Source organism: Helicobacter bizzozeronii, from assembly GCF_900196775.1.
GTDB lineage: Bacteria > Campylobacterota > Campylobacteria > Campylobacterales > Helicobacteraceae > Helicobacter > Helicobacter bizzozeronii.
This window is the reverse complement of sequence record NZ_FZLB01000031.1, coordinates 1-56,612: the sequence shown is the minus strand read 5'-3', so window position 1 is coordinate 56,612 and position 56,612 is coordinate 1. Positions and strand designations below refer to the sequence as shown.

Genomic DNA, 56,612 nt, shown 5'->3' with positions numbered 1-56,612 from the left:
TGCAATCAAGGGGTAATACCCTTGGGGTTGGGGCATCAACCTTTGGAATAGGGAATGTAAGACTCCAAACGGAGCTATCCTGCTTGAAGCCGTGATCTCCACTAAAGCTAGAATCCCCTAACTTTAGTTATGGGAGAGTATGTCAAATCTCCGCCCTGAAGGACGGAGTTTTACGCACAATTCGGATAAACTCCCTCTTGGATTTTTTCTATCACACAATCAAAACCTAAAACCTCCATTCTTTCACAAGTAGCATGCTCCGCTTTTTGCAAGCATATTTTTCAAATCAAGGCTCAATCCCTATTAAGATCAAGGGCACGGCTGGAGTGTTGCGCCCTTGTCTATAGAGATTATAGACTTCGCTTTCATAATAGGCAATCCCGCTAGACATCTGCGCACACATCGCCTTAGTGGGGATGATTTCAATGCCCACATCAATAGCGTTCGCCACATAAAACGCCATGTGCTTGACAAAGAGATCGTAAGCCACAAAAGCGTATTTGCCAAACTGCACTTCTATAGCGATGCGCTCTTTTAAAAAGTCAGTTTGGTTGTAGGAAAAGTAGGCAATTTGTCCTTGCGCCTCTATGACTTGCTTTTGCATTTCAGGGCTTAAATACATAGTTTCAAAGGCTAGAGATTGATCAGGTGTGAGGTAGTAGAATTGTCTATTTTCTGACCAACCTAGAATGTTTAAAGAATTTTGAAAAACCTTGTTGAGTTCTATAGGCGAAAATAAATGGATACCTTGCCTACCTTTTTCTTTGGAAGTTTTTGTTTGGCATGCGTAAGCGTTTATATTTGTGATAACTCCAATAATCTCTTGCCACAAATTAGAATGATGGACTTGTAAAAACTCTAACCCATTTAGGTGGGAGTGCAAATAAGCGATTTTCAATACACCCCCAATCCGCGCCACTCCTCTGGCACGCACGCCACGCTGTCGTTTTTGGGTGTGTAAATTTCTTGGCTCATCTCACGGCATTTGAGTTTGCCCTTAAAAAGGTCTAATACCCTCTCTTGTGCGATTTGGCAATATAACTCTTCTTTTTCCACACAGAGTGCCTTTCTGCCATTTTTAAGCGCGCTAATTAGTGTTGTGCCCACCCCACCAAAGGGATCTAAAATACGATCTCCAAAATTACTCAAAGCCAAAATCAAACGATCGACTAATTCAATTGGGAATTGGCAAGGATGGGCGGTTTTTTCCACATGATTACTTTTGACATTGACAATATCCCAAACTTGGCACTCCCAATCTCTAAGCACAATCTCCCACACATCGGCTGGGTTTTTGCCCTTGGGGTTGCCAGAGAGTTGTCCTTTTTTTGCGCCCTTAAAGTGGCGTTTGCCCGGGTATTTGGCTGGGACTCGCACGCTATCCAAATTAAAGGTATAGTCATCGCCCTTGCTAAACCAAAGTATGGTCTCATATCGCCCGCTAAACCTAAGCTTGGAGTGTAAGCCATGCCCAAATCTCCAAATAATGCGGTTTCTGAGCTTAAAACCCAAATCTTTAAAAAGGGGATAAAAATAAATATCTAGGGGATAGACCTCTTTATCTTTGATAAAATTCCCCACTTGCCATGCAATGCTCCCATTCTCTTTAAGCACTCTTTTAAGCTCTTTTAACACGGGTTTAAAATCTTTTAAATAATCTTCAAGGCTTTTTGTTTTTTCATAGTCCTTGCCCACATTGTAAGGTGGGGAGGTAATGATGCAATCAAAACTGGAATCTTCTGTTTGCGCCAAAACATCCAAGATAGAATTATTTAGAATCACATTAACCCCTTAGATTAGTGTATTCATCATCTATAAATCACATACACAGATACTTTATGTCAGGCTAAAGATTATATCTCATTTCCCAAAGTTTGGTAAATGATGTCAAAGGTGTGCCCTCTGTGAAGAGAGTCCCCCTCGTGTCTTCAAAGCCCCTTTGATAGCCCGCAATGCTAAAAGCTTGGCAGGGAAATCCCGCGCATAAGATGTCAAAGTGTGGAGGGATTTGAGCTTGCACGCTTAAATCTGTGATGTCGCCAAAAAGTGGGGTTTTAGGAAAATTAAGCTGATAGGTTTTTTGAGCGCATGGGTTGATTTCGCTCGCAAAGACACAATGCGCCAAATCCTTAAACGCGGCATGAAACCCCCCCACACCCGCAAAGAGATCGATAAAGTTTAACAAGAAATGCCCTATTTCTAAGTTAAGATAGAAAGATATTCTAATACAGCAAACTTAAATCTGTGGGTATCGCTCTAGTCCTAACACACACAACAAACTACGCTATAATACCCCTTTTTTACAAGGAGTTTTATGTCTTACAAAAGCAGAGTTAAAAACCTCATCGCTGAGTTAGAAAAAGATTTGTTCGAGCGCGAGGAGTGCGTGCGCTTGGTGTTGTTAGCCATGTTTGCAGGAAAAGCGATCTTTTTATATGGACCGCCGGGCACAGCCAAATCGATGATTGCTAGAAAAGTCAGCCTTGCCTTTGGTGAGCCCAAAGATTTCTTTAGCGCACTGATGCATCGCTTTTCTACCCCTGAAGATATTTTTGGTCCCATTGACATCGGGCAACTCAAACAAAACCGCCTAGTCAGAAACACTAAGGGCTACTTACCCACCGCTAGCTTTGCCTTTTTAGATGAGATTTGGAAAAGCTCGCCAGCAATCCTAAACACCCTACTAACCATCATCAACGAACGCCTTTTCAAAGAGGGCGACACGGATATTAAAGTCCCCCTAAAGGGCATTGTGTGCGCGAGCAATGAATTCCCTCCCACCAATCAAGGGCTAGAAGCCCTTTACGATCGCATGCTTTTGCGCTACTTTGTAGAACCCTTAAAATCTAAAGAGAATTTTCTCAAACTGATTACCAGCCAAGAGGGCAAGAGTTCTAGCCAACACGCCTTTAGCCTAGAGGAGCTAGAGAGTATCCACCAGCAAGCCGCCCAAATTCCCTTTAGCCAAGAAGCCCTAGAGAGCTTGCACACCATTAAGGCGACCTTAGAGCAACTCAAACACAACCCCGCTTTAGTGGCAAAATTCTTAGGCGAGAGCGCGCCCACAAAAGAGGGCGAGGAAGATACAGAGCCCGATTCTAACTTGATTGCCACCCCCTCTGATCGGCGTTTTAAACAATGCGCCCAGCTTTTACAAGTGGCAGCCCTGCTTAGCGATCAAAAACAAGTTAGCACCCCCGATCTCGCCTTGCTTAGGCATTGTCTGTGGGATAGCCTAGAGCAAATCCCCTTAGTCAATGCGATCTTAGCCCAATGTTTGAAAAGTAGCCATACAAGGGCTAAAGACTTGGAAAAGGCGCAAGAAAACTTTTTGCACCTTGAAAAGATGACAACAGATTCTTTAGAAACTTTTACCAATGCCTACCAAGACTTGCACCAACAAACCACTGCCCACACCCAAACTTTGAGGCAAGAGTTACAAGAGGCAAGCCAAAAGGCTAATGTGTTTTTATCCTCAAAAGACCAAGAAGTCGCTTTTTCGGGCATGCAAGAGTTGTTAGAGGAATTTAAAGTCATCGCTTTAAAATTAGAGGAGCTGTATAGAAACACCCGCCTAGAACACGCCCAACAACAGCTAGAAAACTTAAAACAGGTGTTTCTTAATGAGCCTTTGGAGGAAAAACAACAACGCTTGTATGATGATCTACACATCTACTTTGACAACATCATTGACGATCTCAAGAAAGACCCTAAAGAGGCAGGTCTTTTAGAAGCTTTTCAAACCCTACGCTTGAGATTACAAGAACTCTTGCGGGACGCACAAGCGGGTGTGCTTGAAAAACAAAGACAAGAACAACAACTTCAAACACTCACGCAGAGCATCACAGAAATTATTCAAAAACACGGGCGTATGGATAATAAAAAAGTCATCAACACTAAAGAATTTAAAAAGGCTATTACAGATATTGCAAGGGCTTTAGAAAACTATATCAGGGGCAAGCAAAAATTAAATCAATTAGAAAAAGTGCTAGATGACATTGATTACCCATGTGGGGATGGTCATACAGAGTGTCTATCTAATTACAGCCGTAATTGTGTTCCCCACCTTTTAGGGCTTGCTAAAAGAATAAAGCAAACTTATAAAAACACCAAATGAACGACCTCCAAACCTACGATCTCTTAGACGACCCCCAGATTGCCGCGCAATTTGAGCTAGCATGCCAAGAAAAGGACAGCCAAATTAAAGAGGCTTTAAAAAACCACCCCTTTTTTGAGGAGAGTTTAGCCCACTACCAGCGCAAACACGCCCACCTAGAGCAAAAAGATTTAGTTAAAACCACACGCGCCCAGTTTCATACCCACAACCCCCAAGAAGATTTCAGTTTTATTGACACCCAAGAAAAAGGGCTTAAAACCCCAGAAGATCACGCCACCTTACACCGCTTTATTTTAGAAAAGTGGCAAGGGGTTTTAGAGGATAAAATCACTACTTGGAAACAAGCCACGCAAGCCAAAATGGAGCAGGATTTTTTAGAGCGCATGCAAGCGTGGTTTAAAGCCCTATGGCAGGCAAAACAACTAGCCAAGCAATCCCCCGAACTCTTTGGCACAAGTGGGCTATTTATGGACGCTAAGGGGTTAGCCCTAGAATCCCTAGATTTAGAGGGTTTGGGCGATGAAAAGGCACAAAAACGCGCATTAGAAAATTTAGAGGGCTTGGATACGGGGCTAGAGCTAGAGCAGGGGGGCAAGGGGGGCAAGAGAGAACAAGAGGGAAGTAGGGGCTTTTCCTTGCAGGGGGCTAACCCCACGCGTTTAAACTTGGCCCAAATCCTCGCCCTCTTTGCCCAAATCAAAAACAATAAAGCTTTAATGCAAATCTGCGATCTGCTGGGGCGGATGAAAGAGATGCAACAAGAAATGATTAAGGAGATGATTAGGGAGCTTAAAAGCTATTCTTATCGTGAGCGCCAGCCCACCAGAAATTATAAAGAGGAGATTTGCGGGATTCATCTGAGTAATGATTTAGAAAACTTAATCCCCCAAGAGTTAGCTTTGCTAGATGACCCTGATTTGGAGGTGTTGTTTTACCTGAAATTTACAGAAAAACGCCTCTTTTGTTTTGAAAAGCAGGGCTATATTGATTACCATTTAGAGGGTGTAGAGGAAGTGGAGGTAGAGGTAGAAAAGGAGCAGGAAAAAGAGGGAGAAAAAGGACCTATCATTATTTGCGTGGATACCAGCGGGTCGATGAGTGGCGCGCCCGAGTTCATCGCTAAAGCCCTCACACTCTTTTTAGCCTCCCATGCTAAGAAAACGAAACGATCTTGTTTTTTGATTAACTTTAGCTCCCAAACGAGCGCGATGGATTTGAGCAAGGGCGGGGGGTTTGCTAGATTGAATGAGTTTTTAAGCCTGAGTTTTGGGGGCGGGACGGATGTCGGGCTGGCTTTAAAAGAGGGCTTAAGGGCGATGCAGGAGCAAAACTATAAAAAGGCAGATCTCTTAGTGATCTCAGATGGGGATTTTGGCGGGCTTGATTCAAACCTAGAGCAACAAATGCGCCAAAAACGCCAAGACAAAAACCGCTTTTACTTGCTCGATGTCAATGGCAACTCGGGAGCAAAACACGCCTTTGACAAACACTGGGTTTATGACAGCCGCAGCCAAAATATCCGCGTGCTGTGTGAGCTCAGTAACGATTTGGGGGCGTGATCGATCCCATTTGTGGGAAGTCCTTAAGTTAATTTTGGCTACAATTATGGGTTGCATGGGCGGTGGTTGCTTTGAGTTAGATCAAAGAGGAAAGTCCGAGCTACCTAAGACAAGATTCCATTTAACGGATGGCTAGCGTAAGCTAAGGGAAAGTGCCACAGAAAATAACCGCTCCTTGAGAGTAAGGGTGAAAAGGTGGGGTAAGAGCCCACCGCGTCCTAAGCAATTAGGATCGGACAAGGCAAACCCAATCTGTAGCAAGAAGTGTATGGTAAAGTCTTAAGTTTAGGCACTTCGCAAGAGGTGGGTTGTAAAACCCATCCTAGATAAATAACCACCCACGACAGAACTCGGCTTATGCCCATGCAAATAAAGGAGCACATGCACCAAAGTGTTTTGTTAGAAGAAGTGATTCAGGCTTTCCAAGAGATCATGCAAACAGAAACCAAACCCACCTTAATCGATTGCACGCTAGGCTTAGGCGGGCACACTTTGGCTTTATTAGAAACCTATCCCCATTTGAATATCATCGGGATCGATCAGGACTTGGAGGCTAAAGAGCAGGCTTTAGAAAAGCTCGCCCCTTATGGCGATCGTTTTAACTTTATGCATGGCAATTTTGCTGCCCTCTTGCCCTCTCTTTTAAAAGACCCCTCTTTTTGCATTAAAGGCGTGCTAGCCGATTTGGGCGTGAGCTCTTGGCAACTAGATAGCCCCCATCGAGGCTTTGGGTTCCACTCCAAGCAGTTGGATATGCGTATGGATACAGCCCAATCTTTGGACGCATTTAGAGTGGTGAATACCTACAGCCTTTATCACTTGGAGCAAGTTTTGCAAGCGGGCGAGGTGCGTGAATACAAAAAAATCGCCTCTTTGATCGTTAATAGACGGCACAAACAGCCCTTTGAGAGCGCGCAGGATTTAGCCGACTTTTTAGCCAAACACGCCCACAGAGGCAAGCTCCACCCCGCTACCCTAGTGTTTCAAGCGATCCGTATGGAGGTCAATTCTGAGATGGCAAACTTGCACACACTCTTGGAGTGTGCCAAAAATCTAAAAGAGGCGGTGCTAGCTGTGATCTCTTTTCATTCCTTAGAAGATCGCCAAGTCAAGCATGCTTTTAGGGAATATGCCAAATCTTTGGGGGTCTGTGCCACCAAAAAGCCCATCACCCCCAGTGCCCCAGAATTAAACAGCAACCCTAGAGCACGGAGCGCTAAAATGCGTATTTTTCATTTTCAAGGTTTTTGATGACAACAACAAGCATGGATGTAGAACACCCCTTAGAGGAACGCCGCTTACGCACCAGCCAAAAAGAACGCGATGCCTTATTCAATCAAGAAGTCTTGGAACAAGGAATCCCCCTCTCTTTATTGTGGCGTGTGTTGGGCGTTTTGGTGATTGTGTTAGTCTTATTTGCGCCTAAAATCTATTTGACAAATAATATCTACTACACCAGTAAATCAATCCAAAAGCTCAAGACTCAAGAAAATTTGCTCAAAGAGGAAAAACACCGCCTAGAGCTAGAATTGGAAAAACAACGCTTCAAATACACCATTGAAAACATGCCCTAGGGGATGTGCTCCACAAACCCCGCATCCACCTCTGCCATTTTATCAGCCACCATTTGGGGGAAGTTGGGGTGGGGGGTTTGCAAATCTATTCCATTGTAGGCGTAAATCTCCACGCAACGCCCAAAACCATCGGGAGTTTGGAGCAAGGCATCAATTTTGGGGTGGTAGATCACATGGTGGTTAGCGTGCATGGATTTAGGGTAGGGCGCAAAGCGTTTAAAGGTGTTGCCATTGCTGATCACAAAAATAGGCCCTAGCCCTAAAGCCACGCAAAAATGCGGGATTGCTGTCTCATTAGACACAATAAAACGCGCTTGGCAGAGCAGGGCTAAAAGTTCCATTAAGCTTGTTTTACCCGCTAAGTTGAGGGCATTTGGGATTTTTTGGGCTAATTGTAAGCCATCTAAAGTTTCATTGGGCGAGCCACACAGCACAATTTGGAAGGCTGGGTTGATTTTTTGGGCTAGAACCATCCATGAGTTTAATGCCCATTTTCTTTTTGAATCCCGCGCCCCCAAAAAGAACACGCCGTAATCTTGCGTGGGCTGTGCAAAGCCAGCCTTTGCACTCAAAGGCGGTGGAGGGGCGAGCTCTAAAATAATGTCTGCTAATGGCTTTTGCACAAGCTGGCTAAAAAATTCCTTGTTGCGTTCAAATTCAAACAGGACTTCTGGGGAATTGTTTATAAAGCGTGTATAGGCATGATCTAAGAATCCGGGTCTAGGGGTATTAACAAGCCATTGATTCACCTGCTCAAAACCTAAATGGCCTATTTTGTGCTGGGCATTAATCAGGCTGACTAAGAAATCATCTCGGTAGGTAGAGCGGTGGAATACAGGGTTTAGCACCACCTCATAACTTTTTTGGTTGAGCACATAGATTGTCTTAAGGCGGTAAAACAAAGGGAAGCGTTTCCAAGAACCCCACTTAGAGGTGTCCAAAAGGATCAGATGATCAATGTAGGGGCGATCGTAGGCATCAATCACTTCTAAAAAATCCTTATTGCACAAGAGCGTGATCTCATAGCCAGCGTAGAACTCCCTTAAGGGTTGTAAAAAATTCCTAAAGAGCACATAATCGCCAATGGTGTCTAACTTCATCAGTAATAAAGTTTTGGGGCGGATGGGTTGCTTTTGGATTTTGCGCAACACCCACACCATTAAAGAGGCTAGGGAGTAAGAGACCCTTTCAAGCCATAGGCGCACATGGAGGCGTAAATGGGCTAGAACGCCTAAATGCCCGTTCAATGTTTGACCCCCTTAAGAAGTTTTCATCAAGCCTAGCAGGGCTTCTTTACTAAAGCTGGGCGTGTTGAGCGTGGGGGGTTTGCTAAAGACTTGTTTTTGACTCACGCTTTCTTGGATTTTGCCCAAGGCATGCTTGATGATCTCTAGGCGATCGTGCAAATACGCTGATAAATGCTCAGCCCCTTGAGTTTCTAACAATTCTAGCGGGTTGGCTGCTTGCACCTCTAGGTTCTCGCTCTCCAAGCTAATCACCAACGACCCCCCAAAAAGAGCTTGCCCTAAGAACTGCGCCTTTTGCACCACCTCTTGCATTTGCGCCTCAGTGTTGCCCTGCCCGAGTGTGGGGATGAGCTTGAGCAATTTTTGGCAAGCAATCTGCAAGGTCTGCAAAGCCCCGATACTCTCGTTGATGCCCTTGATCTCGCGGCTGAATTTATCAATCTTGGCGGATTTTTGCTGGGTGTCTAGGATTTCTAAACTCTGGGTGTCAATCGCGCCTAAGTGCTTTTGCAACGCTTCTAGCATGTTCTGTTTCAACATCTGCCATCCTTGTAGTGAGATAAACAAGACAAGCATTTTTTGTTCCGCTAGAATTGGACAAGTTTTTTTAGGTATAATGGCGGGCTAATTTTGAAAAAAGAAAGTCTATGAAGCGTATTTTTTTCCTTTTAGTGATCTGTTGCTATTTTGCCAGTGGCGTAGAGAATGCCCGCATGGCTATTGGTGCGGAAAAGAGTGTCCATGTGGTGAAAAAAGCAGGTGGTGAAAAAGTGCCCACCTTATTGCTCATGGGCGGGATTCAAGGCGATGAGCCGGGCGGGTTTAACGCCACCGATGTTTTTTTGATGCACTATAAAATTTTGTCGGGGAATGTGTGGGTGGTGCCGGTTTTAAACCGCTATGCGATGCTGTTAAACCACCGCGGGATTTATGGCGACCTGAATCGCAAATTTGCCTATTTAAACCCCAAAGACCCCGAATACCCCTTAATCCAGTCTATCAAGGGGCTGGTGGTCGATCCCCAAGTGCAGGTGATCATGCACTTGCACGATGGGAGCGGGTTTTACCGCCCCACTTATAAAAGCGCGTTGCTCAACCCTAGGCGTTGGGGCAATTCCTCGATCATCGATCAAGATGAGTTGCCCGGCGTGGAATTTGGGCACTTAAAACGCCTCTCTTTAGGGATCACCGATCATGTCAATCAGTTTTTACTCAAGCCCATCCACAAATACCATGTCCGCAACACCCACACGGCACGGGGCGATAAAGAGATGGAAAAAGCCTTAACTTACTTTGCTATCAAACATAAAAAAGCCGCTTTTGCCAATGAAGCCAGCAAAGAACTTTCTTTAGCCCAGCGGGTGTATTACCACCTTTTAGCCATTGAGGGGCTGATGCAAGAGGTGGGGATCACCTACACCAAAGATTTTACCCTCAAGCCTGCCAGTATTTACCGCCTCATTAACGATCCCAACCTCACCCTGACCATGAATCAAAATATCCTCCTGCCCTTGTATGGTTTGCGTAGCCAGCTTAAATTTTTCCCCTTCCCCAAAGACACACCCATTAATCAGATCAGCTTGCAATCCCAAAGCTATATCTTGGGGTTATTGCCCCGTAAAAACCAAATTTGGCTCAAGTATGGTAATAAACTGATGACCCGCCTACACCCGCTCTATTTGGATTTTGATCGCAGTCTTAAGGATATTGATATTGAAGTTGATGGGAAAATCACAAGTGCGGCACCTGCGAGCATGTTGGAGGTCAAACGCTCTTTTAAGATTTTACCCAAAGAGGGTTACCGCGTGAATGTGATTGGGTTTTCCCTCAAAAATGGCGGGAAAAAACCCAATGAAGTGGGCGTTAAGATCGCCTATAAAAACTTGGATCAACGCTACTCCATTGACAAAGGGGGCAAGATTTACCGCATTGAGATTTACAAAGGCGATGCCTTTAGTGGTATGGTTTTGGTGCGTTTCATCTAATGCCCTTTTCTAGTTTAGAAATCTTAACCGCACTCAAAGTCCTAGATTTGCTCCACAATGCCCCGCCCTTATGGTGGCCGGGTGCGGGCTCTTTTGAAGTGGTGATAGGCGCGATTCTCACCCAAAATACCCGCTTTGAGCGCGCCAAGCAATCCCTAGAGAATTTAAAAGCACTGGGGATTTTAAGCCCAGATACACAAAGCACCCTCACATGCCTAGCCAACAGCAAGCCTAGCGATCTAGCCCCCCACATTGCCCCTAGTGGGTTTTACAACCAAAAGGCACACCGCTTGGTGTTGTTGAGCCAAAATATTTTAGAGAGTTTTGGGGACTTTGAGAGCTTTAAAGCCCAAGTGGATCGCGCTTGGCTCTTAGAGCAAAAAGGGCTTGGCAAAGAAAGTGCCGATGCAATTTTAAATTATGCGTGTTTGCGCCCTATCTTGGTGGTGGATAAATACACCTACCAACTTTTATTGTCTTTGGGGATGGATATCCCCGAATATGACGATCTGCAAGCCTTTTTAATGCAGGGTCTGCAAGATCGCCCAGAGCAGACTTTAGCCCTCTATGAGCACCAACTAGACTTAGCCAGCATTTATGCGCGCTTCCATGGCAAGATTGTCGCTTGCATGCGCGCTAAAATCAATCTCAAGCCCTATTTAGAAGGAAAACCATGATTTTTATTGATGCCTGCCACAAAAAACAAACCCCCTACACCCCTATTTGGATGATGCGCCAAGCGGGGCGTTATTTGAGCGAATACCGCGCATTGCGCCAGCAAGCTAAAGATTTTTTAGATTTGTGTTCTAATGTGGATTTAGCCACGCAAATCACGCTCCAGCCCGTGGAAATCTTGGGCGTGGATGCGGCGATTTTGTTTAGCGATATTTTGGTGATTCCCCATGCAATGGGCTTGGATTTGGAATTTATCCCCCAAATAGGACCCAAATTCCCACGCACCATCAGCACCCTAGATCAGGTGCAGGCTTTGCAGTCTGGGGCTTATCAAAAATTAGATTTTGTCTATGAAACCCTTTTGGGCGTGCGGGCTAAATTAGACCCCTCTAAGGCACTCATTGGCTTTAGCGGTGCGCCTTGGACTTTGGCAACCTACATGATCGAGGGTGAGGGCAGTAAAACCTACCACAAATCTAAAAAATTGCTCTACACCCAGCCCCATATTTTGCACGCCCTCTTGGAAAAATTGAGCGTGGAACTGATTGCTTATTTGTCTAGGCAGATTCAAGCGGGGGCTGATGCCGTGATGATCTTTGATTCGTGGGCGGGGGCTTTGGAATTAGAGGCGTATTTGGAATTTAGTTGGAAATACATCCAGCACATTAGCCAAGCCCTAAAATCAAAACACCCCAACACCCCCACTATTGTTTTCCCTAAGGGGGTAGCAGGATTTTTAGGGCATTTGGGCGGGGAGTTTGATGTTTTTGGGTGTGATTGGAGCACGCCTTTAGATTTAGCCAAGCATATTTTAGGCGATCGCTATGTGTTACAGGGCAATTTAGAGCCAGCAAGGCTCTATGATAGAAATGCGATGTTAGAGGGTGTGGAGCGTATTTTAAAAGTGGTGGATAAACAAGCGGGCTTTATTTTCAATCTAGGGCATGGCATGATCAAAGATCTGCCTAGAGAAAATGCCCTAGAGTTGGTTAAATTCGTACAAACCCAAACAGCTAGATAATTCTAGTATTTGAAGATATAGGTAAATTCCTCAAAAAGTTTGTTTTGGGCAAAAAACATGGTTTCTAACAGCGCGTCTAATTCATGATCAACACGGATGAGCCGCCCGCCCTCTTTGGTTTTGAAGTAGTGGGGCTTGTTGTGTAAGTAGTTGAGAATTTGGGTGTAACGCGACAAGATGAGCTGGACATTGTTGCTCACAAGAACTTGTTTATCGGGTGCTAAGGGGGTGTTTAAAAAATAATCATAGAGGCGGTAACTGCAAGTGTCCAGCACATCAAAGGATTGTAGGCTTCTGGTGAGCGATTCGATGGTTTTAGGATCGGGGGTTTCTGTGCGCGCACTTTTCATGCAGGTCTTAAAAGCGTCCAGCTGTCTTAAAAAAGCGTTTTGGACTTCTAGGGCGATGCGGGGCTTGTTTTGAATCGTGGTTGCCAAAAGATGGTGCAGGGTGGCAATGAGGTGGCGGGCATGCTGGATAAATTCATCTTTATCGTATTTGGGCCACACAAACAAAAACACGACATAGACAATCAAAATCCCCAAGATAATATCTAAAAAACGGAAAGCGACAATATCTACAAAGTTGTATTTGAGTAGCGAAAAGCACAGCACAAAAGAGAACATCAAGGACATAGACCAAATCACATAAGAATAGACCTTAAGATAAATGAACAAAAACACGCTCGCCACCAAAAAGGCGTAAAAAATAGGGCTTTTAGCAAACAAACCCACCACAATCAAGCCCAAGATCAAGCCAATACAAGAGCCCGTAATCAGCTCGGCTTGGGCTTCTTTGGTGCTCCCTAAAGAAGTGCGGGATACAAAGAGGGTTGCCATCGCAATCCACATGCCATGGTTAAACCCAAAGTAGCGGGCAACAAACACGGCAATCCCCATCGCAAGGGCGTATTTGGAGGCGTATTGGAAGATGGGGTGTTTGAAATGGCATGCCTTCCAAATGTCTTTGAATGAAGCCTTGTGGGCGGGGTTGGGATCAACTAGGCTCTCTTCACCCCCCATGACAAAAACTTCCATTTTGTTATAGATAATGGCTAGGGAGTGTTGCAAGACCTTATCCACTTGGGGGTCTAGGCTTTCTAGGGCTTGTTTTTGCAAACAGATATTGTGGTTGGCAAAAATCCCAGCCAAGAGGCGTAAATTCTCGATCAGTTCTAAGCGGATAGGCTCTAAGGTGGGTTGGGTGAAATCGGCATAGATGGAGTGGATCGAGTGATACATCTCTTCTAAGGCATTGAGTTGGAACAAACTGCGTTGGATATTTTGGATTGCATGGGGGTCTTTGATCTTGCTAGAACGCGAGGTTAAAATAAATTTGGTGTTGTGGATTTGGGCGAGCACTTTAGTTTTAATCAAGTTGTAATCTGTGGGGCTATTGACATAACGCAACATCAATTCCATGCTAGAAAGTAAAGTGGTGAAGCGTTTTTGGGTGAAGTAGCTGTATTTAGAGACAAAAATAAAATATTGGATGGCAATACTCAACAGCCCAAGCGTGGTGATCATGGTGAGGATTTGCCTAAAATCAATGGGCGCACCCGCATCGATATAAAGACAAGTAACCAGCCCATTGGAAAGAGCCATGTTGCACACTTTATGCAAGTCCAAACTATAAGCACTAGAGAGCCCCACCAAAAAAGTTACAATCAAAATCGGGACACACAGCCACGCCCCAAAGTGCGCTAAGGGGTAGAACAGCACCACATTAAAACAGCTGATGGCAATAAAAAGCAACAAATACCCAATTTCGTGTTTTTTGTCGCTGAGTAGCAGGCTGAGATAATACAGAAAAATAGTTTGCAGACCCGCCCAAATCACCACATACCAGCCAAAGAATAACGCCCCTAGCCCCGCACAGATAAAAGTTGTGAGGGTGGCTTTGAGGGCATAAACAAGGCTAAAATAGCCCGGATCGTAAAGGTGGATCGTGCGCTTGAGGCGATTAAATAGGCTAGTGGGTGAGGCGATCATGCTTTAATGAATAGTGGGCTGGATTTGCTTATTATCGGCTAGTTTTTCTTGTTGCACTTTGCTTAAAAATTCTAGTAATTGGGAGCTAGCTTGGCTGTAGGCTTGGCTCACTTTAGAATGGGGGTGGGTGATATAAATGGGTGTGCCCTTGTCCCCACCCTCCCGAACTTGGATTTCTAGGGGGATTTGGGCTAATACTTGGGTTTGGTAGCGTTTGGCTAGGGTGTCTAGCGTGTTTTTGCCAAAAATCTCGCTCACTTGTGCGCAATGGGGGCAGACAAACCCGCTCATGTTTTCAATGATGCCTGCAATGGGGATATGCAAACGGGCAAACATGTCCAAACTACGGCTGGCATCATCTAGGCTCACACTTTGGGGCGTGGTGATGGTGATACCCGCACTAATAGGCACGGCTTGGGCTAGGGTGAGCTGGGCATCCCCAGTGCCCGGGGGCATATCCACGACCAAAATATCCAACTCGCCCCATAAAATATCAGTCAGCATTTGCTCGATGGCGCGCATCAGCATGGGTCCGCGCCAAATCAAGCTCTGCCCCTCTTCATAGAGCAAGCCCATGCTCATGCTCTTGATTTTATAGGCTTCTAGGGGGATGAGCTTTTTACCACTGGGATCGGTGCTGGGATTGACTTCCATTAAACCTAGCATTCTGGGGATATTAGGGCCATAGACATCGGCATCTAAAAGCCCGACTTTCTGATTTTGTGTAGCAAGGGCGAGGGCAAGATTAACACTTGTGGTGCTCTTGCCCACCCCACCCTTACCAGAGCTAATCATCACCACATGCTTAATGTTGGGGGCTAGATTCTTGGTTGTGGGTTCGGGGGTCTGTTTGGCTTCCCTTTTAGGGGGGGTTTTGATGTCAATATGGCAATTTTCAATGCCCAAATCCTGCATTTTGGCTAGAATGTCGGTTTTGAGAGTTTGGCTCACTTCTGGCGAGCTAGAAGGGATGTCTAATAAAAGGGCTAACTTTTTTTCATGGAGGGTGATATTTTTGACAAAGCCAAAGCTCACAATGTCTTTTTCAAAATTGGGGTAGATCACGCTCTTTAAAACGCCCAAAACTGCATCTTGTGTAATCATTTTGATCCTTAAATTGAGGGTAGCCCAAACTTATACCTATTTTTGCTTAACATTTATTAAAGCTGGGCGGTGCTTGGGGGGTTTGGGGTGTGTGGGGGTCAAAGCGGGCGTGCGGTGTGGTGTTTCTTTTATCAAGTCTTTAGAGGGGGTGAGGTATTGGTATTTAACCAAAGTTTGGATAATCTGCTTGAAGATCGGGGCGGCGGTTTGACTCCCATAATACTCCTCACTCCCCAAAGAGCCAAAAACCACCACCCCCACCACAAAGGTGTTTTTCTTGTCCTTAGCAAAGCCAAAAAACGAGCTGTTGTAAATGTCGGTGTATTTGCCATTATTAGCCGTCCTAGCCGTGCCCGTCTTGCCCCCCACAACCAAGCCCTCCACTTGTGCGCTTTTGCCCGTTCCATGGGTTACCACCTTGATTAAGAGCTTTTGCATGGTGTGCGCGCTTTGAGAGGAGATCACCTGTCTGGGTGGGGCTAGATCGGGGATATACACATCGCCATTAGGGGCGTTGTAGCGTTGGATCAAGTGGGGAGTCGTGATCTCTCCTTGGTTGGCAAATACGCCATAGGCTCTTAGCAGTTGTAAAAAAGTCGTGCGCAGACCATAGCCATAGGAGGCAGTGCCTTTATAAACTTCGCGGTTGAGCAGTTTCACACTGGGGATCAGCCCGGTTTTTTCATAGGGGAGCTCAATACCGGTTGGCTCAGCAAACCCAAAATTCTTAAGCCCGGTGTAAAATTCCTGCCCGCTTAGGCGTTTGGAGAGCTTGATCATCCCGATATTGCTAGAGCGCACCAAGACATCTTCAATCGTATTTTGTTTGAGCGGGGTGAGATCATCTCTAATGGTGTATTTGCCCAGCTTGTAAAAACCATGGTTTAAATCAATTAGCTGGGTGGTTACAATGCGTTTTTTATCCACTAGGAGCGAATAGACAATGGGTTTTATGGTGCTGCCCGGCTCAAAAGAGAGCTCGGCGGCATCGACATTCAAAGCGGGGTAATCGCTCTTTTGGATATTATTGGGGTTAAAGCGATTGGTGGTGGCCAAAGCCAGTAACTCGCCATTATGGGGGAGGTAGATTCCAGCGATGATTTGCTTAGACTTATAATGGGCTTTGGCATGATCTAAGATTTTTTCTAGCTCGCGTTGCAACCTTAAGGGGATACTCAATGCCAAGTCATAGCCATTTTCGCGGGGCTGACTCTTAAAAGTCTTGTCCTCAATGAGATTAAAACCCAGATCGCGCTTGCCTATGTCCTGCCCATCTTGCTTGGGGGCTAATATTTTATCCTTGAACTTTTCAAGCCCTTTGACACCCTCTACAGAAGTGATCTTAGAAACATCGATTTTTTTGACATACCCCACCAGCGGTTCAAAATTGTCAGCATAAAGGTAGTTGCGTGCAATCCCGCTCACCTCGATACTCAAGCCGATCTTAGGCACGACTTTTTTGCTCGAGTCTTCATATTCGACAAAGACATTGTAAGCCAAGAATTTGGCATTGAGTTGGCGCAAACTGGCTGCGGTGTTGGCGTTGATATTGTAAGAGAGGGTTACAAAGCCCTCTTGAGAAAATTTTTCGGCGATGATGGACTTAGGGATATTGGTATAAATGGAGAGCAGATCGATAAAAAACTGCTTTTTATTGGGGTCAATGGAGAGGGTGTTAAACCCCACTTTAAAGAGTTTTTGGCTACTAGCCAAGCTAAAACCATCCTGGCTATAAATGGTGCCCCGTGTGGCAATATCGGTCTTGGTAACCACAAAAGCGGGCATTTTACGGGGTAAGAGGGCTTTAAAAAACACCACCACGACAAACAAGACCAACGACCCAAAAATGACCATAAAGATCAGTAGTAGGCGTTCTGTGCGTCTGGGTCCTAAATCTTGGGGGGTATTGGGGCTGGCTTGTGGCGCAGACTCCATCAAAACTTCTTAAAATCCGCGCCTACGCCCAACTAGATCTGTGTTCTTAAAAGCTCTTTGTAAGCACTAATGGCTTTGTTGCGCACTTCCAGCATCAACTTCATGCTGGTTTCTGCCTTGCCAATGGCGATGGCGGCTTGGTGCAAGTCCTTCACTTGCCCAGTCGCCATGTCCGCTAAGGCTTTGTCAGACTCCATCTGCGTGTTGTTGAGCTCATCTATCGAGCGCTTGAGCATTTGGGAGAACTCCCCTTTCTCCATTAGATTCTCATTCGTCCTTGAATCTAAAGGAGTGCTGGCTTTGCCTAACCCTATATCTGTGTATAAAGTTTTCATTTCGACTCCTTGCATCCTATATCTCCTATATCGTCCCTTCTTGGATAACCTTTAAGCCCTGTTGTTAAAATTTAGGCTTGGAGCATGCTAATGGCATTGGCTGCCATGTTCTTGGTGCTTTGAAACGCCGCAACATTGGCTTGATACGCCCTTGTGGCTTCGATCAAGTCTGCCATCTCCACCACGGGATTAACATTGGGGTAAGACACATAACCATTGGCATCGGCATCGGGATGGGTGGGGTCGTATTTCAAAAGCGGTGCTTTATCATCACGTACAATCTTATCCACATAAACGCCCATGATGGGGGGGTTGGGTTTTTCAATCCCATCGCTTTCATTCAAGGGGTCTTCATACTCCATCAAATTATTATTCTCAGCGAGTTTTTCGTTCAAAATTTTGTTGAAGTCAAAGGACTTAAAGACCGCCTCTTGGCGGCGATAAGGTCCGCCCTCATCGGTGCGTGTGGTGTTGGCATTGGCGATATTGGAGGAGATAAGGTTAGCACGCACTCTTTGAGCGGATAACCCGTATCCACTGATGTCAAAACTAGATAAAAACATTGTGCTGATCCTTTCTTAGATATTCTTAGCGGCATCGATGGCGTAATTGACAATGCCCCGATGCTTCTTTAAAGCGGTGGTGAGGGCTAGATACATGGTCGAATTCTTACCCATCTCTGAGGTTTCGATGTCCAAATCCACGCTATTGCCATCATTCTTTGCCAAGTGCCCATCTCTAAAAAAGATGGTCGCCTTGTTGTCCTCATAGTCCTTAGGCTCTAAATGCCTTTTATTGGTAACTGCGAGCTCTAGGTGCTGATCTTTTTGGTGATCGAACACCTCCGCCTTTTTGTGGGCGAGCAGAGTTTCAAAATCCAAATCCTTTGGGCGGTAAAAGGGCGTATCCACATTGGCGATATTGCTTGCGATCAAATCCTGCCGTAAGGAGCGATAATCCATCGCCTTATAAACTAAGGGATAGGCTTTAGATAAATCCATTTCAAATCCTTTCTACTCGTGCCCTGCTTATTCCAATAAAGCAAGGAGCATTCCACTAACAAGCCTCTAATTTTGCTGTATAATGATAGCATATTTTAACTAATTCTGATTAATCGCAAGGTTTTTTATGCCCTACCGCTATTTGTTCTTCTATGCGAGCATGCTGATGATCTTGAGTGTTTTGTTGAGTTATTCGCTCTCCACCTATGTAACCATGCTCTACCACTACAAGGAGATTCACTTTTTTATACGCCAGCTCATTGCGGTAGTGGCGGGGATTATCTTAATGTGGGGAGTCTCTTGGCTGGACCCCAACAAGTGGTTTAGCAAAATGGGCTTTGTGATCTTCTTTGGGTCGTTTTTCTTAATGGTGTTGATGAATTTTTTACCCGAGAGTTTCTCCACCAGTGCGGGTGGAGCCAAGCGTTGGATTCGCCTGCCTTTCTTTTCGCTAGCCCCCACAGAGTTTTTTAAAGTGGGGTTTGTCTTTTTCCTCTCTTGGAGCTTGTCGCGCACCTTTTTTAACCAAGAAAAATCTAGCGTTAGAGAAGAGCTGATGATTCTCATCCCCTACTTGGTGGTTTTTTTATTGATTGCCTTTTTGATCGGGGTCTTGCAAAATGACTTGGGGCAGGTGATCTTATTAGCGATTGTCTTGGGTTTTTTGCTGATTTTCTCCGGGGGGAGTTTCAAGCTATTCCGCATTTTCTTCACCATCGCCTTGAGTGTGGGCGTGTTAGCCATCATCACCAGCACCCACCGCATTTTACGCCTCAAATTGTGGTGGTCTAATTTGCAAAGCTCTATTCTAAGCCTCTTGCCCTCCAAACTGGCTAATCATCTACGCATTGAAAACCTCCCCGAGCCCTACCAAATTTACCATGCCAGCAACGCCATCAAACATGGCGGACTCTTGGGGCAGGGCTTGGGGGAGGGGGTGGTTAAACTGGGTTTTTTAAGCGAGGTGCATACCGATATGGTCTTAGCGGGCATGGCAGAAGAGTTAGGTTTTGTGGCGGTGCTTTTTTGCGTGGGCTTTACCCTAATGATCTTGCATGGCATGTTTAAGATCACCAACCGCCTAGACAACCCCAAACACATGCTTTTTTGCTTGGGGGTCGCCCTTTTAATTGGCTTTTCTTTCATCATCAACGCCTTTGGGGTGAGTGGGATTATCCCCATTAAGGGAATCGCCGTGCCCTTTTTGAGCTATGGGGGCAGTTCGATCTTGGCTAATGCCCTGGCTTTAGGGCTGGTGCTCTCTCTTTCCAAACAAGCCCGCTAAGAACGCAACAACTCCATAAACTCCGCCCTTGTGTGTGTATCCTCTTTAAAGATCCCCCTTAGAACACTGGTTTTGATCGTGCTATCTTGTTGTTGCACGCCCTGCATCGCCATGCAAAGATGTTTAGCACTACAAACCACCGCCACGCCCTTAGGGCGCACAATCTGATTAAAGGTGTCGGCAATCTGCGTGCTTAGGCGTTCTTGGATTTGCAAACGCCTAGAAAAGCACTCCACCAAGCGCGCGATCGCGCCCAAACCCACGATCTTTTCATTGGGGATATAACCCAAGCTAATATGCCCAAAAAAGGGCAATAAATGGTGCTCACACAGGCTATAAAACTCCATGTTTTTAAGCACCACCAAGCCCTCGCACCCGCATGTATCAAACCCACCTTGTAAAATCTCTTGTGGATTGCTTTTATAGCCTGCCATCAAGTCCCCCCAAAGCTTTTCAAGCCTTTTGGGTGTGTCTTTGAGCCCCTCGCGTTGCGGATTCTCGCCTATGCTAGCAAACCATTTATTTAAGAGTTGTTCTAAATCACACATGGCGACCCATTAAAGCCGCGATGCGTTGTTCGATACTAGGGTGGGTGCTAAACAGCGTGGAAACATCAAAAAGGTAACTAGCGGCGCGGGTGGGGTTGGGATCGGCTTGGCTAAAATCATGGGTGTTGTAGTTGTTAGAGATTTTTTGCAAGGCTCTAATCATGGGCTGGCTATCTTGCATGATATAAGCTGCCCCGCTATCAGCCATAAATTCACGGCTACGGCTCAAATACATTTGCAAAAACAGACTAAAGATGGGCAAGACAAATTGCAAGACCAATAAAAGCGTGCGCGCTAGGCTCGCCCCGCGGTTATTACGCCCCCCTAAAAACGCCCACACGCCCAAATTTGCCACCAATAACATGATATTGCTCAAAATCCCCACACACATGGTCAAGCGGATGTCCCCATGCCTGATGTGGCTGAGTTCATGCGCCATCACCGCCTTGATCTCATCGCGTTCCAAATTATCCACTAAAGTTGTGGTCAGGGCGATTAGGGCGTTGTGGCTATCCCAGCCACTGGCAAAGGCGTTCATGTAGGGCGCATCCAAAATATAAAGTTGGGGTCTAAAGGGCGTGTTGGAGGCTCTTAAAAGCTCCTCTAAAATCTGGGCTAGCATGCGCTCCTTGCCCCTGAGCACCAAAGAGGGGTCAATGAGCTTATACTCGCTCCCACTGAGCATGATCGCTTGGGAATTGCTGATGCAAATTGCCATGATCAGCACAGCGGCGAGCAACATTAAGAGCGTGATCGTGGGGAAAATCTGGAAAGTGATTAGCCCTATAAGCGCGCTACCCAAATGGGGCGCATTGATACGCACCACATCCACCAACAAGCCGATCAACACAAAAATTGCCATGTAAGTTACCAAAACCAGCGTGGTTTTGTTTTGGTTTTCTCTAATCACTTGCTGGAAGGTCATCATTGCCTCTTTTGAATAATTCTAAATGAGCGATCTCTTCTAAAAAAGTGGTCGCATAACTCCCTTTGGGCAAGAAAAAGGACAAGGTCGCTTGGGCTTGCTTTTCAAGGTAGCAAAACTCTAGCTGGGTGGGGAAGACAACCGCATAACGCCGATCCCCTAGGGCTTGTATATTGAGGTCATGCAGGGCTTCAAAGTGGCTAGATAGCCCTTGGGCATGCCAAACCTTCAAACCGGGCAATAACCCTGTGGGGGCTAGCTCTTGGCGTGCAAAACGCTCTGCATTGGGCGTGCCCTCTTGGTGGTAAAAATACTTACCAAAGGGGTAATGGCAGAGCACATCGCCCTCTAAAAGCTTGAAATAATGCTCTTGATCTTGCAAGGCTTTAATCTGTTCTAAAGAGATCATGGCAAACTGGCCATGCACCTCTTTAGGGCTAAAGTGATCTAATAGAGTGCTTAGTTGCATGCGCATGCTGAGCCAATGGTTAAACAACCAACTTTGATAACTTGAGATCAAAAACCGATCGAGCTTTTTGGGTTTCTTGCTGGTTTGGAGCTTGGCTTGTTTGAAATTATCCCCCCACTTGCCAAAGCGTTGCGCCCCAAAATAATTGGGGAAGCCCCATTGTGTTAAAAATTCCAAGACATGGGAGATTTTTTGCGCATTTAGGGGTGTTACCTTTTTGAGGCGCATAAAAAAGCGATTACCCTTTAAATGCCCCAAGCGGATTTTATGGCTATGGCAAGTGGTGTCTAAGATTTTGATGTTGTGATCTTGCAGGGTTTGGGCATGGCTCTCTAGCGTGCTTAGATATTCTTTGGGCAAGGAAATATACTGGGAAGTGAGCGCATCTTTATCTTTGAGCCCAGCATACCCAAAGGCAGACAGAGGGCAACCCAAGACATTAGCCAAAAAAGAGAGCATCTCCCATGTGCTTTTGTTTTTCTTGCGCACATGCAAAATCCCATGCGCGCCTTCGCCACTAAAAGGGTATAAAGGCTCTTCAGACACCACAAAATCTTTAGGGCATTTTTTAAAATAAAAATCAATGGGCGCATGGCTGGAGGCAAAAAACCGCACAGGCGCACTAGCTAGGTGTGTTTCCATGCGTGGCATTATAGCACACTCTTTTAAAGTCATTTTGGAGCATTTTTTGCTTGTAACTTGGCAAACCCATGAGGATAGAGAGATGGAAGTTAAAGATATCCAAAGTAATTCTTTGCATGCTTTGCTAAATGCGTCCAATTTAGGGCGGAGTGTAACCCCCTCAAGTCCTACGCCCCCAGCCCAACCCAAGATAGAGGCTGTAGAGCAGACAGCGCAAGCCCAGCCCGATGGTTTGAAACGAGAGACCTATGGCTTTTTGGTTTTGGAATTGATGAGCGATAATGAGTATCAGGCTTTTTTGCGCGCCACAGCGGGCATGAATGAGAATGAAAAACGCCTAGCAGCCCAATCACTCTATAGCCTCACCAGTTTTTATGGCGGGCAGATTCAAGAGGACAAACAAGTACAAGAAAAGATCGATGGGTTGCGCGCCTTGCAAGAAACCCAAGTCAGAAAGGCTTTTGGCGTGGATAATAATTTTGTCAATCGCTACAAAAACGCCTATAACCAAGCCTACCAAACTTTGGATATGCTACTCTAATCAACAAATTTTAAGCAAAGTGGCTTTATAATGGACACTTTGCAAAAGAGCAATTTAAGTCAAGGTAGCTCAGCTGGTTTAGAGCGCTGGTCTCATAAGCCGGAGGTCGGGGGTTCAAGTCCCCCCTTTGACACCATAACCCCCAAAATTTACCCATTTTTGCCCCCCTTTGTTGTTTTTGCCACTTGTTCCTAATTTGTTTCGCTAGGGTGAATTTTTGCTATAATCACCCATAGAGCACTGCAATAGAGAGCACCATGCAACGAACAACACAATTACAACAACTTCCGGATTCCCTAGATGTGATCATCATTGGGGGGGGTGCTAGCGGACTAGGGCTGGCTTTAGATGCCGCTAGCAGAGGGTATCACACCCTATTATTAGAAGCCCATGATTTTGCTAAGGGCACTTCTAGTCGTTCCACCAAGCTTTTACACGGGGGCGTGCGTTATTTGGCACAAGGGGATTTTTCCCTTGTTTATGAAGCCTTACACGAGCGGGGGACGCTCATGCAAAATGCCCCCCACCTGTGCGCCCCACAAGGTTTTGTGATTCCTTGCGCCAATTTATCCAGCGCGCTTTTTTATGGCTTGGGGCTCAAACTCTACGCCCTGATGGCGGGTAAATTGCAACTGCACCGCACCGATGTGCTTTTTAAGCCCCAAGGAATCCTAGAGGGGGTCAAACAAGAAAAATGCCGCCATGCGGTGTGCTATTATGATGGGCAATTTGACGATGCCCGTTTGGCTTTGAGTTTGGCTCTGAGCGCACACGATCATGGTGCGTTGTTGTTAAACTACGCCCAAGTTAAAAGCTTGCTTTTTGAAAATGACCGCGTTTGTGGCGTGGTGTTTGAGAATCAAATCAACCAACAAGAAATCCGCCTTAAGGCGCGCTGTGTGATCAACGCCACGGGGGTTTTCACCAATACCATCAACCACATGGATCCTAGCACCCAAGAAAACCACATCACACCCTCTCAGGGGATTCATTTGGTTTTGGATCAAAAATTCTTGCCCTCCAAGCATGCCCTAATGGTGCCTAAAACCTCTGATGGGCGTGTGTTGTTCGCCATTCCTTGGCATGGTAAGTTGCTGGTGGGCACAACTGATACCCCCGTGCAAGAGGTGAGCCTAGAACCCCAAGCCCTGCCCGAAGAGATTGATTTTTTGCTCAACACTTTGGGGGAATATTTGGAGCAACAACCCACCCGAAAGGATGTATTGTCGGTCTTTGTGGGGCTTAGACCCTTGATGGCAAGTTCTAAGGTGCGCGCGACTAAAAAACTCTCACGCAGTCATAAAATTTACATTGCCCCCAGCGGGTTAGTCCATCTTAATGGGGGCAAATGGACCACCTACCGCCACATGGCACAAGAAACCCTAGATGCGTGTATCCAACAAGGGCTTTTGCCCGCTAAAACTTGTTACACACGCACGCTCAAATTACATGGCTATACCAGCGAGGATTTAGACCCACGCTTAAAAGTCTATGGGACACATGCCCAAGCGATCTTAGATTTAGAAAATGCTAACCCCCATTTAGCCCGCTTGATCCACCCTAATTACCCCTATACCTATGCCCAAGTGTTTTGGGCGTTAGAACATGAAATGGCTTACCGCCTAGAGGATGTGCTCTCCAGACGCATGCGCTTGCTCTTTTTAGATGCGCGTGCTGCCCTCAAGTGTGCTAGAGAAGTGGGGGAATTTATGGGTGCGTATTTTGGCTGGGATATAAGCTATCAAGAACAAGAGATCACGCAGTTTGAAACACTGGCTAAAACCCATATCTTAGAATAAGGAATATTGATGGATCATTTTATCATGGCACTCGATCAAGGCACGACCTCATCACGTACCCTCATTTTTGACAAACAAGGGCGGGTGATCTCGATGGCGCAAAAAACCTTTAGCCAATTTTTCCCCAAACCCGGTTGGGTCGAACACGATCCCAAAGAGATTTGGGCGACCCAAATTGCCACGCTCACCGAGGCTTTGGCTAAGGCTAACTTAGATGCTAAAAATATCGCTGCTCTGGGGATCACCAACCAAAGAGAAACCACGGTTTTATGGGATCGCCACACGGGCGAACCTATTTATAATGCCATTGTGTGGCAGGATCACCGCACCGCCGATGTGTGCGAAGAACTCAAAAAGACCCACAAAGAGATGATCCAAGCCAAAACGGGGCTAGTCATTGATGCCTATTTTTCAGCCACCAAGATCGCATGGATTTTAGACCATGTCAAGGGAGCCAGACAAAAAGCCCAGCAAGGCGATCTGTGCTTTGGCACGATCGATACTTGGTTGCTTTACAACCTCACCAAAAGGCGGGTGCATTTTACCGATCCCAGTAATGCCAGCCGCACCATGCTTTTTAATATCCACACCCTAGAGTGGGATAGGCAACTTCTAGACCTCTTTAACATCCCTAAAGAAATTCTACCTGAGGTCAAATCCTCTAGCGAGATTTACGGGCACACCGCTACGCGTTGGGTGGAGCGTGAAATCCCTATCGCTGGGATGGCTGGCGATCAACAAGCCGCCCTTTTTGGGCAAATGTGCATTGAGCCGGGCATGGTCAAAAACACCTATGGGACGGGGTGCTTTTTACTCATGCAAACCGGGCAACAAAGCGTGGCTAGCCAAAATAATTTACTGAGCACCATTGCATGGAAAATTGGGGGCAAAGTGAGCTACGCTTTAGAGGGGGGCGTGTTTGTGGGTGGGGCGGCGATCCAGTGGTTAAGAGATGGGGCTAGAATGATCCGCACAGCCGCAGACATCCATAACCTAGCCAGCACGGTGGAGGATAATGGCGGGGTGTATGTTGTGCCGGCTTTAACGGGTCTAGGTGCGCCTTACTGGGATCAATATGCCCGGGGGAGTATCTTTGGGATCAGCCGTGGGAGCACCGATGGGCACATTGCACGCGCCATTTTAGAGGGGATCGCCTTCCAGGTGCATGACATTATTAAAGAAATGGAAAAGGATGCCAAGCAGAGTTGCTCCCAAATCCGAGTCGATGGGGGGGCAAGCGCGTGTAATTTGCTCATGCAAATCCAAGCTGATGTGTGTAACACCGATATTATCCGCCCCCAAAATGTGGAAACCACAGCAATGGGGGCTGGCTATCTAGCAGGTTTGGCGGTGGGCTTTTATGAGGATTTGGAGCAAATCCAACAACTATGGCACACCGACCAGCAATTTAGCCCCCAATTAGAACCCCACAAGCTCCAAGAGATGTTGTATTTTTGGCAAAAGGCGGTGCAAGCCTCTAAAAACTGGTTGCTTTAGGGATGAGCATGGAGATTTTTATTTACGAGCTGTTGGGCACAGCCTTGATGATTTTACTGGGTAATGGCGTGGTGGCAGCGTGCTTGTTGGAGGGGACAAAATGCGGGGGGGCAGGGGCTGCCCAGTGGATGGTGATCACCACCGCTTGGGGCTTTGGGGTCTTTGTGGGCGTGGTGGTGGCTGGTCCGCATAGTGGGGCGCATTTAAACCCCGTAGTCACCCTGAGTTTAGCTCTATTAGGCAAAATCCCCTTAGCCAGCATGCCAGCCTATCTAGCTGGGGAGTTTTTGGGCGCAGGGGTGGGGGCATTGCTGGTTTATGCCATCTATTACGAGCATTTTAAGATCACCGCCGATGAGGGGCTTAAGCGGGCGTGTTTTTGCACGGAGCCAGCCATTAGAAAACCCTTTTCGAACTTTTTAAGCGAGCTGGTGGGAGCTTTTGTGCTGATCTTTGTGATCGTGCATTTGAGCGACCCCTCCATCCACACCCAAGACCCCAGCGCTAAAATCGGGTTAGGGAGTTTGGGGGCTTTGCCTGTGGCTTTATTGGTGTGGGCGATCGGGCTCTCTTTGGGGGCGACAACGGGGTATGCCATCAACCCGGCAAGGGATATGGGTCCTCGCATTGTGCTTGCCTTGTTGCCCTTAAAAGTCGATCCGGATTTTGGCTATAGCTATATCCCCTTCATCGCGCCCTTAGTGGGCGGGGTGTTGGCTGTTGGGGTGAGCGCACTCTTGGTCTAAATCCAGTCATGCCCTTGCCAAAATGTTATTAAATTGCCCTATAATGGGGCTTTTAAGAAAGGACGACCATGCCTCACACCAATATCTTTGAAAAACTCACCCACCAGCTCAAAGAAAGCTTAGATCAAGCCCTCTCGCTGGCTTTGCATGCCAAAAACCAAGAGATCGAGCCCATCCACCTTTTTTGGGCACTTTTAAGCAATAGTCAGTCTTTACTCAGCCATGCCTTGATTAAAATGGGCGTAGAAAAAACCCCCTTAGAATTGGAGGCTAGAAGCATCGTAGATAGCCTGCCTAAGAGCTCGAGCGTGAGCGCGCAGGGGATTAGCCTGAGTAAAAACCTCTTAGATGCCCTGCATAGTGCTTTGGGCTGGAGCGTGAAAAATGCGGATCAATTCGTGGCGGTGGACAGTTTTATTATCGCTAACGCCGCGCTTTTTAGCCAGTATTTTAAACAATTCTTAGATACCCCAGAGCTTGTTAAGACCTTAGAGAGTATGCGTAAAGGGGTGAAAATCAACCAGCCTAGCGATGATGCTACTTTAGAAGCCTTAGAAAAATACGGGATTAATCTGACCACTAAAGCCCTAGAAAACACCCTAGACCCGGTCATCGGGCGCGATGAAGAGATTTTGCGCATGATGCAGATTTTGATTCGTAAGACTAAAAATAACCCCATTTTGCTAGGGGAGCCCGGGGTGGGCAAAACCGCCATTGTAGAGGGGTTAGCCCAACGCATCGCTAAAAAAGAAGTGCCCCTATCTTTGCAACACAAGCAGGTGGTGATGCTGGATTTGAGTATGCTCATTGCTGGGGCAAAGTATCGGGGGGAATTTGAGGAACGCCTAACTAAGGTCGTGGAGGAGGTCAAAAAAGCGGGCAATGTGATCTTATTCATCGATGAAATCCATACCATCGTGGGGGCAGGGGCAAGTGAGGGGAGCATGGATGCGGCTAATATTTTAAAGCCCGCCTTAGCGCGTGGGGAGTTGCACACCATCGGGGCGACTACGCTTAAGGAGTACCGCAAATACTTTGAAAAAGATAGCGCGCTCACGCGCCGCTTCCAGCCCATCGCCCTAGAAGAGCCTAGCGTGAATGAAACCTTGCAAATTCTAAGAGGACTCAAAGAGAATTTAGAGGCACACCACAATGTGAGTATCACCGATAGCGCGCTAGTCGCCAGTGCTAAACTCTCCGCGCGCTATATCACTAACCGCTTTTTACCCGATAAGGCGATCGATTTGATCGATGAGGCGGCTGCCGAATTGAAAATGCAGATCGAATCAGAACCCTATGCCCTCTCCCACACCAAGAGATTAGTGCAACAATTAGAGGTAGAAAAACAAGCCTTGCTTATGGAGGAAAACCCTAGCAATAAACAACGCCTAGAGGAGGTGCAAAAGGAACTTGGCAACGCCTTAGAGGAAAAACAACGCCTAGAGGCGCAATTTGAAAATGAAAGGCGGGTATTTAAGGACATCGCGCAGGCTAAGAATAATATAGAGAGTTTGAGACGCGAATCCGAGCTAGCCAAACGCCAGTCCGAATTTGAAAAAGCCGCTAAAATCGATCATGGCGAGATTCCTAAGTTAGAGCAGGCAGTGCGTGATTTAGAGGCACAATGGGCGCGCATGCAAGATCAGGGAAGTTTGTTGCAACACGCAGTTACTAAAGATAGTATCGCGCGCATTGTGAGCAAATGGACGCATATTCCGGTCCAAAAGATGTTACAAGAGGAAAAGGACAAAATTTTACACATCGAGCAGGAGCTAGCTAAGAGTGTGATCGGGCAATCTCAAGCCATTAGCGCGATTGCTAAAGCCATTAAGCGCAATAAGGCAGGCTTGAGTGATCCCAATAAACCCATTGGGAGTTTTCTATTCTTAGGACCTACGGGTGTGGGTAAAACCCAAAGTGCCAAGACGCTAGCCCAATTTCTCTTTGATAGCCAAAAGAATTTGATCAGGCTAGACATGAGCGAATACATGGAAAAGCACGCAGTGAGTCGCTTGGTGGGCGCACCCCCCGGGTATGTGGGCTATGAGGAGGGGGGGCAACTCACTGAGGCGGTTAGGCGTAGCCCTTATAGCGTGCTCCTCTTTGATGAGATTGAAAAAGCGCACCCGGAGGTGTTTAACATGCTCTTACAGGTGCTCGATGAGGGGCGGCTCACAGATAATAAGGGCGTGGTGGTGGATTTTAAGAACACCATCATTATTTTGACCAGCAATATCGCCAGCGATAAAATCTTAGAATTTGAAAACATCCACGCCAAGCACAAGGCTGAACAAGAGGTTTTAAAAGCCTATGACATTGAGAGCGATCAGATCATGGAGCTAAGTGAAGAGCACGATAAACAAAAAATTGTGCAAGAAGCCCTGAAAGCCTACTTTAAGCCCGAATTTTTAAACCGCTTAGATGATATTGTGATCTTCAATCCTCTGCACTTGGAATCCATCATGCAGATTGTGGATTTGATGTTTGCAGATATTCAGGAGAAACTCAGCGAGCGGGGGGTGCAAATAGAGTTGAGCCAGCAGGCTAAGGAATACATCGCCAAAAGCGGGTTTGATCCCATCTATGGTGCGCGCCCTCTTAAGCGGGCTTTGTATGATGAGGTGGAGGATAGATTAGCCACGCTTTTGTTGGAGACAGATAGCGCACATTTGAGCAATAAACGCCTTTTGTTTGATGTGCAAGAGGGTAAAATCGTGATTGACCAACTCTAGCCGCATACTTTAATTAAAAGGAATATCCGTGCGTTCGTTTTCTTTGGGTAAGCAGATCTTGGTGCTTTGGGGTTTTGTGATGGGGGCGATATTCGTCGTTTTGGTGCTTTTTTACCACAACAACAAGCGATCGGTCTCCCATGTCAATCGCCTTGTCTCCAATGATTTACAAGAACTCTTAGAGGAGCAGATCAAACTCTCTGTGGATGTTTTGGCTTTTAGTATTTCTGAGACTCTCAAAGACATCCCCCATGCCACAGACGCACAGAAAAAGAAGGTTGTTGCTGATATGGTCGCTAATTTCCGCTTTGAAAAGGATCGATCGGGCTATTTCTTTGTCTATGAAGGGTATGTGCCCTTTGTGATGCCCAACTTGAAGGGCGATCTTTCTAGGTTTAAGAATATGCAGGATAAAAATGGGGTTTATATCATCCAAGAACTCCACAAGGCAGCCATGAATAACGGGGGCTTTGTGCATTATGTCTTCCCTAAACCCTTGCCCGATGGGAGCATGCGCGATGTCCCTAAAATCTCCTATGCTAAAAAGATCGCGGGCACGCCTAATTGGTGGATTGGCACGGGGATGTATGCAGACAATATCGCCCAGCGCACCCACCGCATTTCCCAGTCCATCGATGATGATTTAACTGAAAAATTTTATGTCTATGCGCTGATTGTGTTGCTTTTTTTGTTCGTGGTTGTGGTCCCGCTTTACTATGGCTTTTACCGCAAAATTACGGGGAATATCAGTGCCTTAAGCGGTTCGCTCAAAGAGTTTTTTGCCTTTGTGAATTACCATGCCAAGAAAGAGCCTAAAGAGTTGGATTTAAAATCTAGGGACGAGTTAGGCGACATGGCGCGCGCCTTGAAAAGCAATTTAAAAGAAGCGGTCGAACATTTCCAAGCCGATCAACATTTTTCCAAAGATGCTTTGCATGTCTTAGATGGTGCGCACATGGGGGATTTTAGTCGGGGTATCCATGCCTATGCGGCCAATCCCGAACTCCAACGCTTAGGCAAGGATTTAAACGCCTTTTTTGAATTTTTAAGCCAAATGTTTAGCCGTATCCGCAATGCCCTCCAAGCCTACTCCAACAATGATTTTAAGGAAGGCATGGATCTTGCAAACTTAAATGGTGGGTTTTTACAACTGGCTAATGACATTAACACCTTGCAACAAAGCATTGTCCATTCGCTTAAAAACTCTTTAGACATCGCCCACGCCCTCCGCCAAGAAACCGATTCGCTCAATGAAACCAGTAGCCGCTTACAAGAGGCTTCTAAGCAACAAGTTAGCTCCCTAGAACAGACCACTGGCGCACTGGAGCAAATTAGCCAAAGCATGCAGAGCATTAACACCAAGAGCCAAGAGGTGATCGAACAATCTGATGGGATCAAAAATATGGTGGTGATCATCAATGAGATCGCCGATCAAATCACGCTACTAGCCTTGAACGCCGCCATTGAAGCCGCACGCGCAGGCGAGCATGGGCGGGGCTTTGCGGTGGTGGCTGATGAAGTGCGCAAACTAGCCGAGCGCACCCAAAAATCTTTGGGCGAGATTGAGATCAACACCCAATCACTCACCCAATCCATTAATGACACCGCACACGCCATAGAGGAGCAGACTTTAAGCATTGACAAGATCAGCGCAGCAATGGAGGCTTTGGAAAAAACAATGGCAAACAACGCCGAGATCACCGCAACTTCCTTGAATATTAGCCAAAATGTGCAAAAAATTGCGCAAAATATCCTCGATGAAGCCAATAGCAAGAAGTTTTGATCACTAGTAATAGAGTTGTAGTCAATTTGGTTTCCTTCCATAGCTAGGTTCTATTAGAAAGGATCTCCATGCCCTCATTTTCTCTAGGCAAACAAATTGTGGCTTTGTGGATGCTCACCATTGTGGCGATGGTTGCGACCTTGTTGCTCTTTGCACAAAACAACCGCGATTCGGTCCGCCAAGTCAATGCTCTAGTGAATAAAGATTTAAAGGACATGCTAGGTGGCAAGCTCAAATTGGCCATCGATACCGCAAGCTTTAATATTGCCCATGCTATTAAAGAAGCCCCCACACAAGTAGCCAAAGAACAGATCATTGTTAAAATGCTCAAGGGCTTCCGCTATGATGAGGATAAATCGGGCTACTTTTTTGCCTACAACAAATACACCCCGATTTACACCGCCAACCCCAAATACCACATTGGGCAAAGTGCTGCAAATGTCAAGGATAAAAACGGCGTGTATTACATCCAAGAACTTTACAATGCTGCGATGGCTGGGGGTAATTTTGTCTATTATGTTTCGCCCAAGCCCTTAGGGGATGGCCAAGTCCGCTACACAGCCAAGATTTCCTATGCGCAAAAGATCGAGGGCACGCAGGATTGGTGGGTGGGTGGGGGGATGTATATGGACAATATCCAAGAGCGCACCCATAGCATCACCCAGCTCATCGATCACAACTTGAGCCATAAATTCTATATCCATGTGGTTTTGGTGCTGATCTTTTTGGTGGTGGTGGTGATTCCGCTTTATTATCTCTTTTACCACAAGATCACGGGCAATATCCGCACCCTAAGTAGGGCACTCAAAGATTTTTTCGCCTTTGTCAATTACAAAGATAAAAAAGTGCCTCAAGAGATTGTGTTGCGTTCTAAGGACGAATTGGGGCAAATGGCGCGCGCGCTCAACACCAGCATTCAAGAGGCGGTGCAACATTTGCAAGCCGATCAAGCCCTCTCTAAGGAGGCAATTTTGGTTTTAGATGGTGCGCGCACGGGGGATTTTACCCAAAATATCCACGCCCAAGCAACCAACCCAGAGCTCCAGCATTTAGGGGACAATCTCAATGATTTTTCGCTTTTTCTCAGCCAGACTTTCCATAAAATTTCCACGACCATTGAAACCTATTCGCAAAATGATTTTAGAGCCAAAATGGATACCACCCAGTTACAGGGTGGGTTTTTACAATTAGCTAATAATATCAACACTTTGCAACAAAGCATTATCGCTTCTTTGCAAAACTCCTTAGATTTTGCCCATGCACTCAACCAAGAAACCCACACCCTCAATGAAGCCACCCATGCCATGCAAGATGCCTCCAAGCAACAAGGCCGATCGCTGGAGGCAACCACGCATGCCCTAGAGAAAATCACCGCCTCCACCCAAAGCGTGAATGCCAAGAGTCAAGAGGTGATCGAACAATCTGAGGGGATTAAAAACATGGTGATCACCATTACAGAGATTGCCGATCAAATCACGCTACTAGCCTTGAATGCCGCCATTGAAGCCGCACGCGCAGGCGAGCATGGGCGGGGCTTTGCGGTGGTGGCTGATGAGGTCAGAAAACTAGCTGAACGCACCCAAAAGTCTTTGGGCGAGATTGAGATCAACACCCAAGCCCTCACCCAATCCATTAATGATAGTGCGCAAGCCATCAAGGAACAAACACAAGGGATTGCCCAAATTAACGAGGCCATGCAAGAATTAGAGCAGAGCGTAACGCATAACACCCAAATTGCGCTCACTTCCTCAAACATTAGCGACAATGTGCAAAAGATCGCCCAAGACATCCTCAAAGAGGCCAATAGCAAGAAATTTTAAACCTTGTTTTCGTGGGCAAGAGGGGTTATTTTCTAATTTGATCAATGGCCTTTCTGTATTGTTTTAAATCGGCGTTTTGGACCCAAGAGATGATTTTTTTCACCACAACCCCGTAAGCCTTGCTCAAAATGGTTTGGATCGCATCATTATGGTTCTTGTCCATTCTGCCACCAACTGCGTTTACCCCATCAAAACTATCTAGACTTGTTGCGCCACGGCTGACTGAGTTTGCACCCGCAAAACTATCCGAACTTGTAGCTTCTTGGAAATAAGAATAAGTGATGGCATGTTCGGCACCGACATTGATGGCAAAGTTGTGGGTCGTCCGCCCCGTCTTGGGTTCAAAGAATTTAAACAAGACAGCACCAGCACTTTGATCCACCGTTGTATTCATATCGGTGTCCTCTGGATTGTCTGTGTTGATATCCGCATCAACTAATATACCTATCCACCCCCTGATTTTGACAATGGAGTAAATTTTGCTTTTTTGTTCGGGTGTTAAATTTTGCGCAGATGCTAGGTGTATGATGTTATAACCCTTTTTTTCAAAAATCTCTTGCACTTGTTTCACCAAAGCATTTTGGAATTGCCCGATATAGGGCTGGACATTTTCATCTGCTTGGATGTGTGGGGTTAAGATTGCAATGGTGTGGTTGTTGGCTTCTTCTTGCCTAATATCGATGGGGTAATTAAAATCTAGGGGAGTAGCATTTTTTTGAAAAGTTGCGTGCTTTTTGGCTTGGCTAGTTTTTGTGCCTGCGTCCATAGCACAGCCTGAGAGGGCAAGGGATACCCCCGTTAATGTTAATAATACACTCTTTGTGATATTGCGCATGGGACTCCTTAAAAATTAAAGGCTGTCATTTTGGGATTTTCTTGGTTAATTTTAGTTTAAAGTGCCATGATTTTCAATGCAAACCCCACAAGGGATTTTTAGGGTGGATTTAATCAAATGGGGATAAAATGGGGAATGGGGAGCAACACAAAGGAGAACCATGCAACTTGATCCCAGCATTTTTAGAGAATACGACATTAGAGGGATTTTTGGGCAACATCTCACCCAAGAGGTGGTCTATAATATCGGTGTGTATTTGGGTCGCCTAATGGCTCTAAGCGGACCACGCGTGGCGGTGGGCTATGATGCGCGCACGCATTCAGCGGCTTTATTTGAGTGGCTTAAAAATGGCTTGCAAAACTCTTTAGAGGTCTATGATTTGGGCTTGATCCCCACCCCTGTAGCTTATTTCACAACCTTTAACAAAATTGAGGGGATTAGCACCTCCCACTCGATCATGATCACCGGATCGCACAACCCGCCCGACTACAATGGCTTTAAAATCACGCTGGACCAACAGCCCTTTTATGGCACGCAGATTCAAGCCCTCAAAGATCAGATCGCCAAGCAACCCCTAGCATATGCCCCCAGCCCCGCCACGCCTAAAAAGCTCAATGCGCTTAGGGCTTATCATGAATATTTGATCCAAGCCTTCAAGCACCTCCAAAACTTCCCCTATAAAATCGCACTGGATTTTGGGAATGGCGTGGGGGCTTTGGGGCTAGAACCCGTGCTAAAAGCACTCAATGCCAGTTTTGATAGCCTCTATGCTAACCCAGATGGGACTTTCCCCAACCACCACCCCGATCCTAACGAATCCAAGAATCTAGCGGATCTCAAGGCACACATGCAAGAAAAAAACATAGAAGTTGGGCTTGCCTTTGATGGCGATGCCGATCGAATCGCCCTGCTCACGCCTAAGCGCACCTATGGGGGCGATGAATTAGCCATTGTGCTAGCCGAGCAGATGTCAAAACAGGGTATCAAGCCCCTAGTGATCGGAGAGGTCAAATGTTCGCAGGTGATGTATGACACCATTAATAGCTTTGGTCAGGCGTTGATGTATAAAACCGGGCATAGCAATTTAAAAGTCAAGCTCAAGGAAACTAAGGCGCATTTGGCAGCCGAGATGAGCGGGCATCTCTTTTTTAACGATCGCTATTTTGGCTATGATGATGCCCTTTATGCGGCTTTACGGCTTTTAGAGTTGTTAAAACAACAAAGCCCTCAAGAGCTAGAGGCGCGCATGGGGGCTTTGCCCTATTCTTACAAAACTGCCGAAGAAAAAATCAGCGTGCCCGAAGAGCAAAAATTCCAAATCATTGAAAAGCTTAAAAAATCTCTCCAAGCACCTTTGCCACCCAACTTCCCGCCCATTATTGAGGTGATTGGCATTGATGGCGTGCGGGTGATCTTTGAACATGGCTTTGGGCTGGTGCGCGCGAGCAACACCACCCCCATGCTAGTAACCCGCTTTGAGGGCAAGGACCAAGCTTGTGCAGAGCGTTATAAAAAGACCTTGTTAGATTTGTTGGAGCTATAAAGAAAAGGGGAGGGAAGCTCCCCCAAGAGGGGGAGGGAGAAACCGCAATTAGTCTTGGTTATTGCTGTTATTGCTGTTGTTGCTATTGTTGCTGTTATTGCGGTTGCTGTTGTTGCTGTTGTTGCTGTTGTTGCTGTTCCTGCTGTTGTTGCTGTTGTTGCTCATAACATACTCCTTTCATGGATTTGAAAACTCCAAGATCCATCAGGCTTGCGCCCGATTGACCTTTTGTTTTCATAGGCGCATTCTAGCGTAAGTCTTGTTTACTTTGGTAAACAGACAGATATAAATTTTTTTTAGACATAAATAATAAACTTTAGGTTTCTCATAATATGTCTCTAGTTTATTGCCATAGCATCATCAAAACCATGTGCATGCGCCCTCAGCCCCGCCATCACCACAAAATTTAGTGCCCATTTTGGGTTTGCAAAAATCCCAAATTTGGGTCTATCCCACATCAAAGCAAAAGCTCACTCCAATGCGATTTTTTCACCAACCACATTAGGTTTTCTAGGCAAGTTGTAGCGGCGGCGTTTCTCCCAAAGGGATTTGCGGCTAATGCCTAGTCTCTTGGCTAATTCGGTGTCGGTGTAACAAGGGCTAAATTGCTGGATAGCGCTTTTTTCATAATCTTGGATGGAGAGCAGACCTGAGGGGATCAAGGGCTCCTCACCCTCCAAATAATGCACGATCCCCTCAAATTCCAAATTATCATGCCCGACAAAAGAAACCATCGCATGGTGGTTGGGGAGCATTTTTAAAAGCTTTTCACGATCTTGGTGGCGCAAAACCTCTAAATGCGTGATGTAGGCTGCATGCAGATGACTAGGCTCGTGCCTGAAAACTTCTTGGATGCTATGGGTTTTTAAAGAAAAGAACTCCAAGTCTAGCCCATTGACCCGAGCGTAGTTTAGTGCAAACAAGTCGGCGGTGTTTTGGGTGTGGCTGTGTAAAACAAGGGGGAGGGCATCTTCGCAACTATAGCTCACATTGAGGTCTTGGGCTATGAAGTCTAAATACCGCTCATGGACTCCTGCACGCACCATCGCCTCTTTGTAAGCTTTGTGGTAGGTGATTTTGCGAATCAGCTCATCCATTTTAAAGGGCTTTAAAATATAATCCCTAGCACCCGCTTTGATCGGGCGATTCACACCATCTTCACTCACAAATGAAGCCATCATGATCGTGATCGCCCTTGAGTTTTTGCGTACAAAATGTTCGCAACGATCCACGCAAACCTTAGCAGAGATCAACACCACATCGTAATCTTCTTTAAAGTGGTGGAAAATACTCGAAGCACTCTGGCACTTATAGCCTAGACTACTCAAAGCAGAGGCAATGCTTTGGGCTAAATGCACTTCATCTTCAATGATTAAAACGCTCTGTGTTCTGTTCATCTTGCTTGGGTGGGTGCTAAGATACTGGTTTGGACCAACACTTGCGCGCCCACGCCCTCCTTTCTTCCAATAAACCCTAAGCCCTCTGTTGTGGTTGCCTTCAGGTTAATTTGGTGGGGTTGGATTTTTAAGAGTTTGGCTAGATTTTGGCAAATGGCAGTGCGGTAGGGGGCAATTTTAGGGATTTGGGCAAAAAGGGTGGCATCCACGCCCACCACCACATGCCCCAAATTTTGCACCAAGCCATAAATGTTTTGTAACATGAGGGCAGAATCTATGCCCGCATAGGCAGGATTTTCATCGCTATAATACATGCCAATGTCCCCGCCCTTGATCACCCCTAATAGCGCATCTATTAGGGCGTGCAAAAGCACATCCCCATCGCTATGGGCTCTAAAACCTTGCTGTTGGCTATCCTTAGAATCGATTTGCACGCCCCCTATTTTCATCACTTTACTAGGCTCAAATCCATGCACATCAAAACCTAGCCCAAAGGAGTGGCTAGAAACTTGCTGCTGGGGGGGCAGATCGTGTGCATAGGTGAGTTTGTTTAAATGGGTGCTACCCGGAATATAAGCCACTTTAGCCCCCAAGCTCAAAATCGCACTGCTCTCATCGCTAAAAACACCCGTGGCATAAGCTTTTTTGAGCACGGCTGTGCGGCAGAGTTGGGGGGTTTGCACGCAACGCACCCCATCACGATCAAGCACTTGGTTATCTTGGTAGATCAGCGTATCGCTTGCGGGCAGACTGGGGGCGACACAATCTAAAACTTGCTCGTGCATGGCTGAAAATAAATTGTGCAAAACGGGGTAATCCAAACAAAAGCGCGCCACATCGCTCACCATCACTAGGGGCGTATCGACTAGATCGAGTGCATTTTGCACGGATTGCTGGCGGGTTTTGCCCCCCAAAATCACGCTCACCAAAGAATCACCAAAACGCTGCTGGAGATAGATTTGCTCTACTGGGTGGCTGACCACCAAAAAGATTTGTGTAAAACATGCCATGCCCTGAAAATCCCGACACACCTTTTCTAACAAGGGCATGCCCTCTAGGGGCCACCATTGTTTTTTGATCTGAAAAGCACCCCCCAAACTTTCCAAAAAACGCACACTCGATCCAGCTGCAGGCAAGATAAGCGAAACACCCATAGACTTAAAAGCCTGAAAATCTGATAGAGAAACAGACATATCCAACACGCACAACCCACCATTTATAAAAGTAACAAAATATTCTAGCATTCTAAATCTTAAAGGGGTGTTAGGGCAATTTAAGCCAGCATTTAAAAGCTTATGTTAGGGTGTAGGATTTTTAAATTTAAAGGAGAAGAGATGAGCCGTGTGGATTACTTAGCCAAACGCACCCATGATCCCATTAAAACCCAGTTGCATTATGCCAAGCAAGGCATGGTTACTGAGGAGATGGAATACATCGCCAACATTGAGGAGTTGAGTCCGGAGTTGGTGCGCTCTGAAGTGGCGCGTGGGCGTTTGATCATCCCAGCCAATACCCAGCACCAAAATTTAGAACCCATGGGTATCGGCATTGCGCTTAAAACTAAGATTAACGCCAATATTGGGAGTTCTGCCATTATCCATTCTGTAGATGAAGAAGTGCAAAAACTCCAAGTGGCGGTTAAATACGGGGCAGACACGGTGATGGATTTATCCACCGGTGGGGATTTGGACGCGATTCGATCTGAGATTATTAACGCCTCTAGTGTGCCTATTGGTACCGTGCCGATGTATCAAATTTTGCACGATGTCAATAACGATGTGATGAAGCTAGACATCGATACGATGTTGGGAGTACTGGAAAAACAGGCTAAACAGGGGGTGAGTTATTTTACCATCCACTGCGGGTTTTTGCTCGAGCACATGCCCTATGTGAGCCAACGCAAAATGGGGATTGTGAGTCGGGGAGGGAGTTTGATGGCTTCTTGGATGATGCATTATCACAAACAAAACCCCTTTTATGATGCCTTTGATGACATTCTAGCCATTTGCCAACAATACGATGTGAGTTTGAGTTTAGGGGATTCTTTGCGTCCCGGATGTTTAGCCGATGCGAGTGATACCGCCCAATTTGCCGAACTCAAAGTCTTGGGTGAGCTAGCCCAAAGAGCCTATGAAAAAGATGTGCAGGTGATGATTGAGGGTCCCGGGCATGTGCCTTTAAATCAAATTGAGCGCAATGTCAAACTCCAGCAAGAGTTTTGTAACCAAGCTCCCTTTTATGTGCTAGGACCTTTGGTAACTGACATTGCCGCCGGTTACGATCACATCGCCAGCGCGATTGGGGCATGTGTAGCCGCCTGGAAGGGGGTAGCCATGCTCTGTTATGTAACGCCTAAAGAGCATCTAGGCTTGCCTAATGCCAAAGATGTGAGAGAGGGGATTTTAGCCTACAAGATCGCCGCGCATGCCGCTGACATCGCACGGGGGCGAATCAATGCAAGAGTTAAGGACGACTTGATGAGCGATGCTAGGTATGCCTTTGAGTGGAACAAGCAATTTGAGCTCGCCTTGGATCCGGATCGTGCTAGAGAATACCACGATGAGGCTCTGCCCCAAGAGGTGTTTAAAGAAGCGGAGTTTTGCTCCATGTGCGGACCTAAGTTTTGCAGTTACAAGGTGAGCCAAGACATTTTTAAGAATTATAAGGGGGCTTAGGGTTTTTCTCTAGTGGAGGCGAGGTAGTAATAAATTGCCTTGATCTCATCGGGGGTGAGGTTGTAGCGGGGCATGATGGATTTGCCATTGGTGAGGGCTTTTTTAAAGGCTTCAAACTCGAGGTTGTTGATGGGGGGGGCTTTAATCAAATGTTTTTGATTATCTTGTGTGTATCCGGTGATCACTTGTTCTGTGCCTAAAGCCCCATGGCACTTGGCACAACTGATGTTGCGGGGGTTATTGTAAAGTTCTTTGCCATATTCGGCGGTGGTGATAAAGCTATTTTCTGTGGCTAGGCTGGTGCCAACCAGCAAAAACAAGCTACCCAACAGCCTTTGTAAGCAAGCGATCACGCACATCGTCCCTATCTTTCAAAAATTTTGATTATAATAGCACAAAAACTTTAGCGAGCAAAAATGGTTTTATTAGACGGGCAGGCATTGGCAAAGCTAAAAGAAAACGAGCTGTGTAACGCAGTGCAAGAGCTCTCTTTAGTGCCTTGCCTCGTGGTGATCTTGGTCGGTCAAGACCCAGCAAGCGTGCTCTATGTTAATATGAAAGTCAAGGCGTGCGCTAGAGTGGGGATTGCTTGTCATTTGCAAAGCTTTGAATCCACAATCTCTCAAGATCGCTTGCTCCAAGCCATTCAAGCCTATAATGACGACCCACAAGTGCATGGGATTTTAGTCCAATTACCCTTGCCAACACACATGGATACTAGAGAGGTGATTGAGAGCATTGACCCGCATAAAGATGTCGATGGTTTCCACCCGCTCAATGTCGGGCGGGTCTATTCTAATAGTGCTTCTAAAGGTTTTTTACCCGCTACGCCCATGGGGGTGATGGAGTTGCTAGAGTATTACCAAATCCCCATCAAAGGGCAGGATGTCGCCATTGTTGGGGCGAGCAATATCATTGGCAAGCCTCTAGCCTCTTTAATGTTAAACGCCGGGGCGACCATCAGTCTATGCCATATTTTGACTAAGGACATTAGTTTTTACACCCAAAATGCCGACATTGTGTGCGTGGGGGTAGGCAAACCAAAGCTCATCCAAGCCCCCATGATTAAGACCGGTGCGGTGGTGGTGGATATTGGAATCAACAAGGACGCACAAGGTAATATTGTAGGCGATGTGGATTTTGATGGCGTGCAAAAGAAGGTAAGCTATATTACGCCCGTGCCTCGAGGTGTAGGACCAATGACGATCTCTTGTTTGTTGCAAAATACTCTTTTAGCAGCCAAGAGGGTAGAGATTTCTTCAAAGGATTAAGATGGCGTTGTTAAAAAGTTTGCGCGATTTTGCACTGAGCTGGGTGGGCACGATCGTTTTAGTGCTCTTGGCAATTTTCTTTGTCGCCCAAGCCTTTGTGATTCCCTCCCGCTCCATGGTGGGCACTCTTTATGAGGGGGATATGCTCTTTGTGAAAAAGTTTAGCTATGGTATCCCCTTGCCCCGCCTGCCTTGGCTGGATTTTAACCTGCTCCCTGATTTTAGGGGGAATGGGCATTTATTTGAGGGCAAGAGACCCCAAAGGGGCGAAATTGTGGTCTTTATCCCCTACACAAACAAGGGTTACTGGGTTAAAAGGCTTTTTGCCACTGGGGGCGATGAGGTGATTTTTAATCAAGAAGGTTTTTATTTGCACCCTAAAGAGAGCGATACAGATGCTAATTACATTGCTAAGAACTTCCCCAACCACACCATTAAGAATTTTTTAGGCAAAGACTTTGTTTTTGCCCCCTATGCCTCCAAACACCCCGGGATTTTTTATAGCCAAAATAATGTGGCTTTTGCCAACATGCAGATACTCCATGCAACCCAACCCTTTGGCGTGGCAATGCAACTCATTGACCTAGAGGGCACGCCTGCCTTTTACACCAAGATCGAACCCGATCACTTCTTTATGATCGGGGATAATCGCGATGATAGCACCGACTCGCGTTTTGTGGGGAGTGTGCCCTATAGCCACATTATAGGCACGCCGTGGTTTGTCTATTTTAGTATCAACTTGACTAACAGCGTTGAGGCTAACACCAAAAACCCCAAAAATCTCTTCACCGTGCGTTGGAAACGCATGTTTAAAAGCGTGGAGGGCTTGGAGCGCCAAATCCCCACACCCCGCAAAGTGGGGAGCTGATGCAAACTTTAAAGGTTGTGGTGGGTTGCGATCATGCGGGCTTGGATTTAGCCCACTTTGTGTGTGCGTTTTTAGAACAAAAACAAGCCCAAATAACGATGTTTGCGCCCCCTAAGGGGCAACGGGTGGATTACCCCGATTTTGCCCACCAAGTGATTGGTGCCCTCAGACAAGATGAGCACGCAAGGGGCGTTTTGGTGTGTGGGAGCGGGATTGGCATGAGCATGGCTTGTAATAAAGTGGCTGGCATGCGCGCTGCTCTTTGCACGGACGCTTATATGGCCAAAATGGCAAGATTGCACAATGATGCCAATGTGCTGTGTTTGGGGCAAAATGTTATAGGCTTTGGGGTGGCTCAAAGTATCTTAGAGGCTTTTTTTAGCACAGAGTTTGAGGGCGGGCGGCATGCCCTCCGCCTAGCCAAACTAGAGGGGCAACTATGTTAGCCCAGTGGATGCTCATCACGCTCATGGTGCTCTTTGTGGCTTATATGGCGGTGCGGGCATTCTTTTACCGCTCCATTGCCAAAAAGCAAGAAAAGTATTCGGCTTCCATGAAACTCACCTTGCAAGAAGCTGAGGTTTTGATTCAAAAACACCAATTACAGCTACAACGCTCCTTAGGCACGATTGATATTTTAACCCATGAGATGAACGCGCTCAAAGATGAGGTCAAGGTTTTAAAACAACGCAACGCCCAATACCGCCTAGAAACCGACAAATACAAGGCACGGATCAAAGAGTTAGAACAAAAAATTGAGGCATTGTTATAAGGAAATCCATGTTTAGCCAAAAATTCAAATCCCAGCTCCATGATAGCATTAGAGAAATTGAAAATTACCCCCAAAGCGGTATTTTGTTTAAAGACATCACGCCCTTAATCAGCCACCCAACTTTATTCAGTGCTCTCATTGATGCGCTCAAGGATCGCTACAAGCACCACAGCCTAGATTTTGTGGTGGGCATTGAGGCACGGGGGTTTATTCTAGGTGCAGCCCTAGCCTATGCCTTGCGGGTGGGGTTTGTGCCTATACGCAAAAAGGGCAAGCTCCCTTCTAAAACGCTGAGCGCGGATTATAGCCTAGAGTATGGCAAGGACAGCGTGGAAATCCATGCCGATGCCCTGCGTGGGATTAAAGATGCCCATGTGATCTTGGTTGATGATTTGATCGCTACGGGGGGGACAGCTCTAGCCAGCTTAGAATTGTTAGACAAACTACAAGCCAAGTGCATTGAGGCGTGTTTTTTGATCGCACTTAGGAGTTTGGGCGGGTTGCAAAAAATCGCCGAACAAGCCAATGTTTTCAGTGTTTTAGAGTATGAACGCTAAGGGTTTTGCGTGGAAGCTTTCATTATAGATTTGTGGGACAAATACGCTGCCACTTGGGGTTATTTGATCTTGTTTTTTTGGAGCATTTTAGAGGGGGAGATCGGCTTGATCTTGGCTGGGATTGCCAGCTATGCTGGGCATATGAATATCTTTTTGGCAATTTTGGTGGCTGGTTTGGGGGGATTTACCGGGGATCAGATTTATTTTTATGTGGGTAGAACTAGCAAGCATTACATCAAAAAACGCCTCGAAAAACAGCGGCGTAAGCTCGCCCTAGCCCATTTGCTCTTGCAAAAATATGGCTGGTTCATCATCTTCATCCAACGCTACATGTATGGCATGCGCACCATTATCCCAATCAGCATTGGGATCACCCGTTATAGTGCGCTCAAATTTGCGCTCATCAATCTTTTAAGTGCTTTTGTGTGGGCATCGATCACCATTTTACTGGCTTGGTATTTTGGGGAGCAGATTTTTGCCTTGCTCGAATTGCTTAAGCGTTATCCTTACCTTGTTATACTGCTCTTGGTCTGTATGCTGGGTGGCGTGTTTTGGTATTTCAGGGCACATACAAAGAGGATTGATAAAAAAATCCAAAAAGTCCAGCAGGGCTTAGAACTCAAGAAAGGGAAAGAATGTTAAAACTGAAGTTAGAGCAGGCTTCTTTTGAAGCCTTAGAAGCCGATGTAGCGATTGTGTTTGTGGTGGAGAAGGATTTAAAATCCCCTTGGATACACAATAAACACCAGCTAGAAACTTTCAATTACGAGGGTGAGGGCGTGTTTGTGGATCAACACCACAAGGTCGTTTATGTGGGTGTGGCTAAAAGCGATGTGCATTTATTTAGAGAGGCTGCTTGCCAAGCTATTAGAGCCATTAAAAAAGTGCATTTTAAAAGTGCCAAAGTGGGACTCTATGCCGCTAAACATTCTGTAGAACAATATGCTCTCTCAGAAACGATGTTGGCAATTTTTACAGGTTTGCAATTTGGCATGTATGAATATGAGGTTTATAAGGAGAAAAAAACAGAAACCCACCTCAAAGAGGTTTTTGTAGCCCTAGGCGATGCTAAGGAATTTGAGGAAGAGCCCCATACGCTCAAAGGGGTTTTAGAAAAGAAAATCCATAAAGCCCATGTTTTGGTCGAACATGTCAATTTGGCGCGCGATTTAGTCAATACACCGCCCAATGTCGCCAGCGCGCCCTATGTGGCTAACATCGCCCAAGATTTGGCGGAAAAAAATGGGTTGGATTGTTTCGTGCATGGTGAGGATTATTTGAAAGAAAAAAAGATGGGGGCTTATTTGGCGGTCAATCAGGCTTCTGCTAACCCACCCCAGCTTGTCCATGTGATCTACAAGCCCAAACATGCTAAGAAAAAAATTGTCCTAGTGGGCAAGGGTTTGACCTATGATTGTGGCGGGTTGAGTATTAAGACCGCTGAGTATATGATCACCATGAAAGCCGATAAGGGCGGGGCGTGTGCGGTCTTAGCCACGATCAATGCTCTAGCGCATTTGGGCGTGGAGGCGGAGGTGCATGCTGTGTTGGGTCTGGCTGAAAACATGATTGCGGGCAACTCTTATCGCCCCGATGATATTTTGATCTCCAAAGAGGGCAAGACTATCGAGGTGCGTAATACGGACGCAGAGGGGCGTTTGGTGTTGGCAGATTGCTTGAGTTTTGCCCAAGATTTAGAACCTGATTTGATTGTGGATTTTGCCACTCTTACGGGGGCTTGCGTGGTGGGCTTGGGCTCTTATACCAGCGGGATTATGGGCAATAATGAGGAACTCAAAAGCCAGTTTGAAAAATCTGCCCTCAAAAGCGGGGAGTTGGTGGCTAAATTGCCCTTTAACCGGCATTTACGCAAACTTTTAGATTCTAAAATGGCAGACATTAGCAACATCACCCCCGTGCGTTATGGTGGGGCGGTTACGGCTGGGTTGTTCTTAAACGAGTTTATCCGCGAGGCTTACAAGGATAAGTGGTTACACATTGATATTGCTGGACCTGCCTATGTTGAAAAAGATTGGGATGTGAATACGCCGGGTGCTAGTGGGGCAGGTGTGCGCATGTGCGTGCAATTTGTGCTCGATGTCTTGGCTAAGTCTTAATGGGTCTCTCTGTTGGGATTGTGGGCTTACCCAATGTGGGTAAGTCCAGCTTGTTTAATGCGCTCACCCGCAGTGCCCAAGCCCAAAGTGCTAATTACCCTTTCTGCACCATCGACCCCAATAAAGCCGTTGTAGATGTGCCCGATGTGCGCTTAAAGGAACTAGCCAAGATTGTCAAACCCCAAAAAATCCAGCACTCTAGCGTGGAATTTGTGGATATTGCTGGGCTCATCAAGGGGGCATCTGCTGGTGAAGGCTTGGGTAACCAATTCTTGGGGCATATCAAAGAATGTGCGGTGATCTTGCATGTGGTGCGTTGTTTTGAGGATGATGACATCACGCATGTGAGCGGAGAGGTCAATCCCCTAAGCGACATTGAAACCATAGAGATCGAGCTCATTTTAGCCGACATCCAAACCCTCCAAAAACGCATGGAAAAACTGAGTAAGTTAGCCAAGAGCAACAAAGAAGCCCAAGCGCATTTAAACCTCGCCCAAAATCTCTTAGAACACCTCAATGCCTTACAGCCTGCCAGTAGCTTTGCTGGTAAAAACAACCCTTACTTTGAGGAGTTGGAAAAAGAATTGCGTTTTTTGAGTGCTAAAAAGGTGATCTATGTGGCCAATGTGGGCGAGGCAGATGCCAGCTCTTTAAATGCCCATGCATGCCGTGTGCGGGATTTAGCCCAGCAAAGGGGGGCGTGTTTTGTGGGTTTGAGTGCCAAGCTAGAGGAGGAGCTAGGGAGCATGGAAACCACAGAAGCCCAAGAGTTTTTGGAGAGTTTGGGGGTTAAGCAAAGTGGGCTAGAACAGGTCATTAGCTTGAGTTTTCAGCAATTGGGTTTGATGAGCTATTTCACCGCTGGGATCAAGGAGGTTAGGGCTTGGACGATTGTCAAGGGCTCGAGTGCACCCGTAGCGGCGGGGGTGATTCATAAGGACTTTGAAAAGGGCTTTATTAGGGCTGAAACGATCTCTTATAATGATTTTATTGCCTATGGGGGCGAGGCAGGTGCACGCGCTAAGGGGGCATTGAGGGTGGAGGGCAAAGATTATATCGTGCAAGATGGAGATGTGATGCACTTTAGATTCAATGTCTAGGTGTTATAATAGACCACCTTTTTAAGGAGAGTGCATGGCTAATAACTTAGCGCATATCGATCAGGTTACCAGCTTACATAAAAATAACGAACTGCAACTTCTGTGCTTTAAACTAGGCAAAAATAGAGACCTCTATGCGGTGAATGTGTTTAAAATCCGCGAGGTGGTGAAATATGAGGGGAGTTTAACCATCATCAGCCACGAGCCTAATTCTTTGGTGGAGGGCTTGATCATCATTCGGGAGATGACCATCCCTTTGATTGACATGAAAAAATGGTTCTATTATGACAGCAACAACAAGCAAAAGGACTTGCGTCCTTACCGCGTTGAGCGGGCTGAGGGGGAGGATGATATTATCATGATCTGCGAGTTTTCCCGTTGGACCATTGGGGTGCGGATTTATGAAGCCGATCGTATCCTCAATAAAAAATGGACCGAGATCGAGCAGAGTGCAGGCGTGGGGGGCAATACGGGCAATTCTAAGTTAGTCAGCCGCACCCGCTATTTTGATGGGCGTTTGGTGCAGGTGGTGGATATTGAAAAAATGCTAGTGGATGTCTTCCCTTGGATTGAAGATGAAAGCCGTGCGGAGTTAGAAAAACTCTCCAAAGTCTATAGCGATAAAATGGTTTTGCTGGCTGATGATTCGCCCAGCGTGCTTAAGACCATGCAGGTGATCTTGGACAAACTGGGGATCAAACACTTGGATTTCATCAACGGACAACAGCTCTTAGATTATCTCTTTGATAAAGAAACCATTGTTGAAGATGTGGGTCTAATCATCACCGATTTAGAGATGCCCGAGGCAAGTGGGTTTGAGGTGATTAGGCGGACTAAATTGGATCCCAACACCGCTAAAATCCCCATTGTGGTTAATTCTTCTATGAGCGGGAGCTCCAATGAAGAGATGGCGCGCTCTTTGCATGCTGATGACTTCATCTCTAAGTCCAACCCCTTAGATGTGGAGCGTATCATTAAAAATTTCATGCACACAGAGCGGGCTTAGAGTGGATTATCATACCATCCCCTCGCCCTGCTATGTCCTCGAATTAAGCAAGCTCCAGCACAATCTAGCCCTACTGGAGCGGGTGCAACAAGAGTCGGGAATTAAAATCTTACTTGCCTTGAAGGGTTTTGCTTTTTGGCGTTGCTTTGAGTGGGTGCGCCCCAGTTTGCAGGGGTGTTGTGCTAGTGGGGTGCATGAGGCGTTGTTGGCTTATGAGGAATTTGGTTCTAGGGAGAGTGGGAAAGATATCTGCATTTTTAGCCCGGGCTATAAACCCGATGAGATAGCCCAGCTCCTCCCCATTGCCACGCACATTATCTTTAACTCTTTTAACCAATACACAGCTTACAAAGATTTAATTCTTAAGAAAAACCAGCAATTAGATAGCTTAGGGCTCTCACCCATTAAGATGGGCTTGAGACTCAACCCGCTTTATAGCGAGGTTAGCCCCTTGATTTATAACCCCTGTGCCCCCTTTAGCCGTTTGGGGATCACCCCCCAAGCTTTTAGCGAGGGTGTCGCAAAATACGGGCTAGAGGGCATTAGTGGGTTGCACTTCCACACGCATTGCGAACAAGATGCGTTAGCGTTCCAAAGAACCCTAGAACACATTGACAAGCACTTTGGGGAGGCGATGACGCAAGTCCAATGGGTTAATTTTGGGGGCGGGCACCACATCACCAAAGAGGGTTACCAAGTAGAGGTATTAACCCAGTTGGTGCAGGATTTTAAAAGCCGCTATGCCAATATTTGTGAGATTTTTTTAGAACCCGGGGAGGCGGTGGGCTGGCAGGCAGGCTTTTTATTAGCCAGCGTGATTGATGTGGTGCAAAATGACATGCCCATTGCGATCTTAGATGTGAGTATTGCCAACCACATGCCCGATTGCTTAGAGATGCCCTACAAACCACAAGTTTCTAGGATAAGCACACAAGGATTAGAGCAAGCCCATTTAGAGCCCCAAGAGAATCCTTGCATGCTGGGCGGCACCAGTTGTTTGGCAGGGGATTTTATCGGACCCTATGGTTTTGAAAGTCCTTTGCAAATAGGCGATAAGCTCATTTTTCAAGACATGTTGCATTACACCATTGTTAAAAACAACACCTTCAATGGGATTGCCCTACCCAGTTTGGGCTTACTTGAGCATGATCGCTTTAAATTGCTCCAAAAGTTTGACTACGCCCACTACAAGGAACGCAATTAGTTAGTTTGCCTGATGGCAACAAATCCGCGATCCAGCCCCGCATAGTCGCTATAAAAGCTAGCTTGGTATTTTTGTAGCCCCAAATATTCGCTTAAAGACGCGCGGTGGGTAGCCCCCATCTCGCATGCCAAGTATTTAACCCGCTTGTGGGCTGCCTCATCAATCAAGGCTTTGATGATCTCATCGCCTTGTTCGCCCCCATAGAGGGCAATCTCGGGCTCATAACGCACAGAGGGATCTAAGGGGTAATCCAGCGCAACATAGGGCGGGTTGCTCACCACCAAAGTGCGCGCCTGAATATCCACGCCCTCCATCAAAGAAGTTTGGAATAAAGAGATGCGCTCTTGTAAACCAAAAGTGGCGATATTAACGCTCGCCACTTCCAAAGCCTCCATCGAAATATCTGTTGCCAAAATGGAGATTTTAGGGTGGGCGATGGCTAGACTCACCGAAACAACGCCACTCCCAATCCCCACTTCCACTACATTTTTGATCCCATAATCTTGGATGATTTGGGAAGCTTGATGGACCAAAATCTCGGTTTCGGGTCTGGGGATCAATACGCGCTCATCAACAAAGAATAAACGCCCATAAAAGCTCACTTCATGGGTGATGTATTCTAAAGGTTTGCCCTTAGATCGCACCTTCACCATGTGCATGAAATGTTCAAAGGCAAATGCATCTAGTTCCTCTTGGGCGTGCATGTGCAAATACACCCGATCTACGCCCAACAAATGGCTTAAAAGGGTCTCAGATTCTAATGCGGGGCGCATGCCCTTATCTTTAAGGATTTTCTTAGCCTCGTATAAGGCTTTGGAAATATTAACATCCATTCAGCAAACCACAATATTGGATTTAGTTTTGCAACCAGTCAGCCATTCTAACCTAAAAAACCTTTAGCCTATTTGAGAGAGAACAACACCAAAAGCAGGGGTGGCGGTATTTTTTAAAAGATTAGGTATAATAATGGCAACAGACATCTCTTGGCATGCATATAAGGATTAGAAGTGGAATACGGGTTGTTATTTGGCGGCAAAAGCTACGAACATGAAATTAGTATTGTGAGTGCCATTGTTCTCAAACAAGTTTTAGGCACACAGATCGCACATTTTATCTTTTTAGATGGCGCACACCGCTTTTATTTGATCGCTGAAAAAGACATGCGTTCGCAGTTTTTTTCCAGCGGGCATTATAAAAAATGCCCCGAACTCATCTTGAAACATCAGGGCTTCCACACGCATGGCTTACTGGGGAGCAAGCCAATCAATATGGAAAATCTCATTAATCTAATCCATGGGGGCGATGGCGAAGATGGCAAAATCGCCTCCTTTTTAGAGTTTTATGGCATCGATTTTATTGGCCCTCGGGTGGAAGCTTGCGTGATGAGTTATAACAAGTATTTTACCAAAATGCTTGCCAAAGAAAAGGGGATCAACACTCTGCCCTATGTGTTTTTAGACAAACGCGAAGGCAGCGCGATCAAAGGGCTTTCCTACCCCCTAATCATCAAACCTAACCGCTTGGGGAGCTCCATTGGGATCAGCATTTTAAAAGATGAAAAAGATATTGAGTATGTATTAGATGAAGTCTTTGAATTTGACAGCCAAGTCATTATCGAGTCTTTTAAAGAGGGCGTGAAAGAATACAACTTGGCTGGGTGCATGGTGAAAAAGGGGGGCGATGATACCGAGAGTGAATTTATCTTTTCTGTGGTCGAAGAGCCTAAGAAAAAGGAGTTTTTGGGGTTTGAGGAGAAATATTTAGACTTTGGGCGCACCCAAAAGGTCAAAAAGGCAGACATCAGCAGCGAGTTAGAAATGCAGATGCGCGCCCTTTTCAAACGCATTTATGAGCCCCTATTTGTCGGGGCAATTATCCGTTGTGATTTTTTTGTCATCAATGATGAAATTTACTTAAATGAGATCAACCCCATTCCCGGGAGTCTCGCCCATTATCTTTTTGAAGACTTTTCTAGTGTCCTAGAACAAGTGATTTTACCCAAAGAAGTGTCTATCCCCATCACTTATCATTACATCGAACAAATCCAAAAAGCCAAGTGATGGCTAGGAGGCGTGTAAAATACAGGGGGGGTGAGTTTGAGATTGCCTATGATTTTTATAACCGATCGGCTTGTAAAAATGTGGTATTCTTGCATGGTTGGGGGAGTTCTAAGGAATTGATGCAAATGGCTTTTAAGCCCTATTTTGCTACCTATAACCATTTTTATGTGGATTTGCCCGGATTTGGCAAAAGCCCCAATGAGACTTTTTTAACTCCCAGCGATTACGCCAATATCATCGATGCCTTTTTTAACTCCTTGCAAGTGTCCCTAGATATGGCAATCGGGCATAGTTTTGGGGGCAAGATCGCCACTCTTTGCCAAAGCAAACACTTGGTGCTTTTAAGCAGTGCGGGGATTTTGATCCCCAAGTCTTTCAAAACACGCACAAAAATCAAGCTGGCTAAGTTCCTAAAAGCCATCGGGCTCAAACAAGCCTTGAATCTGCTTAAAAGCAAGGACGCAGACAACCTCAACCCAGCCATGTATGAAACCTTTAAATACACCGTGCAAGAAAATTTTGAGGAATCCTTTCGGGCATGCCAAAAGCCAACTTTGATCGTGTGGGGGCAAGAGGACACCACAACACCCCTAGAAGCAGGGCAAAAAATCGCCCAACTGATCCCGCATAACCACTTTGTGAGCTTGCAAGGCGATCATTACTTTTTTTTAAAGCAAGGGGCGGCGGTGGAGGCACATTGCACGCAATATTGGGAGGGGGTTTGATGGAAATGCTAGATTTATTGGTGGTGTGGGCGTTTGTCTTAGGACTCAATTATTATTTGATGACCTTATTACAATGGTATAACTATAGTTTTTACCGCATTTGCACCAAACACCACAAATGGCGTTGGCATGTCTATCATGCCCTCTTGCCCTTAGGCGTGTTTATCGCCACGCACCTTTTTAAGATTATTTGGCTCTTTGATCTCTTTGTGGGCGTGGTGCAACTCCCATGGCTGATTGTATGGGCGATCAAATTAGATAAACGCTTGGTTTTCACCCCCCGTGTGTTGCGCTTTTTTGGCTTTCTTTTCTTGCTCTTAATCACCGATGCCATCTTGGGTAGCTTGCAAGCCAAAACCCCTTTTGGGCTCTATCTCTTGTTGATCGCCCTAGCCCATCTGGGCTCTCAAGGCTTTGAAAAGCTCGCCTCAAGGGGTTATATCCAGCTGGCTAAATCCAAGCTCCAACGCATGACAAACTTACAGATCATCGCCATCACGGGGAGTTTTGGCAAAACCAGTATCAAAAACTACCTTTACCAAATGTTGCAAAATAAATACAATGTCCATGCCACTTTGGGGAGTGTGAATACTTTGCTGGGTCTAAGCCAAGATATTAACAATAACCTAGATGAAACCACCGCCATTTACATCGCCGAAGCGGGCGCGCGCCAAAAGGGAGACATTAGAGCGATTGGCAAACTTTTAGAACACCACTACGCCATTATTACAGAGATTGGCAACCAACACATCGAATACTTCAAAAATATCGAAACCATCTATGAAACCAAAGCCGAACTCTTGGATTCGCCCCGTTTGATTCAAGCCTTTTGTTACCACACCAACCCCCTAGACAAATATTGCCCTCCTGAGCCCAAACAAAAGATTTTGCCCTACCCCGGGCAAATCCGCAATATAGAGGCGACTTTAGAAGGCACGCGTTTTGAGCTCTTTTTGGATCACCAATGGGTGGCTTTCCAAACCAATATCCTAGGGGCTTTCAATGTGGAAAATATCAGCTTGGCGGTCATGGTGGGCTTTTATTTTAAAATCCCCATCCCCCAACTTAAAAAGATTGTTGCCAAACTCAAACCCGTCCCCCACCGCCTGCATCTGGTGCATGTCAATGACAAGGTGATTATCGATGATGGCTTTAATGGCAATTTAAAGGGCATGTTAGAGAGCGTGCGTTTGGCTAGTTTGTATGAGGGGCGTAAAATCATTGTTACCCCGGGACTTGTGGAAAGCGATGAAGCCAGCAACAAACAACTCGCCCAAGCTATTGATGGGGTCTTTAGCATTGTGATCATCACCGGAGAACTCAATGTGGAAGTTTTTGCCAGCGCGATTGAGCGACCCCAAAAGGTGTTTTTGAAAGACAAGAGTCAATTAGAGCAGGTCTTGCAAACCATGACCTTCCCTAAAGATTTGATCTTGTTTGCCAATGATGCCCCCAATTACATTTAGGACAAGCCCATGCAACGATTATATGCCCCTTGGCGTAGCCCGTATTTGCAAGAGTTGAGCCACGATCACGATTGCGTGTTTTGTGCGATCCAGCAAAACCCGCATTTAGATAGCCAACACCATGTTTTACACCGCGATTCGCGCTGTTTTGTGGTGATGAACGCCTACCCTTATAACCCCGGGCATTTCATGGTGATCCCTAATGCGCATGTAGATAGCCCCGAGCAACTCAGCTTAGAGGTGTGGCAACATTTGCAAATGCGTATCTATCAGGGCGTGCAGTTACTCTATGCCTTTGGGGCACAAGGGATTAATTTGGGCTTTAATCTCAAAGATGCTGGGGGGGCGGGCATTAGCGCGCATTTGCACGGGCATTTGGTGCCCCGGTTTGCCAAAGATGTGAATTTTATGAGTGTCATTGGGGGGACACGGGTTTATGGCGTGGATTTTGAGGCGATCTATGCGGATTTAAAGAGTAAATCTGCTGACTACTTCAAGGAGTGAGCATGAAAACACGCAGTTTTAAGATTTTTAGTGGGAGCGCACACCCTAGCTTTAGTAAGGAGGTGGCAAAACACCTGAATATCGGGCTTTCTAAGGCGGTTTTGGGGCATTTTAGCGATGGGGAGATCAATGTGCAAATCAGCGAATCGGTGCGTGGGCGGGATGTGTGTATCGTCCAGCCCACTTGTGCGCCGGTGAATGATAATCTCATGGAACTTTTAATCATGGTGGATGCCCTTAGGCGTAGCTCGGCTAGTTCGATTACAGCGGTGATCCCTTACTTTGGGTATGCCAGACAAGATCGCAAGGCCGCCCCCAGAGTGCCCATCAGCGCCAAACTGGTAGCCGATTTGATGCAAAGCGTGCAGATTGATCGCATCGTTACAATGGATTTGCACGCCGGGCAGATTCAAGGCTTTTTTAATATCCCGGTGGATAATCTTTATGGATCGATTGTGTTTAGGGATTATATTTTGGATCGCGACTTTAAAAACCCCATTGTGGCTAGCCCAGATATTGGGGGCGTGGCGCGGGCGCGTTACTTTGCTAACCAAATTGGGATGGATTTGGTCATCGTGGATAAACGCCGTGAGCGCGCCAATGAAGCTGAGGTGATGAATGTGATTGGGGATGTCAAGGGACGCGATGTGATCTTGGTTGATGATATGATTGATACGGCTGGGACGATTTGCAAAGCCGCTAGCATGCTTAAAGCCAAAGGCGCACGCTCGGTGATGGCATTAGGCACGCATGCGGTGCTGAGTGGGAATGCGATCAAACGCATTAAAGAGAGCGCATTAGATGAGGTGGTGGTGAGTAATTCCATCCCACTTAAAGCCCCACACCCCAAGATTCGCGTTTTGAGTGTTGCGCCTTTGTTTGCGGAAGTGATCCGCCGGGTTTATCACAATGAGAGCGTGCATTCGCTCTTTGTTTAAGGGAGATTGCATGGCTGATATTGTTTTGGGGGTGCAGTGGGGCGATGAGGGCAAGGGGAAGTTAGTCGATCACTTGGCGCAAAATTACGATTTTGTCGTGCGTTTTCAAGGGGGGCACAATGCCGGGCACACCATTGTAGCTAATGGGCAAACCCATGCCCTGCACTTGATCCCCTCTGGCGTGCTCTACCCGCATTGTAAAATTGTGATTGGGAATGGGGTTGTGATCGCCCTAGATGCGTTGGTTAAGGAGATGCAGCCCTTTGGCGATTTAAAGGGGCGTTTATTTGTGAGCGATCGGGCACATTTGATCTTGCCCTACCACCAAGTTTTAGACATCAATCACGAACAAAACCCTAAAAGGGCGATTGGCACGACCCAAAAGGGGATTGGACCTGCCTACCAAGATAAAATCGCCCGTGTGGGCTTGCGTGTGGGGGATTTGCGCTCCCCCAAACTCTTAAAAGAAAAACTTGCCTTCCATCTATCTTCTATGCCCGATAAACAGAATATCCCCAGCATGCAAAGCCTAGAGCAATACATAGACACCTACGCCCCCTCTATCCTCCCCTATATCACCGACACCACCACGCTTTTATGGGAGGCAACAAAGGCACAAAAACGCATTTTACTCGAGGGCGCACAGGGGAGCATGCTAGATATTGACTTTGGGACTTACCCCTATGTTACCAGCTCCACCACCATCGCCCCGGGGGCATGCTCGGGGAGCGGGCTTAGTGTCAAAGACATTAATCAAATTATCGGGGTGGCTAAGGCTTACTGCACCCGTGTAGGCAATGGTCCTTTCCCTAGCGAGGATTTGGGGGCTGTGGGGGCGTATTTGCGCCAAAAGGGGCATGAGTTTGGCACGACCACGGCTAGGGCTAGGCGGTGTGGGTATTTTGATGCATTGGGCGTGAAATATGCCTGCCGTCTGAATGGTTGCACCCACTTAGCCCTCATGAAACTTGATGTCTTAGATGGTTTAAAAGAAGTGTTAGTGGGGGTGGGTTATGAAAAAGAGGGGCAAGAGATAGCGCATGTGCCTAGCAATCTAGAGGGTATCACGCCTCTTTATCAAAAATTTAAAGGCTGGGAGAGCACGGCTGGGGCGCGCAAGTTTGCAGATTTGCCTAAAGAAGCCCAAGAGTATATTTTAGCCCTTGAGGATTTTATAGGCGTGCCCATCAAAATCATCTCCACCAGCCCTAAGCGCGAAGACATGATTTTAAGGAGCTAATATGGACACATTCAAATCTCTTGTCAAGATCAAGCACCAAATCGCACAACGCTATGAAAGCGATATGATCCACAACCAAAACCAAATCAAACGCAAACAAGAGGAGCAACAAGAACTTTTAGTCCAACTGCACGATCTAGGCTTACCCGCTTATGGGGGGTGCATGGAGTTTAGGCAACTTAGCGCACTCAAAAAGAATTACCTTTACATGATCGATGAAATTAACAGCGAAATTAGCAAACTTAGAAAAGTGGGGTTGCATTTGCAAGACTTGCACAAAGCCGCGATGCTAGAATATGAGAAGGTCAAATACCTCCAAACCCTAGAAATCCAAAAACAAAAGCAGAAACTTAAGAAGTTGGAGGATAAGCAAATGGATGCCATTGGCATGGGGGTTTTTTACCAAAACCAAAAGGGTAAGCGTGTTTAGGGGACTTATCTTAGGGGCGTGTGCGCTCAGTGCTTTAATCGCTGATTCCACACCTCGAGAATTTTTGCAATGCAACGCCATTTTTGAATCCCGTAAAGCCGAGATTGCTAGCCAACTCCAAAAACTCCAAGAACGCGCCCAAACCTTGCAAACCCTGCAAAATGAAACCCAAAACCTTTTAGATCAACGCAATGCCAAAGTGAGTGCCAGAGAAAAGACTTTGGATGCCAAATTAAAGGAACTAGAAACTAAAGAGGCGGATTTTAAGAAGGCACAAGCAGAGAGCGAAAAAAAGATGAAAGATTTGATCGCCAAAAATGAGGAACTTTTAAAAGAGATTAAAGAGGCGAGCACTTCTAAGGTCGCCACGACTTACGCCAAAATGAAGGACTCCAAAGCTGCGCCCATTTTACAAGATATGCCCATGGATAAAGCCGCAATGATTTTATCCAAACTAGAGGCTAAGGACATGGGCAAAATTTTAGCCAAGATGGATCCGGCTAAGGCAGCCAATTTAACCGAAATGTTGCAAAAAGGTCCCCCCTTCATCGCCCCCCCCCCGCTTCCTTCTAA

54 protein-coding genes, 1 tRNA gene, 1 other RNA gene and 1 pseudogene are annotated in these 56,612 nt (G+C 46.3%); 37 read left to right on the top strand and 20 right to left on the bottom strand.

What is annotated here, in order from left to right; translation table 11 throughout:
• Positions 1–286: 286 nt before the first annotated feature.
• The 3 genes from C5684_RS04290 to dcm all read right to left on the bottom strand — a co-directional run bounded on the left by C5684_RS04290 (position 287) and on the right by dcm (position 2,185).
• Complete coding sequence (locus tag C5684_RS04290) at positions 287–898, bottom strand: BglII/BstYI family type II restriction endonuclease (RefSeq protein ID WP_104628712.1); 612 nt, start codon at positions 896–898, stop codon at positions 287–289.
• Entirely contained in the window at positions 895–1,782 is an 888-nt protein-coding gene (locus tag C5684_RS04285; protein ID WP_104628711.1) for a DNA-methyltransferase, read from the bottom strand. The genes C5684_RS04290 and C5684_RS04285 overlap by 4 nt, the downstream gene beginning before the upstream one ends.
• Positions 1,783–1,846: 64 nt before the next feature.
• A complete protein-coding gene (gene dcm / locus C5684_RS04280) occupies positions 1,847–2,185 on the bottom strand; it encodes a DNA (cytosine-5-)-methyltransferase (protein WP_324761462.1) in 339 nt (112 codons plus the stop codon).
• 129 nt (positions 2,186–2,314) lie between these two features.
• On the opposite strand from dcm, the gene C5684_RS04275 reads away from it, so the two are divergent.
• The 5 genes from C5684_RS04275 to C5684_RS04255 all read left to right on the top strand — a co-directional run bounded on the left by C5684_RS04275 (position 2,315) and on the right by C5684_RS04255 (position 7,250).
• Positions 2,315–4,117, top strand: a complete 1,803-nt coding sequence (locus C5684_RS04275) for an AAA family ATPase (protein ID WP_233708654.1) — start codon at positions 2,315–2,317, stop codon at positions 4,115–4,117.
• Entirely contained in the window at positions 4,114–5,676 is a 1,563-nt protein-coding gene (locus C5684_RS09480) for a VWA domain-containing protein (protein WP_233708653.1), read from the top strand. The genes C5684_RS04275 and C5684_RS09480 overlap by 4 nt, the downstream gene beginning before the upstream one ends.
• Before the next feature lie 51 nt (positions 5,677–5,727).
• An RNA gene (rnpB, locus tag C5684_RS04265) (RNase P RNA component class A) lies at positions 5,728–6,049 on the top strand.
• Positions 6,040–6,927, top strand: a complete 888-nt coding sequence (gene rsmH / locus C5684_RS04260) for a 16S rRNA (cytosine(1402)-N(4))-methyltransferase RsmH (RefSeq protein WP_199764490.1) — start codon at positions 6,040–6,042, stop codon at positions 6,925–6,927. The genes rnpB and rsmH overlap by 10 nt, the downstream gene beginning before the upstream one ends.
• Positions 6,927–7,250, top strand: coding sequence for a hypothetical protein (locus tag C5684_RS04255; RefSeq protein WP_104639512.1), 324 nt, complete (start codon positions 6,927–6,929; stop codon positions 7,248–7,250). The genes rsmH and C5684_RS04255 overlap by 1 nt, the downstream gene beginning before the upstream one ends.
• On the opposite strand, the gene C5684_RS04250 is transcribed toward C5684_RS04255, so the two are convergent.
• Both C5684_RS04250 and C5684_RS04245 read right to left on the bottom strand, forming a co-directional pair.
• Positions 7,247–8,497, bottom strand: coding sequence for a glycosyltransferase family 9 protein (locus C5684_RS04250; protein WP_104628705.1), 1,251 nt, complete (start codon positions 8,495–8,497; stop codon positions 7,247–7,249). The genes C5684_RS04255 and C5684_RS04250 overlap by 4 nt on opposite strands.
• A gap of 12 nt (positions 8,498–8,509) precedes the next feature.
• Positions 8,510–9,037, bottom strand: coding sequence for a flagellar FLiS export co-chaperone (locus C5684_RS04245; RefSeq protein ID WP_006018337.1), 528 nt, complete (start codon positions 9,035–9,037; stop codon positions 8,510–8,512).
• 107 nt (positions 9,038–9,144) lie between these two features.
• Here C5684_RS04245 and C5684_RS04240 point away from each other — a divergent pair, with 107 nt between their 5' ends.
• The 3 genes from C5684_RS04240 to hemE are packed head-to-tail and all read left to right on the top strand — an operon-like array spanning position 9,145 to position 12,178.
• Positions 9,145–10,482 (top strand): M99 family carboxypeptidase catalytic domain-containing protein, encoded by a 1,338-nt coding sequence (locus tag C5684_RS04240; protein ID WP_104639511.1) that lies wholly within the window; start codon positions 9,145–9,147, stop codon positions 10,480–10,482.
• Positions 10,482–11,159: a 3-methyladenine DNA glycosylase gene (locus tag C5684_RS04235; RefSeq protein WP_104628702.1), complete on the top strand. Its 678-nt coding sequence runs from the start codon at positions 10,482–10,484 to the stop codon at positions 11,157–11,159. Before C5684_RS04240 ends, C5684_RS04235 begins: the two co-directional genes overlap by 1 nt.
• The gene (gene hemE, locus C5684_RS04230) at positions 11,156–12,178 is read left to right on the top strand and encodes a uroporphyrinogen decarboxylase (protein ID WP_104639510.1); all 1,023 of its coding nucleotides are present in this window, start codon (positions 11,156–11,158) and stop codon (positions 12,176–12,178) included. Before C5684_RS04235 ends, hemE begins: the two co-directional genes overlap by 4 nt.
• A gap of 2 nt (positions 12,179–12,180) precedes the next feature.
• Here hemE and C5684_RS04225 read toward each other — a convergent pair whose 3' ends face one another.
• The 6 genes and pseudogenes from C5684_RS04225 to flgB all read right to left on the bottom strand — a co-directional run bounded on the left by C5684_RS04225 (position 12,181) and on the right by flgB (position 18,544).
• Positions 12,181–14,169, bottom strand: coding sequence for an FUSC family protein (locus tag C5684_RS04225; protein ID WP_233708652.1), 1,989 nt, complete (start codon positions 14,167–14,169; stop codon positions 12,181–12,183).
• 3 nt (positions 14,170–14,172) lie between these two features.
• Positions 14,173–15,294, bottom strand: a pseudogene (locus C5684_RS04220) (Mrp/NBP35 family ATP-binding protein); the annotation flags it as partial.
• A gap of 15 nt (positions 15,295–15,309) precedes the next feature.
• Complete coding sequence (locus tag C5684_RS04215; RefSeq protein ID WP_013889788.1) at positions 15,310–17,208, bottom strand: peptidoglycan D,D-transpeptidase FtsI family protein; 1,899 nt, start codon at positions 17,206–17,208, stop codon at positions 15,310–15,312.
• 32 nt (positions 17,209–17,240) lie between these two features.
• Positions 17,241–17,543 carry a flagellar hook-basal body complex protein FliE gene (fliE, locus tag C5684_RS04210; protein WP_034582830.1) on the bottom strand — a complete coding sequence of 101 codons (303 nt, stop codon included), beginning with the start codon at positions 17,541–17,543 and terminating at the stop codon, positions 17,241–17,243.
• A 71-nt stretch (positions 17,544–17,614) separates the two neighbouring features.
• Positions 17,615–18,106 carry a flagellar basal body rod protein FlgC gene (gene flgC, locus C5684_RS04205; protein ID WP_013889790.1) on the bottom strand — a complete coding sequence of 164 codons (492 nt, stop codon included), beginning with the start codon at positions 18,104–18,106 and terminating at the stop codon, positions 17,615–17,617.
• Positions 18,107–18,121: 15 nt separating this feature from the next.
• Entirely contained in the window at positions 18,122–18,544 is a 423-nt protein-coding gene (gene flgB, locus C5684_RS04200; protein WP_006018355.1) for a flagellar basal body rod protein FlgB, read from the bottom strand.
• 127 nt (positions 18,545–18,671) lie between these two features.
• Between flgB and C5684_RS04195 the strand changes: the two genes are divergently transcribed.
• On the top strand, positions 18,672–19,829 hold the full coding sequence (locus C5684_RS04195) for an FtsW/RodA/SpoVE family cell cycle protein (protein ID WP_013889791.1): 1,158 nt from the start codon (positions 18,672–18,674) through the stop codon (positions 19,827–19,829).
• Here the strand turns inward: C5684_RS04195 and folE are convergent.
• The 3 genes from folE to truD are packed head-to-tail and all read right to left on the bottom strand — an operon-like array spanning position 19,826 to position 22,422.
• Positions 19,826–20,377, bottom strand: a complete 552-nt coding sequence (gene folE, locus C5684_RS04190) for a GTP cyclohydrolase I FolE (protein WP_104639509.1) — start codon at positions 20,375–20,377, stop codon at positions 19,826–19,828. The two genes, C5684_RS04195 and folE, sit on opposite strands and share 4 nt — an antisense overlap.
• The gene (htpX, locus tag C5684_RS04185; RefSeq protein ID WP_193365361.1) at positions 20,370–21,305 is read right to left on the bottom strand and encodes a zinc metalloprotease HtpX; all 936 of its coding nucleotides are present in this window, start codon (positions 21,303–21,305) and stop codon (positions 20,370–20,372) included. The genes folE and htpX overlap by 8 nt, the downstream gene beginning before the upstream one ends.
• Entirely contained in the window at positions 21,280–22,422 is a 1,143-nt protein-coding gene (gene truD, locus C5684_RS04180) for a tRNA pseudouridine(13) synthase TruD (RefSeq protein ID WP_013889794.1), read from the bottom strand. The genes htpX and truD overlap by 26 nt, the downstream gene beginning before the upstream one ends.
• Positions 22,423–22,495: 73 nt before the next feature.
• On the opposite strand from truD, the gene C5684_RS04175 reads away from it, so the two are divergent.
• From C5684_RS04175 to C5684_RS04140, 8 genes are all read left to right on the top strand, one after another.
• Complete coding sequence (locus tag C5684_RS04175; protein WP_041602914.1) at positions 22,496–22,954, top strand: hypothetical protein; 459 nt, start codon at positions 22,496–22,498, stop codon at positions 22,952–22,954.
• Positions 22,955–23,012: 58 nt separating this feature from the next.
• Positions 23,013–23,090: transfer RNA gene (locus C5684_RS04170), tRNA-Met, on the top strand.
• Positions 23,091–23,211: 121 nt separating this feature from the next.
• Positions 23,212–24,753: a glycerol-3-phosphate dehydrogenase/oxidase gene (locus tag C5684_RS04165; protein WP_104639508.1), complete on the top strand. Its 1,542-nt coding sequence runs from the start codon at positions 23,212–23,214 to the stop codon at positions 24,751–24,753.
• Between the two features lie 9 nt (positions 24,754–24,762).
• The gene (gene glpK, locus C5684_RS04160) at positions 24,763–26,250 is read left to right on the top strand and encodes a glycerol kinase GlpK (protein ID WP_104639507.1); all 1,488 of its coding nucleotides are present in this window, start codon (positions 24,763–24,765) and stop codon (positions 26,248–26,250) included.
• An 8-nt stretch (positions 26,251–26,258) separates the two neighbouring features.
• Positions 26,259–26,996: an MIP/aquaporin family protein gene (locus C5684_RS04155; protein WP_104639514.1), complete on the top strand. Its 738-nt coding sequence runs from the start codon at positions 26,259–26,261 to the stop codon at positions 26,994–26,996.
• A gap of 68 nt (positions 26,997–27,064) precedes the next feature.
• Positions 27,065–29,728, top strand: a complete 2,664-nt coding sequence (locus tag C5684_RS04150; RefSeq protein WP_104639506.1) for an ATP-dependent Clp protease ATP-binding subunit — start codon at positions 27,065–27,067, stop codon at positions 29,726–29,728.
• A 28-nt stretch (positions 29,729–29,756) separates the two neighbouring features.
• Positions 29,757–31,511 carry a methyl-accepting chemotaxis protein gene (locus C5684_RS04145; protein ID WP_104639505.1) on the top strand — a complete coding sequence of 585 codons (1,755 nt, stop codon included), beginning with the start codon at positions 29,757–29,759 and terminating at the stop codon, positions 31,509–31,511.
• Positions 31,512–31,579: 68 nt separating this feature from the next.
• Positions 31,580–33,331 carry a methyl-accepting chemotaxis protein gene (locus C5684_RS04140; protein WP_104639504.1) on the top strand — a complete coding sequence of 584 codons (1,752 nt, stop codon included), beginning with the start codon at positions 31,580–31,582 and terminating at the stop codon, positions 33,329–33,331.
• Positions 33,332–33,356: 25 nt separating this feature from the next.
• Here C5684_RS04140 and C5684_RS04135 read toward each other — a convergent pair whose 3' ends face one another.
• Positions 33,357–34,166, bottom strand: a complete 810-nt coding sequence (locus C5684_RS04135; RefSeq protein WP_104639503.1) for an HpaA family protein — start codon at positions 34,164–34,166, stop codon at positions 33,357–33,359.
• A 160-nt stretch (positions 34,167–34,326) separates the two neighbouring features.
• Here C5684_RS04135 and C5684_RS04130 point away from each other — a divergent pair, with 160 nt between their 5' ends.
• Entirely contained in the window at positions 34,327–35,709 is a 1,383-nt protein-coding gene (locus C5684_RS04130; RefSeq protein ID WP_104639502.1) for a phosphomannomutase/phosphoglucomutase, read from the top strand.
• 94 nt (positions 35,710–35,803) lie between these two features.
• On the opposite strand, the gene C5684_RS09135 is transcribed toward C5684_RS04130, so the two are convergent.
• From C5684_RS09135 to ispF, 3 genes are all read right to left on the bottom strand, one after another.
• Complete coding sequence (locus tag C5684_RS09135) at positions 35,804–35,947, bottom strand: hypothetical protein (RefSeq protein WP_158306683.1); 144 nt, start codon at positions 35,945–35,947, stop codon at positions 35,804–35,806.
• Between the two features lie 232 nt (positions 35,948–36,179).
• Positions 36,180–37,106 carry a response regulator gene (locus tag C5684_RS04125; RefSeq protein ID WP_104639501.1) on the bottom strand — a complete coding sequence of 309 codons (927 nt, stop codon included), beginning with the start codon at positions 37,104–37,106 and terminating at the stop codon, positions 36,180–36,182.
• Positions 37,103–38,350, bottom strand: a complete 1,248-nt coding sequence (gene ispF / locus C5684_RS04120) for a 2-C-methyl-D-erythritol 2,4-cyclodiphosphate synthase (protein ID WP_104639500.1) — start codon at positions 38,348–38,350, stop codon at positions 37,103–37,105. Before ispF ends, C5684_RS04125 begins: the two co-directional genes overlap by 4 nt.
• 90 nt (positions 38,351–38,440) lie before the next feature.
• Between ispF and thiC the strand changes: the two genes are divergently transcribed.
• Positions 38,441–39,781, top strand: coding sequence for a phosphomethylpyrimidine synthase ThiC (gene thiC / locus C5684_RS04115; RefSeq protein WP_013889808.1), 1,341 nt, complete (start codon positions 38,441–38,443; stop codon positions 39,779–39,781).
• Here the strand turns inward: thiC and C5684_RS04110 are convergent.
• Complete coding sequence (locus tag C5684_RS04110) at positions 39,778–40,140, bottom strand: c-type cytochrome (RefSeq protein WP_013889809.1); 363 nt, start codon at positions 40,138–40,140, stop codon at positions 39,778–39,780. The two genes, thiC and C5684_RS04110, sit on opposite strands and share 4 nt — an antisense overlap.
• Before the next feature lie 57 nt (positions 40,141–40,197).
• On the opposite strand from C5684_RS04110, the gene C5684_RS04105 reads away from it, so the two are divergent.
• Genes C5684_RS04105 through nspC form a run of 10 tightly spaced genes read left to right on the top strand, consistent with a single transcriptional unit; the run spans position 40,198 to position 48,676 of the window.
• Positions 40,198–41,052 carry a bifunctional methylenetetrahydrofolate dehydrogenase/methenyltetrahydrofolate cyclohydrolase gene (locus C5684_RS04105; RefSeq protein WP_013889810.1) on the top strand — a complete coding sequence of 285 codons (855 nt, stop codon included), beginning with the start codon at positions 40,198–40,200 and terminating at the stop codon, positions 41,050–41,052.
• Between the two features lies 1 nt (position 41,053).
• Complete coding sequence (gene lepB, locus C5684_RS04100) at positions 41,054–41,920, top strand: signal peptidase I (protein ID WP_104639499.1); 867 nt, start codon at positions 41,054–41,056, stop codon at positions 41,918–41,920.
• On the top strand, positions 41,920–42,366 hold the full coding sequence (gene rpiB / locus C5684_RS04095; RefSeq protein ID WP_013889812.1) for a ribose 5-phosphate isomerase B: 447 nt from the start codon (positions 41,920–41,922) through the stop codon (positions 42,364–42,366). Before lepB ends, rpiB begins: the two co-directional genes overlap by 1 nt.
• Positions 42,360–42,692, top strand: coding sequence for a hypothetical protein (locus tag C5684_RS04090; RefSeq protein WP_006018388.1), 333 nt, complete (start codon positions 42,360–42,362; stop codon positions 42,690–42,692). The genes rpiB and C5684_RS04090 overlap by 7 nt, the downstream gene beginning before the upstream one ends.
• A gap of 8 nt (positions 42,693–42,700) precedes the next feature.
• On the top strand, positions 42,701–43,249 hold the full coding sequence (apt, locus tag C5684_RS04085; protein WP_013889813.1) for an adenine phosphoribosyltransferase: 549 nt from the start codon (positions 42,701–42,703) through the stop codon (positions 43,247–43,249).
• 9 nt (positions 43,250–43,258) lie between these two features.
• Complete coding sequence (locus tag C5684_RS04080; RefSeq protein ID WP_013889814.1) at positions 43,259–43,891, top strand: DedA family protein; 633 nt, start codon at positions 43,259–43,261, stop codon at positions 43,889–43,891.
• A complete protein-coding gene (locus C5684_RS04075; protein ID WP_013889815.1) occupies positions 43,885–45,366 on the top strand; it encodes a leucyl aminopeptidase in 1,482 nt (493 codons plus the stop codon). Before C5684_RS04080 ends, C5684_RS04075 begins: the two co-directional genes overlap by 7 nt.
• A complete protein-coding gene (gene ychF / locus C5684_RS04070) occupies positions 45,366–46,466 on the top strand; it encodes a redox-regulated ATPase YchF (RefSeq protein ID WP_013889816.1) in 1,101 nt (366 codons plus the stop codon). Before C5684_RS04075 ends, ychF begins: the two co-directional genes overlap by 1 nt.
• Before the next feature lie 34 nt (positions 46,467–46,500).
• A complete protein-coding gene (locus C5684_RS04065; protein WP_013889817.1) occupies positions 46,501–47,472 on the top strand; it encodes a chemotaxis protein in 972 nt (323 codons plus the stop codon).
• A gap of 1 nt (position 47,473) precedes the next feature.
• On the top strand, positions 47,474–48,676 hold the full coding sequence (gene nspC / locus C5684_RS04060; protein ID WP_104639498.1) for a carboxynorspermidine decarboxylase: 1,203 nt from the start codon (positions 47,474–47,476) through the stop codon (positions 48,674–48,676).
• Here the strand turns inward: nspC and prmC are convergent.
• A complete protein-coding gene (gene prmC, locus C5684_RS04055) occupies positions 48,673–49,509 on the bottom strand; it encodes a peptide chain release factor N(5)-glutamine methyltransferase (RefSeq protein ID WP_104639497.1) in 837 nt (278 codons plus the stop codon). The genes nspC and prmC overlap by 4 nt on opposite strands.
• A 174-nt stretch (positions 49,510–49,683) precedes the next feature.
• Here prmC and C5684_RS04050 point away from each other — a divergent pair, with 174 nt between their 5' ends.
• The 8 genes from C5684_RS04050 to C5684_RS04015 form a co-directional block, all read left to right on the top strand.
• The gene (locus C5684_RS04050) at positions 49,684–50,736 is read left to right on the top strand and encodes a D-alanine--D-alanine ligase (RefSeq protein ID WP_104639496.1); all 1,053 of its coding nucleotides are present in this window, start codon (positions 49,684–49,686) and stop codon (positions 50,734–50,736) included.
• Positions 50,736–51,461, top strand: a complete 726-nt coding sequence (locus C5684_RS04045) for an alpha/beta fold hydrolase (protein WP_013889821.1) — start codon at positions 50,736–50,738, stop codon at positions 51,459–51,461. Before C5684_RS04050 ends, C5684_RS04045 begins: the two co-directional genes overlap by 1 nt.
• Positions 51,461–52,927, top strand: a complete 1,467-nt coding sequence (locus C5684_RS04040; protein WP_104639495.1) for a Mur ligase family protein — start codon at positions 51,461–51,463, stop codon at positions 52,925–52,927. The genes C5684_RS04045 and C5684_RS04040 overlap by 1 nt, the downstream gene beginning before the upstream one ends.
• A 9-nt stretch (positions 52,928–52,936) precedes the next feature.
• On the top strand, positions 52,937–53,431 hold the full coding sequence (locus tag C5684_RS04035; protein ID WP_013889823.1) for an HIT family protein: 495 nt from the start codon (positions 52,937–52,939) through the stop codon (positions 53,429–53,431).
• Positions 53,432–53,433: 2 nt separating this feature from the next.
• Positions 53,434–54,369 (top strand): ribose-phosphate pyrophosphokinase, encoded by a 936-nt coding sequence (locus C5684_RS04030; RefSeq protein WP_104639494.1) that lies wholly within the window; start codon positions 53,434–53,436, stop codon positions 54,367–54,369.
• Positions 54,370–54,379: 10 nt separating this feature from the next.
• Positions 54,380–55,609 (top strand): adenylosuccinate synthase, encoded by a 1,230-nt coding sequence (locus tag C5684_RS04025; protein WP_104639493.1) that lies wholly within the window; start codon positions 54,380–54,382, stop codon positions 55,607–55,609.
• A 1-nt stretch (position 55,610) separates the two neighbouring features.
• Positions 55,611–56,039 (top strand): flagellar FliJ family protein, encoded by a 429-nt coding sequence (locus C5684_RS04020; RefSeq protein ID WP_104639492.1) that lies wholly within the window; start codon positions 55,611–55,613, stop codon positions 56,037–56,039.
• On the top strand, positions 56,032–56,612 hold a 581-nt coding region (locus tag C5684_RS04015; RefSeq protein ID WP_104639491.1), incomplete at its 3' end, for a MotE family protein. The genes C5684_RS04020 and C5684_RS04015, both read left to right, overlap by 8 nt.

What these genes read in the sequence shown, in the direction of transcription:
- C5684_RS04275 (WP_233708654.1), top strand. Translation starts at nt 2,315, where the DNA reads ATGTCTTACAAAAGCAGAGTTAAAAACCTCATCGCTGAGTTAGAAAAA.
- C5684_RS09480 (WP_233708653.1), top strand. Translation starts at nt 4,114, where the DNA reads ATGAACGACCTCCAAACCTACGATCTCTTAGACGACCCCCAGATTGCC.
- rsmH (WP_199764490.1), top strand. Translation starts at nt 6,040, where the DNA reads ATGCAAATAAAGGAGCACATGCACCAAAGTGTTTTGTTAGAAGAAGTG.
- C5684_RS04255 (WP_104639512.1), top strand. Translation starts at nt 6,927, where the DNA reads ATGACAACAACAAGCATGGATGTAGAACACCCCTTAGAGGAACGCCGC.
- C5684_RS04245 (WP_006018337.1), bottom strand. Translation starts at nt 9,037, where the DNA reads ATGTTGAAACAGAACATGCTAGAAGCGTTGCAAAAGCACTTAGGCGCG.
- C5684_RS04240 (WP_104639511.1), top strand. Translation starts at nt 9,145, where the DNA reads ATGAAGCGTATTTTTTTCCTTTTAGTGATCTGTTGCTATTTTGCCAGT.
- C5684_RS04235 (WP_104628702.1), top strand. Translation starts at nt 10,482, where the DNA reads ATGCCCTTTTCTAGTTTAGAAATCTTAACCGCACTCAAAGTCCTAGAT.
- hemE (WP_104639510.1), top strand. Translation starts at nt 11,156, where the DNA reads ATGATTTTTATTGATGCCTGCCACAAAAAACAAACCCCCTACACCCCT.
- C5684_RS04225 (WP_233708652.1), bottom strand. Translation starts at nt 14,169, where the DNA reads ATGATCGCCTCACCCACTAGCCTATTTAATCGCCTCAAGCGCACGATC.
- C5684_RS04215 (WP_013889788.1), bottom strand. Translation starts at nt 17,208, where the DNA reads ATGGAGTCTGCGCCACAAGCCAGCCCCAATACCCCCCAAGATTTAGGA.
- fliE (WP_034582830.1), bottom strand. Translation starts at nt 17,543, where the DNA reads ATGAAAACTTTATACACAGATATAGGGTTAGGCAAAGCCAGCACTCCT.
- flgC (WP_013889790.1), bottom strand. Translation starts at nt 18,106, where the DNA reads ATGTTTTTATCTAGTTTTGACATCAGTGGATACGGGTTATCCGCTCAA.
- flgB (WP_006018355.1), bottom strand. Translation starts at nt 18,544, where the DNA reads ATGGATTTATCTAAAGCCTATCCCTTAGTTTATAAGGCGATGGATTAT.
- C5684_RS04195 (WP_013889791.1), top strand. Translation starts at nt 18,672, where the DNA reads ATGCCCTACCGCTATTTGTTCTTCTATGCGAGCATGCTGATGATCTTG.
- folE (WP_104639509.1), bottom strand. Translation starts at nt 20,377, where the DNA reads ATGTGTGATTTAGAACAACTCTTAAATAAATGGTTTGCTAGCATAGGC.
- htpX (WP_193365361.1), bottom strand. Translation starts at nt 21,305, where the DNA reads ATGATGACCTTCCAGCAAGTGATTAGAGAAAACCAAAACAAAACCACG.
- truD (WP_013889794.1), bottom strand. Translation starts at nt 22,422, where the DNA reads ATGCCACGCATGGAAACACACCTAGCTAGTGCGCCTGTGCGGTTTTTT.
- C5684_RS04175 (WP_041602914.1), top strand. Translation starts at nt 22,496, where the DNA reads ATGGAAGTTAAAGATATCCAAAGTAATTCTTTGCATGCTTTGCTAAAT.
- C5684_RS04165 (WP_104639508.1), top strand. Translation starts at nt 23,212, where the DNA reads ATGCAACGAACAACACAATTACAACAACTTCCGGATTCCCTAGATGTG.
- glpK (WP_104639507.1), top strand. Translation starts at nt 24,763, where the DNA reads ATGGATCATTTTATCATGGCACTCGATCAAGGCACGACCTCATCACGT.
- C5684_RS04155 (WP_104639514.1), top strand. Translation starts at nt 26,259, where the DNA reads ATGGAGATTTTTATTTACGAGCTGTTGGGCACAGCCTTGATGATTTTA.
- C5684_RS04150 (WP_104639506.1), top strand. Translation starts at nt 27,065, where the DNA reads ATGCCTCACACCAATATCTTTGAAAAACTCACCCACCAGCTCAAAGAA.
- C5684_RS04140 (WP_104639504.1), top strand. Translation starts at nt 31,580, where the DNA reads ATGCCCTCATTTTCTCTAGGCAAACAAATTGTGGCTTTGTGGATGCTC.
- C5684_RS04135 (WP_104639503.1), bottom strand. Translation starts at nt 34,166, where the DNA reads ATGCGCAATATCACAAAGAGTGTATTATTAACATTAACGGGGGTATCC.
- C5684_RS04130 (WP_104639502.1), top strand. Translation starts at nt 34,327, where the DNA reads ATGCAACTTGATCCCAGCATTTTTAGAGAATACGACATTAGAGGGATT.
- C5684_RS09135 (WP_158306683.1), bottom strand. Translation starts at nt 35,947, where the DNA reads ATGAAAACAAAAGGTCAATCGGGCGCAAGCCTGATGGATCTTGGAGTT.
- C5684_RS04125 (WP_104639501.1), bottom strand. Translation starts at nt 37,106, where the DNA reads ATGAACAGAACACAGAGCGTTTTAATCATTGAAGATGAAGTGCATTTA.
- ispF (WP_104639500.1), bottom strand. Translation starts at nt 38,350, where the DNA reads ATGCTAGAATATTTTGTTACTTTTATAAATGGTGGGTTGTGCGTGTTG.
- thiC (WP_013889808.1), top strand. Translation starts at nt 38,441, where the DNA reads ATGAGCCGTGTGGATTACTTAGCCAAACGCACCCATGATCCCATTAAA.
- C5684_RS04110 (WP_013889809.1), bottom strand. Translation starts at nt 40,140, where the DNA reads ATGTGCGTGATCGCTTGCTTACAAAGGCTGTTGGGTAGCTTGTTTTTG.
- C5684_RS04105 (WP_013889810.1), top strand. Translation starts at nt 40,198, where the DNA reads ATGGTTTTATTAGACGGGCAGGCATTGGCAAAGCTAAAAGAAAACGAG.
- lepB (WP_104639499.1), top strand. Translation starts at nt 41,054, where the DNA reads ATGGCGTTGTTAAAAAGTTTGCGCGATTTTGCACTGAGCTGGGTGGGC.
- rpiB (WP_013889812.1), top strand. Translation starts at nt 41,920, where the DNA reads ATGCAAACTTTAAAGGTTGTGGTGGGTTGCGATCATGCGGGCTTGGAT.
- C5684_RS04090 (WP_006018388.1), top strand. Translation starts at nt 42,360, where the DNA reads ATGTTAGCCCAGTGGATGCTCATCACGCTCATGGTGCTCTTTGTGGCT.
- apt (WP_013889813.1), top strand. Translation starts at nt 42,701, where the DNA reads ATGTTTAGCCAAAAATTCAAATCCCAGCTCCATGATAGCATTAGAGAA.
- C5684_RS04075 (WP_013889815.1), top strand. Translation starts at nt 43,885, where the DNA reads ATGTTAAAACTGAAGTTAGAGCAGGCTTCTTTTGAAGCCTTAGAAGCC.
- ychF (WP_013889816.1), top strand. Translation starts at nt 45,366, where the DNA reads ATGGGTCTCTCTGTTGGGATTGTGGGCTTACCCAATGTGGGTAAGTCC.
- C5684_RS04065 (WP_013889817.1), top strand. Translation starts at nt 46,501, where the DNA reads ATGGCTAATAACTTAGCGCATATCGATCAGGTTACCAGCTTACATAAA.
- prmC (WP_104639497.1), bottom strand. Translation starts at nt 49,509, where the DNA reads ATGGATGTTAATATTTCCAAAGCCTTATACGAGGCTAAGAAAATCCTT.
- C5684_RS04045 (WP_013889821.1), top strand. Translation starts at nt 50,736, where the DNA reads ATGGCTAGGAGGCGTGTAAAATACAGGGGGGGTGAGTTTGAGATTGCC.
- C5684_RS04040 (WP_104639495.1), top strand. Translation starts at nt 51,461, where the DNA reads ATGGAAATGCTAGATTTATTGGTGGTGTGGGCGTTTGTCTTAGGACTC.
- C5684_RS04035 (WP_013889823.1), top strand. Translation starts at nt 52,937, where the DNA reads ATGCAACGATTATATGCCCCTTGGCGTAGCCCGTATTTGCAAGAGTTG.
- C5684_RS04030 (WP_104639494.1), top strand. Translation starts at nt 53,434, where the DNA reads ATGAAAACACGCAGTTTTAAGATTTTTAGTGGGAGCGCACACCCTAGC.
- C5684_RS04025 (WP_104639493.1), top strand. Translation starts at nt 54,380, where the DNA reads ATGGCTGATATTGTTTTGGGGGTGCAGTGGGGCGATGAGGGCAAGGGG.
- C5684_RS04020 (WP_104639492.1), top strand. Translation starts at nt 55,611, where the DNA reads ATGGACACATTCAAATCTCTTGTCAAGATCAAGCACCAAATCGCACAA.